General features: G+C 61.5%; 56 protein-coding genes, 3 tRNA genes, 1 other RNA gene and 1 pseudogene (1 of these 61 cut by a window edge). 41 read left to right on the top strand and 20 right to left on the bottom strand.

The window, feature by feature from the left end:
• The 10 genes from FHE74_RS03900 to FHE74_RS03855 all read left to right on the top strand — a co-directional run.
• A protein-coding gene (locus FHE74_RS03900; protein ID WP_139465199.1) for a phage tail protein crosses the window boundary here: on the top strand, window positions 1-1437 show its 3' portion. Its footprint begins 4185 nt before the window's first position; only the last 1437 of its 5622 coding nucleotides appear in the window; its start codon lies beyond the left edge, outside the window; the stop codon is at window positions 1435-1437.
• Between the two features lie 10 nt (window positions 1438-1447).
• On the top strand, window positions 1448-2191 hold the full coding sequence (locus FHE74_RS03895; RefSeq protein ID WP_139465198.1) for a hypothetical protein: 744 nt from the start codon (window positions 1448-1450) through the stop codon (window positions 2189-2191).
• Window positions 2192-2194: 3 nt separating this feature from the next.
• Entirely contained in the window at window positions 2195-3073 is an 879-nt protein-coding gene (locus FHE74_RS03890) for a hypothetical protein (protein ID WP_139465197.1), read from the top strand.
• A gap of 1 nt (window position 3074) precedes the next feature.
• Window positions 3075-4649: a hypothetical protein gene (locus FHE74_RS03885; protein WP_139465196.1), complete on the top strand. Its 1575-nt coding sequence runs from the start codon at window positions 3075-3077 to the stop codon at window positions 4647-4649.
• 117 nt (window positions 4650-4766) lie between these two features.
• The gene (locus FHE74_RS03880) at window positions 4767-6359 is read left to right on the top strand and encodes a hypothetical protein (RefSeq protein ID WP_139465195.1); all 1593 of its coding nucleotides are present in this window, start codon (window positions 4767-4769) and stop codon (window positions 6357-6359) included.
• A gap of 33 nt (window positions 6360-6392) precedes the next feature.
• A complete protein-coding gene (locus tag FHE74_RS03875; protein ID WP_139465194.1) occupies window positions 6393-6998 on the top strand; it encodes a carbohydrate-binding protein in 606 nt (201 codons plus the stop codon).
• Between the two features lie 43 nt (window positions 6999-7041).
• The gene (locus FHE74_RS03870; RefSeq protein ID WP_139465193.1) at window positions 7042-7848 is read left to right on the top strand and encodes a peptidoglycan recognition protein family protein; all 807 of its coding nucleotides are present in this window, start codon (window positions 7042-7044) and stop codon (window positions 7846-7848) included.
• Window positions 7841-8152, top strand: a complete 312-nt coding sequence (locus FHE74_RS03865) for a hypothetical protein (RefSeq protein ID WP_139465192.1) — start codon at window positions 7841-7843, stop codon at window positions 8150-8152. Before FHE74_RS03870 ends, FHE74_RS03865 begins: the two co-directional genes overlap by 8 nt.
• Window positions 8153-8169: 17 nt before the next feature.
• Entirely contained in the window at window positions 8170-8595 is a 426-nt protein-coding gene (locus FHE74_RS03860; RefSeq protein WP_139465191.1) for a hypothetical protein, read from the top strand.
• Window positions 8592-8906 (top strand): hypothetical protein, encoded by a 315-nt coding sequence (locus FHE74_RS03855; RefSeq protein ID WP_139465190.1) that lies wholly within the window; start codon window positions 8592-8594, stop codon window positions 8904-8906. Before FHE74_RS03860 ends, FHE74_RS03855 begins: the two co-directional genes overlap by 4 nt.
• Before the next feature lie 277 nt (window positions 8907-9183).
• Here FHE74_RS03855 and FHE74_RS03850 read toward each other — a convergent pair.
• Window positions 9184-9256, bottom strand: a tRNA-Asn gene (locus FHE74_RS03850).
• A gap of 198 nt (window positions 9257-9454) precedes the next feature.
• Here FHE74_RS03850 and FHE74_RS03845 point away from each other — a divergent pair.
• The 4 genes from FHE74_RS03845 to FHE74_RS03835 all read left to right on the top strand — a co-directional run bounded on the left by FHE74_RS03845 (window position 9455) and on the right by FHE74_RS03835 (window position 11646).
• Window positions 9455-10567 carry a sensor histidine kinase gene (locus tag FHE74_RS03845; protein WP_139465189.1) on the top strand — a complete coding sequence of 371 codons (1113 nt, stop codon included), beginning with the start codon at window positions 9455-9457 and terminating at the stop codon, window positions 10565-10567.
• Between the two features lie 106 nt (window positions 10568-10673).
• The gene (locus FHE74_RS10630) at window positions 10674-10844 is read left to right on the top strand and encodes a hypothetical protein (protein WP_180339671.1); all 171 of its coding nucleotides are present in this window, start codon (window positions 10674-10676) and stop codon (window positions 10842-10844) included.
• 35 nt (window positions 10845-10879) lie between these two features.
• Window positions 10880-11524, top strand: a complete 645-nt coding sequence (locus tag FHE74_RS03840) for a response regulator (protein ID WP_139465188.1) — start codon at window positions 10880-10882, stop codon at window positions 11522-11524.
• Window positions 11525-11572: 48 nt separating this feature from the next.
• Window positions 11573-11646, top strand: a tRNA-Ile gene (locus FHE74_RS03835).
• Window positions 11647-11687: 41 nt separating this feature from the next.
• Here FHE74_RS03835 and FHE74_RS03830 read toward each other — a convergent pair.
• Window positions 11688-12593 carry a CE1 family esterase gene (locus tag FHE74_RS03830; RefSeq protein WP_180339670.1) on the bottom strand — a complete coding sequence of 302 codons (906 nt, stop codon included), beginning with the start codon at window positions 12591-12593 and terminating at the stop codon, window positions 11688-11690.
• Between the two features lie 38 nt (window positions 12594-12631).
• Here FHE74_RS03830 and FHE74_RS03825 point away from each other — a divergent pair, with 38 nt between their 5' ends.
• The 4 genes from FHE74_RS03825 to FHE74_RS03810 all read left to right on the top strand — a co-directional run bounded on the left by FHE74_RS03825 (window position 12632) and on the right by FHE74_RS03810 (window position 16133).
• Window positions 12632-13480: a serine hydrolase domain-containing protein gene (locus FHE74_RS03825; protein ID WP_139465186.1), complete on the top strand. Its 849-nt coding sequence runs from the start codon at window positions 12632-12634 to the stop codon at window positions 13478-13480.
• A 62-nt stretch (window positions 13481-13542) separates the two neighbouring features.
• Window positions 13543-14640 carry a trimeric intracellular cation channel family protein gene (locus FHE74_RS03820; RefSeq protein ID WP_139465185.1) on the top strand — a complete coding sequence of 366 codons (1098 nt, stop codon included), beginning with the start codon at window positions 13543-13545 and terminating at the stop codon, window positions 14638-14640.
• A gap of 5 nt (window positions 14641-14645) precedes the next feature.
• Entirely contained in the window at window positions 14646-15566 is a 921-nt protein-coding gene (locus FHE74_RS03815) for a trimeric intracellular cation channel family protein (protein WP_139465214.1), read from the top strand.
• A gap of 195 nt (window positions 15567-15761) precedes the next feature.
• Window positions 15762-16133: a hypothetical protein gene (locus FHE74_RS03810; RefSeq protein ID WP_139465184.1), complete on the top strand. Its 372-nt coding sequence runs from the start codon at window positions 15762-15764 to the stop codon at window positions 16131-16133.
• A 9-nt stretch (window positions 16134-16142) separates the two neighbouring features.
• Here FHE74_RS03810 and FHE74_RS03805 read toward each other — a convergent pair whose 3' ends face one another.
• Together FHE74_RS03805 and FHE74_RS03800 are read right to left on the bottom strand one after the other, a co-directional pair.
• Entirely contained in the window at window positions 16143-16979 is an 837-nt protein-coding gene (locus tag FHE74_RS03805) for an HAD-IIA family hydrolase (RefSeq protein ID WP_139465183.1), read from the bottom strand.
• Window positions 16980-16984: 5 nt separating this feature from the next.
• On the bottom strand, window positions 16985-17305 hold the full coding sequence (locus FHE74_RS03800) for an acyl carrier protein (RefSeq protein ID WP_139465182.1): 321 nt from the start codon (window positions 17303-17305) through the stop codon (window positions 16985-16987).
• A gap of 42 nt (window positions 17306-17347) precedes the next feature.
• Here FHE74_RS03800 and FHE74_RS03795 point away from each other — a divergent pair, with 42 nt between their 5' ends.
• Window positions 17348-18367: an alpha/beta fold hydrolase gene (locus FHE74_RS03795; protein ID WP_139465181.1), complete on the top strand. Its 1020-nt coding sequence runs from the start codon at window positions 17348-17350 to the stop codon at window positions 18365-18367.
• Here the strand turns inward: FHE74_RS03795 and FHE74_RS03790 are convergent.
• Both FHE74_RS03790 and FHE74_RS03785 read right to left on the bottom strand, forming a co-directional pair.
• Window positions 18349-19851: a mannitol dehydrogenase family protein gene (locus tag FHE74_RS03790; protein WP_139465180.1), complete on the bottom strand. Its 1503-nt coding sequence runs from the start codon at window positions 19849-19851 to the stop codon at window positions 18349-18351. The genes FHE74_RS03795 and FHE74_RS03790 overlap by 19 nt on opposite strands.
• A gap of 27 nt (window positions 19852-19878) precedes the next feature.
• A complete protein-coding gene (locus FHE74_RS03785) occupies window positions 19879-21219 on the bottom strand; it encodes an RbtT/DalT/CsbX family MFS transporter (protein WP_139465179.1) in 1341 nt (446 codons plus the stop codon).
• Between the two features lie 113 nt (window positions 21220-21332).
• On the opposite strand from FHE74_RS03785, the gene FHE74_RS03780 reads away from it, so the two are divergent.
• Together FHE74_RS03780 and xylB are read left to right on the top strand one after the other, a co-directional pair.
• A complete protein-coding gene (locus FHE74_RS03780) occupies window positions 21333-22202 on the top strand; it encodes a DeoR/GlpR family DNA-binding transcription regulator (RefSeq protein ID WP_139465178.1) in 870 nt (289 codons plus the stop codon).
• A 22-nt stretch (window positions 22203-22224) separates the two neighbouring features.
• Entirely contained in the window at window positions 22225-23610 is a 1386-nt protein-coding gene (gene xylB, locus FHE74_RS03775) for a xylulokinase (protein WP_139465177.1), read from the top strand.
• On the opposite strand, the gene FHE74_RS03770 is transcribed toward xylB, so the two are convergent.
• Both FHE74_RS03770 and aceE read right to left on the bottom strand, forming a co-directional pair.
• A complete protein-coding gene (locus tag FHE74_RS03770) occupies window positions 23611-24228 on the bottom strand; it encodes a hypothetical protein (RefSeq protein WP_139465176.1) in 618 nt (205 codons plus the stop codon).
• Window positions 24229-24324: 96 nt separating this feature from the next.
• On the bottom strand, window positions 24325-27069 hold the full coding sequence (gene aceE / locus FHE74_RS03765) for a pyruvate dehydrogenase (acetyl-transferring), homodimeric type (RefSeq protein WP_139465175.1): 2745 nt from the start codon (window positions 27067-27069) through the stop codon (window positions 24325-24327).
• A 267-nt stretch (window positions 27070-27336) separates the two neighbouring features.
• Between aceE and FHE74_RS03760 the strand changes: the two genes are divergently transcribed.
• The 3 genes from FHE74_RS03760 to FHE74_RS03750 all read left to right on the top strand — a co-directional run bounded on the left by FHE74_RS03760 (window position 27337) and on the right by FHE74_RS03750 (window position 28369).
• Window positions 27337-27771: a DUF3052 domain-containing protein gene (locus FHE74_RS03760; protein ID WP_139465174.1), complete on the top strand. Its 435-nt coding sequence runs from the start codon at window positions 27337-27339 to the stop codon at window positions 27769-27771.
• A 71-nt stretch (window positions 27772-27842) separates the two neighbouring features.
• A tRNA-Val gene (locus tag FHE74_RS03755) sits at window positions 27843-27918 on the top strand.
• Between the two features lie 175 nt (window positions 27919-28093).
• Window positions 28094-28369: a hypothetical protein gene (locus tag FHE74_RS03750; RefSeq protein ID WP_139465173.1), complete on the top strand. Its 276-nt coding sequence runs from the start codon at window positions 28094-28096 to the stop codon at window positions 28367-28369.
• 3 nt (window positions 28370-28372) lie between these two features.
• On the opposite strand, the gene FHE74_RS03745 is transcribed toward FHE74_RS03750, so the two are convergent.
• A complete protein-coding gene (locus tag FHE74_RS03745) occupies window positions 28373-29011 on the bottom strand; it encodes a DedA family protein (protein ID WP_139465172.1) in 639 nt (212 codons plus the stop codon).
• Between the two features lie 149 nt (window positions 29012-29160).
• Between FHE74_RS03745 and FHE74_RS03740 the strand changes: the two genes are divergently transcribed.
• On the top strand, window positions 29161-29775 hold the full coding sequence (locus FHE74_RS03740) for a cation efflux transmembrane domain-containing protein (protein WP_139465171.1): 615 nt from the start codon (window positions 29161-29163) through the stop codon (window positions 29773-29775).
• A gap of 6 nt (window positions 29776-29781) precedes the next feature.
• Here the strand turns inward: FHE74_RS03740 and FHE74_RS03735 are convergent, their stop codons facing one another.
• From FHE74_RS03735 to FHE74_RS03720, 4 genes are read right to left on the bottom strand one after another with little or no spacing between them, the layout of a single operon-like run.
• Window positions 29782-30597 (bottom strand): hypothetical protein, encoded by an 816-nt coding sequence (locus FHE74_RS03735; RefSeq protein WP_139465170.1) that lies wholly within the window; start codon window positions 30595-30597, stop codon window positions 29782-29784.
• A 16-nt stretch (window positions 30598-30613) separates the two neighbouring features.
• Window positions 30614-31525: an SURF1 family cytochrome oxidase biogenesis protein gene (locus FHE74_RS03730; protein WP_342773731.1), complete on the bottom strand. Its 912-nt coding sequence runs from the start codon at window positions 31523-31525 to the stop codon at window positions 30614-30616.
• Between the two features lie 14 nt (window positions 31526-31539).
• A complete protein-coding gene (locus tag FHE74_RS03725; protein WP_139465169.1) occupies window positions 31540-32013 on the bottom strand; it encodes a low molecular weight protein-tyrosine-phosphatase in 474 nt (157 codons plus the stop codon).
• Entirely contained in the window at window positions 31997-32692 is a 696-nt protein-coding gene (locus tag FHE74_RS03720) for an HAD hydrolase-like protein (protein WP_139465168.1), read from the bottom strand. Before FHE74_RS03720 ends, FHE74_RS03725 begins: the two co-directional genes overlap by 17 nt.
• Window positions 32693-32755: 63 nt before the next feature.
• On the opposite strand from FHE74_RS03720, the gene FHE74_RS03715 reads away from it, so the two are divergent.
• The 3 genes from FHE74_RS03715 to FHE74_RS03705 are packed head-to-tail and all read left to right on the top strand — an operon-like array spanning window position 32756 to window position 35793.
• Window positions 32756-33901 carry a Nif3-like dinuclear metal center hexameric protein gene (locus FHE74_RS03715; RefSeq protein ID WP_180339669.1) on the top strand — a complete coding sequence of 382 codons (1146 nt, stop codon included), beginning with the start codon at window positions 32756-32758 and terminating at the stop codon, window positions 33899-33901.
• 2 nt (window positions 33902-33903) lie between these two features.
• Window positions 33904-34623: a zinc ribbon domain-containing protein gene (locus tag FHE74_RS03710; protein WP_139465166.1), complete on the top strand. Its 720-nt coding sequence runs from the start codon at window positions 33904-33906 to the stop codon at window positions 34621-34623.
• Window positions 34624-35793, top strand: a complete 1170-nt coding sequence (locus FHE74_RS03705) for a bifunctional RNase H/acid phosphatase (protein WP_139465165.1) — start codon at window positions 34624-34626, stop codon at window positions 35791-35793.
• Here FHE74_RS03705 and FHE74_RS03700 read toward each other — a convergent pair.
• Window positions 35788-36378 carry a mismatch-specific DNA-glycosylase gene (locus FHE74_RS03700; protein ID WP_139465212.1) on the bottom strand — a complete coding sequence of 197 codons (591 nt, stop codon included), beginning with the start codon at window positions 36376-36378 and terminating at the stop codon, window positions 35788-35790. The genes FHE74_RS03705 and FHE74_RS03700 overlap by 6 nt on opposite strands.
• 119 nt (window positions 36379-36497) lie before the next feature.
• Between FHE74_RS03700 and rnpB the strand changes: the two genes are divergently transcribed.
• Window positions 36498-36922: RNase P RNA component class A (rnpB, locus tag FHE74_RS03695), an RNA gene on the top strand.
• A 26-nt stretch (window positions 36923-36948) separates the two neighbouring features.
• On the top strand, window positions 36949-38346 hold the full coding sequence (locus FHE74_RS03690; RefSeq protein WP_139465164.1) for an RNB domain-containing ribonuclease: 1398 nt from the start codon (window positions 36949-36951) through the stop codon (window positions 38344-38346).
• 10 nt (window positions 38347-38356) lie between these two features.
• Here the strand turns inward: FHE74_RS03690 and FHE74_RS03685 are convergent, their stop codons facing one another.
• Entirely contained in the window at window positions 38357-39472 is a 1116-nt protein-coding gene (locus tag FHE74_RS03685) for a hypothetical protein (protein ID WP_139465163.1), read from the bottom strand.
• A gap of 169 nt (window positions 39473-39641) precedes the next feature.
• Here FHE74_RS03685 and FHE74_RS03680 point away from each other — a divergent pair, with 169 nt between their 5' ends.
• A complete protein-coding gene (locus tag FHE74_RS03680) occupies window positions 39642-39827 on the top strand; it encodes a hypothetical protein (RefSeq protein ID WP_139465162.1) in 186 nt (61 codons plus the stop codon).
• Window positions 39828-39845: 18 nt separating this feature from the next.
• Here the strand turns inward: FHE74_RS03680 and FHE74_RS03675 are convergent, their stop codons facing one another.
• Complete coding sequence (locus FHE74_RS03675) at window positions 39846-41438, bottom strand: CYTH and CHAD domain-containing protein (protein ID WP_139465161.1); 1593 nt, start codon at window positions 41436-41438, stop codon at window positions 39846-39848.
• A gap of 74 nt (window positions 41439-41512) precedes the next feature.
• On the opposite strand from FHE74_RS03675, the gene glnA reads away from it, so the two are divergent.
• The 4 genes from glnA to FHE74_RS03655 all read left to right on the top strand — a co-directional run bounded on the left by glnA (window position 41513) and on the right by FHE74_RS03655 (window position 47104).
• Window positions 41513-42859 (top strand): type I glutamate--ammonia ligase, encoded by a 1347-nt coding sequence (gene glnA, locus FHE74_RS03670; protein ID WP_139465160.1) that lies wholly within the window; start codon window positions 41513-41515, stop codon window positions 42857-42859.
• A 3-nt stretch (window positions 42860-42862) separates the two neighbouring features.
• A complete protein-coding gene (locus tag FHE74_RS03665) occupies window positions 42863-45913 on the top strand; it encodes a bifunctional [glutamine synthetase] adenylyltransferase/[glutamine synthetase]-adenylyl-L-tyrosine phosphorylase (protein WP_139465159.1) in 3051 nt (1016 codons plus the stop codon).
• 121 nt (window positions 45914-46034) lie between these two features.
• Entirely contained in the window at window positions 46035-46325 is a 291-nt protein-coding gene (locus FHE74_RS03660) for a hypothetical protein (RefSeq protein ID WP_139465158.1), read from the top strand.
• Window positions 46325-47104 (top strand): AAA family ATPase, encoded by a 780-nt coding sequence (locus FHE74_RS03655; RefSeq protein ID WP_139465157.1) that lies wholly within the window; start codon window positions 46325-46327, stop codon window positions 47102-47104. Before FHE74_RS03660 ends, FHE74_RS03655 begins: the two co-directional genes overlap by 1 nt.
• Here FHE74_RS03655 and FHE74_RS03650 read toward each other — a convergent pair.
• Window positions 47083-48390, bottom strand: coding sequence for an MFS transporter (locus FHE74_RS03650; protein ID WP_139465156.1), 1308 nt, complete (start codon window positions 48388-48390; stop codon window positions 47083-47085). The genes FHE74_RS03655 and FHE74_RS03650 overlap by 22 nt on opposite strands.
• Before the next feature lie 78 nt (window positions 48391-48468).
• Between FHE74_RS03650 and thrC the strand changes: the two genes are divergently transcribed.
• The 6 genes from thrC to FHE74_RS03625 all read left to right on the top strand — a co-directional run bounded on the left by thrC (window position 48469) and on the right by FHE74_RS03625 (window position 52756).
• Window positions 48469-49911 carry a threonine synthase gene (gene thrC / locus FHE74_RS03645; RefSeq protein ID WP_139465155.1) on the top strand — a complete coding sequence of 481 codons (1443 nt, stop codon included), beginning with the start codon at window positions 48469-48471 and terminating at the stop codon, window positions 49909-49911.
• Window positions 49912-50049, top strand: coding sequence for a hypothetical protein (locus tag FHE74_RS10625; RefSeq protein WP_180339668.1), 138 nt, complete (start codon window positions 49912-49914; stop codon window positions 50047-50049).
• Window positions 50046-50963: a trypsin-like serine protease gene (locus FHE74_RS03640; RefSeq protein WP_139465154.1), complete on the top strand. Its 918-nt coding sequence runs from the start codon at window positions 50046-50048 to the stop codon at window positions 50961-50963. Before FHE74_RS10625 ends, FHE74_RS03640 begins: the two co-directional genes overlap by 4 nt.
• Before the next feature lie 21 nt (window positions 50964-50984).
• Window positions 50985-51509: an NUDIX hydrolase gene (locus tag FHE74_RS03635; protein ID WP_139465153.1), complete on the top strand. Its 525-nt coding sequence runs from the start codon at window positions 50985-50987 to the stop codon at window positions 51507-51509.
• 72 nt (window positions 51510-51581) lie between these two features.
• The gene (locus tag FHE74_RS03630) at window positions 51582-52034 is read left to right on the top strand and encodes a DUF2231 domain-containing protein (protein ID WP_139465152.1); all 453 of its coding nucleotides are present in this window, start codon (window positions 51582-51584) and stop codon (window positions 52032-52034) included.
• An 11-nt stretch (window positions 52035-52045) separates the two neighbouring features.
• Entirely contained in the window at window positions 52046-52756 is a 711-nt protein-coding gene (locus FHE74_RS03625; protein ID WP_139465151.1) for a VIT1/CCC1 transporter family protein, read from the top strand.
• Here FHE74_RS03625 and FHE74_RS03620 read toward each other — a convergent pair.
• The 3 genes and pseudogenes from FHE74_RS03620 to FHE74_RS10715 form a co-directional block, all read right to left on the bottom strand.
• A complete protein-coding gene (locus FHE74_RS03620) occupies window positions 52747-53694 on the bottom strand; it encodes an Ldh family oxidoreductase (protein WP_139465150.1) in 948 nt (315 codons plus the stop codon). The genes FHE74_RS03625 and FHE74_RS03620 overlap by 10 nt on opposite strands.
• A gap of 36 nt (window positions 53695-53730) precedes the next feature.
• The gene (locus FHE74_RS03615) at window positions 53731-54732 is read right to left on the bottom strand and encodes a GNAT family N-acetyltransferase (RefSeq protein WP_139465149.1); all 1002 of its coding nucleotides are present in this window, start codon (window positions 54730-54732) and stop codon (window positions 53731-53733) included.
• Between the two features lie 42 nt (window positions 54733-54774).
• Window positions 54775-55519 (bottom strand): annotated as a pseudogene (locus FHE74_RS10715) (hypothetical protein); the annotation flags it as partial.

Genomic DNA, 55519 nt, shown 5'->3' with positions numbered 1-55519 from the left:
GAAAAGAAGTACGCCGCGGCGAAGGCGGTGGCGACGAAGGCGGCTGTGGCGGCAGGCCAGGCCGAGATCGCGCTGGCGATTGAAGTCGCAGACCTGGTTATGGGCCTGGTCGATCGTCTGATCGGTTCGATCATGACTGCACGTGTCGAGGCGTTCAAGGGCATGGCCAGCATGGCCGGGTCTGTGCGTGAGCTTGTTGGTATGGCCGAGAAGTTCCGCAACGAGATCACTGGCCTGGTTGTGTCGTTCGCCACCTCTGCGATTGACCTTGCTGCCGCGGAGCGCAACGTGCGTATCGTCCGCATGGACGGGGCCAAGGCTTCGCTTGAGGCGGCTAAGACAGTGGCGGAGGCGCAGGCCAAGTTTGATGCTCAGCGCAAGGCGGATATGCGCCGGGCGGCGTTGGACTACACGGACCTGTCTTTGGCGTATGACCGCTTCCGCTGGAACATGCGTCAGGCTGGGCATGATGCGATGAATGAGCTGGCCGCCTGGTCCGATGAGTCGCATGCCCTGTACTCGGAGTTGTTGGCAGCCCAGGTTGGGCAGCAGTTGGCGATTAAGAAAGCCCAGGAGTCCAATCTTGAGGCCACGCTGAAGGCCACCCTGGCGGCACTTGATTTGCGGGATGTGACGAGCAGTCTGGGTGTTGCTACCCAGAAGCTTGCGGTCATGTCTGGCAGCGCTTTTGGCTACGACAGCGTGCAGGCCACGGTAGGCCAGCGGTACGCGAACCTGGTGGCCGAAAAGGCTGGTTTGCAGGCTGATCAGGCCAATATCAAGACCTGGATCAACCCGGTGAATTGGTTCACGGCCATGCCTGCCGCGCAGCGCCGCATCAAGCAGATTGATGCGGAGCTTGCCAACCTTGCCAAGCGGGACGATTTCAAGGACTTCGACCGCAGCACCAAGGCCGCGATTGACAAGGCCGCGGTGAGCGCCGGGTTCATGGGATTCTTCGGTGCTGGCGACAAGGTTGCCGGCATGATCAAGAACAGTGCCCTGGGTGACCCCGCACGCGCGCTTGATCAGATCAAGTTCGAGCACTCTGTGATTGACCTCAAGGCGGAGCAGGACAAGCTGCGATCAAAGATTGACCGCGACCTGGCCGAGCTTGATAGTCGCGCTAAGACTGACCCGCTGAAGACCGAGATCATGGGCCTGGAGCGGGAAAAGGCCGCGAATGAAACGTGGGCCGAGTACTGGCGCGCAGACAACGCCGAAGTCAAAAAGGCCCTGGCCGACCTTGCCAAGGTGCAGGCGGACAACGCCACCACCCTCAAGGGGATGGCGGCAGAGTCCAAGACCATCAACCTCTACGGCAATACCGCGTCGATGGACGATGTGGAAAAGATGCTGGGTGACCTGGGATACCGGGTTAACCGGCTGGAGAACCCACGCCCGAGCGCGCTGGATGTTGTTGGGGCACGTCGATAGGAGGATGTGAATGTACACGCTGAAGTATGTGGCCCCGGATGGGGTGGTGTTTCCTCTGATCGGCGGGCCTTATGGGGCTGTTTTTGTGCGTGATGGTGGCCTGGAGTCGCTGGTGGCCTCGTTTGAGGACACTGGTGTGCAGGCTGCTGGTCATGCAGGTCGTCGTGTGGATTGGCGTGATCGTCTGGTTAAGGAATTGACTGGGGCGCTTACGGTGGTTGTGCGTGACCCTGCGTTGTGGCCGGGGTTTGCTCGTGCTTTTCATTCCCGCCGCCATGGCACGTTGGTGTTGGATGGTGGGGCATTGGGGCCGATGCGTTTGAGTGTTCGGTTGGCTGCTCCTATTGGGCCGCCGTCGATGCAACCGAAGCCTGGCACGGAGGTGCAGGTGAGTTTGGTTGCTGACGATGGTGTGTGGGTGCAGTCGCATACGGGCACGGGAAACGTCACTGTGACGAATTACGGTGATGTTCCTATATGGCCGAGCGTGGAGTGGGATGGGGCCGGTGGGCAAGTAAAACTACCGTCTGGCGCCACATTCACGCTTCCTGCGGTGACGGGCCGGCATTCTGTGTCGTTGTCTCGTCTTGATGGTGGGGAAGTGGTTGATGCTCGTGGTCGTGTTGATCAGGGGTTGACCGATAAAGCGGGGGCGTTGTCGGAGTCTGTTCCGGTTGACTTTTCTCGCACGTTTAGTGTTCCCACGGGCGCCAGGTTGTCCTGGTCTGTGGGTTATTTTTCGCCCTGGAGGTAGCCGGTGGATTTTGAGGCCTGGAGAAAGCACATTGATCAGGTGGTCGCGGACGATGGCCAGTGGTTGGGTGTGCTCGATGAGGACGGTTGGCCGCTTATGGACTTGCCGCTGGCTTCCTCTGTGAAAGCCAGTGAAGTGAAGCTGGGGCCAGGTTCACTTGAGGTCACGGTTCCGTTGCGTGGTGGGATTGGTGGGCGTGTTGCTCGTGATCTTGTCGCCGATGATGTGCTAGCGGAGGATGGTGCCGGCAGGTTGGTGCCGTCGAATGGGCCTACGCGGTTGGTGTGTGTGGCCCGGGGTGGTGAGCGCCGGGCGTACTTGATTAGCCACGTGCATGTGGAGGGCGGGGACCCTCCCAAGACAGTGACGATTTATGGCGCTGACTTTTTGGAGGGGCTGGCGTGGTGGCCGTGCCCCTCTATCCCGCTGGATTGGCAGCAGGCCAAGTTCGCAACCTGGGATACGGATGCCAGCGGTGAGAAGTACGCCAAGCCCCGGCAACTAGCCCAGCTGAAGTTCGCGGACCAGGCTGACGGGTACACGAAGAAAGGCCCGGCGCGCACTGTGATTCGTGATCTTATCCAGGATTCTTTCGACGCGGTGAACCCCATGAAAGGGTGGCAGGACGATGATCATGCCGTTGTGGACTATTCGGGCGGGGTGGACACCTCACGTCAAGTGCTTATCCGAACCGATGATTCCTATGTGTGGGACACGGTGAGTGCTCCGGCGAAAAACGCCGGCGTGGGTATCCAGGTTGATTTGTGGTGGCCCGGTGATGGTGAGGTGACCGTGCGCACCCAAGACCGCCAAAGCACGCAAAAAATGTCATGGTCTTACCCCATACAGATTGTGCGCGTAGAGACCACGAGGGAGGTTTAACGTGCGACCACTCATTGCCGAGAACAGTGAACTAACTGTGCTGCGGTCCCTGGCCGCTTATGCCTACGGTAATTGGCAGGTGGAATGGCCGGATACCGTTCCCGAAGATCAACGGCCTAGTGCCGGCGAGGGCCGCAAGTTCGGTTACGTCGCGGACCTTGGGCGTAACCCTGGCCGGATGGGGCGTCGTTTCGTGCGCGCTGACGTGTCGATTAAGGCGCGGGATGTGGACGAAAAAGGCCAGACTGTGCCGTTTTCTGGCAGCACGGACGTGGAGCACACGCTAGATATTGCAGCACGCAAGACTGACGGTGATGTGTTCCTGGAGCGCGACATTACCCGCGCTGGGCTGAACGGCAACGTCCCTTACGTTGATTTTGACGTGGACGATATTGTTCCCGTCCTGGTGTGGGGGCGCACCCTTAACCTGCCGGTGACCTCGATTGAGGCGGTGACGGAGGCCGGGGCGACGATTGACTGGCGTATCCACGTTGGTGGCCAGTTGTTGTTTGATGATGCCGCGCAAGACCACGCGAATCTGGAGATTGAGCGGGCTATCGCGCAGGAGCGTCGGGAGCGTCTCAAGGATGTGGGCAAGGCTCATGCGGCCGCGTCTCACGCGCAGTCTACGGCGGATAGGGCGCAGGTGTCTGCTGATGGTGCCCAGTCCACGGCGGATAGTGCTTTGTCTAAGGCGGAGCTTGTTCTGTCGCCTATGCAGACTCCGGTGGGTGATGATCCGCTTGCGTTGTATGCGGCGTTCACTAGGTGGGCGCAGGCGCGGGGTATCCCGGGTGACGCACCCGTTATGCAGCTGGCTCATGTGACGAAGTTGGTGGATGAGCAGCAGGAGGAGATTAGTCGTCAGCAGGGCGACCAGTTGGACAAGTTTGGTGAGGTCGCTACCCGTGTAGATGAGCTGACGGCTGACCTTAGCGAGGTGTCGAATTTTGGTCGTGCGCGGATTGTGTGGCCTGGTGATGACTGGTCTGGCTCGCAGGGCACGTGGACGGCTAAGGGCACCTGGGTTGGCAGGGTGATGGGCGTCTACATGGAGGAGACCAACAAATACGTTAAATCCGGTGATGGTTATGTGCCTGTCCAGGAGCCACGCTATGTACTGGAGTCCGTTCCTAAGCCTGATGGTTCCCGTACTTACCCGTTCATGGTCGGTGTGTATGAGGTGGAGCCTGGTAGGGCACTGTCACGCACCCTGAGGGGTGGGGGATTGACCCCGCCGCAAAACCAGTGGACGGCAACCGGGGTGGAGTTCACGCCGGAGAAGCGGATAAACAACATGAGCGCGCGTATCTCGGTGACCTGGGGTGCAGCTAATCGTGGTTCACCGTACCGGGTGCGTCTGGTGGCCGGGGGGCGTGTGTTGGAGCAGACGTATTCGTCCAGGTTGGGGCCTTTGTTTCCGTGGGGTAATGGTCGTGCTGAGCAGTCGTTTTCTACCGGCCCGTGGACTATCCAGCCCGGCGAGGTGTTGCGTGTTGAGGTGTTGGCGGACGCTGGGGGTTCCTCGCAGCGTGAGGTTGAGTCGAGTGAGTTGTTTGTGTCGTGGACAGAGTAGGAGCACATGATGACTAGGGTTAGTGGCCCGTTGAAGTTGGTAACTAATGACCCTTTGTTGGCGGCTGGCGTTTTTGTTGGTTCGAAGCGTGTCCGCCCTCATGGTGGGGGTGCTGTGGTGCCGACTCTCACGCCGGTGAGTGTGGATAACGGCACTGTTTCGTTTGAGGCTGTTCCTGGTCCGGCTGTACTCGTGGTGTCGGACAACGGGGGTGTGTCGGAGCAGATTGAGCTGCTTATCCCGGAGTCCGCTACGGCCTCGCTGGAGTTGTGTATCACGGGCGCGCGGGTCGCGGATGAGGGTACTCGTGCCGAGATTGAGCGCCTGGCGGCGGACGCGCTTAAGGCGGTGGAGGCCGCTAAGCAGGCTAAGGTGTCGCAGGACGCTGCTTCTCAGTCCGCGCAGGCTGCTGGGGCTTCCAAGGATGAGGCGCAACGGCAGGCGCAAACCGCTACGTCGCAGGCGCAGGCGGCTAAAGCGTCGCAGGACGCGGCCAAGGCTAGTGCGTCGCAGGCGGATCAGTCGAAGAGTGCGGCGGCACAGTCCGCGTCGCAGGCTAATGATTCCAAGGCGCAGGCGGCGCAGTCCGCACAGGCAGCGTCCACGTCGAAGAATGAGGCAGCAGCCAGCGCCGAAGAGGCAGGCACAGCACGCCAGGGCGCTGAAACAGCGCGTGACCTTGCCAAGCAGTACGCGGATAGTGCACAGACGGGGATTAAGCCGGATACGGTAACCCGGGCCATGCTGAAGCCGGAGCTGCGCGGGGAGATCGACGGGAAGGCCCCCGCCAGCCACACCCACAGTGACCTGCAGGCCGCCCTGGACGGCAAGGCAGACAAGACTGCGGTACAGCCCACCATTGATGATGTGACAGCCTCAACCTATAGCGCGACACCAGGCACGTTGATGAAACGCACATCTACGGGTGCTGTGTCAGTGGCTTCCCCAACCGCAAGTGTGCACGCGGCGAACAAATCCTACGTTGATGATGCGGTGTCCGGGAAGATTAACAGCGCTGAGGCGACTCAAACAGCTAATGGTGGAAAGATCGTTAAGCGGTGGGACACAGGCCAGATCAGTGTCCCATTGGTGCCCGATAGTTCAGGTGCAGCTACGTCGAAGCAGTACGTGGACGGTGAGCTGGCGAAGAAGGTGAACTCTTCCGACACGTCGACCGCTGCTACAGGCGGAACGGTTGTGCGTCGATGGAACAGTGGGCAAATTAGTGTTCCGCTAATCCCGGATAACGCGGATGTTGCTACCTCAAAGCAGTATGTTGACCAGGCAATCGCTGAGGGTGGCGGGGGTGCGTTTGCTTTCCTGAAGTACCCCTACACGACTACTTCCAGTACAACTTCGGAGACGGTTAAGTGGTCGATGGTACGTAAGCAGGGAGCTTTTTCTCTGTCGGGTGATACTCAGATCAGTATCCCTAAGACGGGTCTGTGGGAGATCAACTACTCGATCACTTTCGCGTCGTTCTTTGATTTTACATACGAAACTGCTCTGCAGGTAGGCGGAAAGACGATTCAGTTTGCCCAGTCTCATGGCTTCTCTAGCTGGCAGCTGTCGAACAATCATGTTTTTCACGCTCAGCTGAACTTTGGTGACTGGATCAGTATCCGGAACCTGTATGAGAAGGCTGCCTGGGTCGGGTTCAACTCCGAAAAGTCGGTCCCGTCTCAGCTTGTGCTGAAGTTTATCGGGTAGTCGAATTATTTCTAGATATTAAGGAGGTCCATTGTGGGTACAAACATTGATTACCAGTCGCTGACTGATATTGAACTCAGTGAGGTAGTCCAGAAGGCTTGGGCCGAGGTGAAGCGCCGGGAAGCAGCCCCGTTTATTGAGGAGGCTAGGGCCGAGGACGCGGTGAAACTGTGGGAGGCGCACCCGGAGTTGAAGCCCGCCGTGACAACGAAGCCGGCACCGGCGAAGCCCACCGACAGCACCCTGGAACAAGCAGCACAGGCCTTTTACATCCCCACGTGGACGCAGCCCACGGGCGCTCATGATGCGCACCCCAAGGGTTACCTGTGCGTGGAGGACGGCAAGATATGGCAAGCCCTCATCGAGGCCGTGGTGTGGTCGCCCACCAGCCCGGGGATGGATGAACGCTATTGGCAGGACGTGACCGCCAAATATGTGAACGCCGGAGAAAAGCCCGCCGAGGCACCTAGTTCGCCTGCACCTAGTGCGCCGAGTAATCCCGCGTGGAAGCCCGGGATCAGCGTCAAAGCGGGCGACAAATATACCTACGGCGGCGTTTTATACCAGGTTATACAGGCTCACACCACACAGGCAGGATGGGCACCACCAAACGTTCCCGCACTCTTCCAGAAAGCCTAGACCCCTTCTTACGGGGTCTTTTTTTAATCCATAGGAGGAACAAATGAAAAATTGGGAAACACTGGAGCCCGACAAGTACACCTTGGTGGGCAGTCATCGCTACACCAAGGGGCGTGCTCGTCCTATCGACCGCATCATCATCCACCACAATGCTGCGAACAACTGGAGCAGTGAGCAGGTGCGCGACCTGTGGAACAACAGCCGTGAGGCGTCTGCGCACTACCAAGTAGAAGCAGACGGCACCATCGGGCAGCTGGTCAATGACTATGACACCGCGTGGCATGCGGCGAATGCGGACATTAACGCACGCTCGATTGGTATTGAGCACGCCAACATCAGCGGGCCGCCGCGCTGGCAGATCAGCGACAAGACCATCGAAGAGGGTGCGCACCTGGTTGCAGCCCTGTGCCACGCGTACAACCTGGGCCGCCCACAGTGGGGCAAAAACGTGTTCCCCCATTCCCGATTTACGAGCACGTCATGTCCGCACCAGCTCGACGTGGGCGGCGAAGATCACGCCACCTACATGGCGCGCGCTCAGTGGTGGTACGACAACTTCCGATCTAAGCCCGCACCCGCACCGAAGAAAGAGGAGGGCCTGTTTATGGCACTAAGTGAGCAAGAGCAACGTGAAGCGCTGGATCTTCTCCGGCGCATTTATTTTGAGCTGACCGAGAATTACCAGTCCCGCTATGAGAAGGATGGCGTGCGCTCGGAGTTCCGCGACACCGCCATTGGCTACGCGCTGGAGGCTGACCGGAAGTTGGAGGACATGCACGCGAACATGCTGCCTGCCATCTATGCGGGCATCACTGATCTGATGAAGAAGGCAGGTAAGAAGAATGGCTAACCACTATAAGAACTCGCCCAAGCCGCGCGCTGTGATCGGCACCCCGTGGTTCGTACGCCTGGCGGTCTACGTTGTTGTGGCTGCCGTGGGCCTGGCTTTGACTGTGGCGGGCATCGTGCAGCCGGAACAGGTCGATTCCTGGCTGGGGCAGACCGGCTCGCTGGCAGCCCTAATCGGTGGTCTGCTGGCGGCGGTGAACACGGGTCGTGAGTCTGACGAGAAGCCCGTGGGTGTATCCCTCTCGGAGAGTTTGCCTGCGCAGGAGCCGGAGCCCGCTAAGCCCATGTTTAGCGCCTACATGTAGACAAGGAGGGGGTCACGATGACACAAACACCACCGCCCCCAAGTCTGCAGATCTCTCACAGCGCGGCCTACTCCGACTGGGTAGGCGTGATCATCCTCACGGTTGCCAGCCTCATGCGTGGTGTCTACTACCTGCCAGCTTTTGCGCCGCTGGAGGATTTGTCGCATCCGTGGTGGCTTAACGTCCGCTGGTGGGCCTACATCTGGCTGGTTACCGGCGGCATTGGGTTGGCCGCGTGTGTAGCACGCCTAGCGCGGGTGACCCACCAACTCACTGTGCCCATTGCCAGCGGGCTGCTAGTCGCAGTGCACTTTTTCTGGGCCATGGTACTCATGGTCGGTGTCATCTCCGGGTACAACCCGCGCGGGTACGTCAACGCCACCACATTCCTGCTGATATGCGCGCTGGCCACATGGGCATTCGGTAAGGGGCGATCACGATGACCGAGGACCTACTCGTGCCCATCATCACCGTTGCCGGAACGATCATCGTTGGTATCGGTGCGGCGATCATCAACGCCCGCTCAAGCCGCGAGGGCAACGAGATCAAGTGGGCCGAAGAAATGCGCGGCTGGGCATATGCCCAGATTGATCAGCAGCATAAAATCATCGTGCGGCTACAGGAGCGCCTGGATACTGTCGAGGAGGAGCTTATGAGCCTGCGCACCCGGTATCACGTGGCCGTCGGTTGGATCGCCCGAAACCATCACAAGGTCGAAGAACCCATACCGCCTCTGATCGAGAAAGACATGTAGCGTCTTACCCCCCACCTAACCGGTGGGGGTCTTTTTTCATGCCTGGGGTTGGTTAGGCGCATGCTTCACACTTACTTCACACAGTGTTAAGCGGGTGCGAAGCTATCTGTCCTGGTGCGGGTCGTGGGGCGGTTGCCGTAGGGGGAGGAAGATTTGACGATTTTTTGACGACTTTTGTGCCAGCTTCGGGCCGTTCCTGACCCGTTCCAACCGTTTGGCGAAAATACGAAAACCCCCGCTACCAGTAAAAATGCTGGTTAACGGGGGAATCTAAACGCTCCTCCAACTGGGCTCGAACCAGTGACCCTTCGATTAACAGTCGAATGCTCTGCCAACTGAGCTATGGAGGAATATCTGTGCTCGGACCAACTTGGTGGGTGGTCTGTGCGACGAGAACATACTGTAATGCGAGGATCTTCCCGCAAGCAAATCGCCACGTCAGAGGGTAAATGTACCGTAAGATCTTGGACTCGGGGAATCCTTGGGGGTTGTGATCCTCAGTCCCCGGGGCTCGTTAGTTCTCAGATGAGTGGCTACCATCGTCCGGCGTGAGTCAATTAGTTGAGCGATTGCCATCTCCAGAGCGACAACGGCGTCTGATTGTCGGTTATGCAATTCTCATGATCGTCGCGATTGCCGTGGCAGGAATTTCCGGGCACACCGTTATCGCGGGATATATCGTGACCGTCGGACTTGTGGGGACCTTGGCATCTGCACTGTTGATGCCGGTACTGGGTGTTGCAGCATTCGTAGCAGTCTTTGTGGCTGGCGCAATGGTTCCTTCGGCCCTAGGGGCGGTCGACACAATGATGGCCCCATTAGCGGTAGCTCCCCTGGCCTCTGCAAGGCGTGCGCGCTGGGCAATTCTGGCCTCCTTCTTGCTCATTACGGCGGGTCTGTGGGAACCATCAAACCTGGAGTTCAACCTAGATTTCGGGGTTATAGCTGTATGGTCATTCCAATTTCCTCTTGCTGTCCTGATGGGATGGGGTATCCGGCAGCGTCGTCGCATTCGGGATGAGATGACACAGCGATACCAAGAGCGGCGTCGCGAGCTGGCGCGGACACTTCATGATTCCGTGGCGTCTTCGTTGACGTCGGTGATCATTCGCTCCGAGGTCATGGCAATGGCGCATCAAGAAGGACAAGAAGGAGGAGATATCGCTGAGGAATGTGCGCAAATTGCCGAAGCAAGCAGAGTCTCTATGCGGCAGGTACGGCAGCTCATCAACCTCCTTGATGCAGGTGAAGATGAAGAACTTGTAATGCGCCTGGAATCGTTGAAGGAGACAGTGGATAAGACCCGGGAAACGCTCGAAGAGCACGGGTTTTCTGTTGACTGTCCGCGAACTACACCGTCGATCATCCTCGATTCGGGCAAGGAGATCCTCATCAATCGTTTCTTGAGGGAGACCACCACAAACATCTTGAAGTACGGGGAGCCTGGTAGCCGGGTCGAGGTTGTTCATGACTACTCAAGTGCTCAGCTCAACCTGATCGTTCTCAATGAGATTCGGCAGGGGGATTACCGCCAGCCAGAGTTGAGCTCCGGAATAGGAATCGGGGCTCTGAAGGAAACTGCCGCTGCCCTTGGGGCAGTGGTCTCTTCGCAAGCGATCGATGATGGACGTTGGGAAACCCAGTTACGCATCTCGGTGTAGCCCAAAAAGTGACCCACATCATTAGTCGCCACTTTAACTTCCACTCAGTTCCCGTTATGCTCTTGCCTATCAGCAGCCCGTCACCTTGAAAGAAGGTTAGAAAAATATGAAGAAGATCGCTCGTCTGGGTGTCATCGCTGCCGCAACCGCAGCTGCCGTAGTCAACCCGGTTGCTAACGCAACTGAGACCACTACTCAGGAGTCTGGCTTCGGGTTCTACCGTGCCGCAGCCGACATCTACGGTTGCGAGATTCAGAAGAACGTGTGGTGCCGCTAATTTCTCAGCCCACTAAGTCCGCAACCCCCCTCCGCGTGCTGATCGTCGACGACGATTCAGCAGTGCGGCAGGGGTTTTCGGCGTACTTCTCCTACGCGCCCGACATTGCTGTCGCAGGTGTGTGCTCCAACGGAGTGCAAGCGCTCGACTTTCTCAAGCGCGAAAAGGTTGACGTTGTGCTCTCGGACATCAACATGCCGGAGATGGGTGGCATCGAGCTGCTCGAGCACGTTAAGAAGATGGATGACGCACCGGCGTTCGTGGCCATCACGGCCTTGGATACCGACGATTCCATGCTGCGCATCATTAGCAATGGTGGGCAGGGATACGTCGTTAAGTCTTCGTCTCCGCAGCAGATCAACAGCGCGGTGCGTGACGCCACGAAGGGTGGCACCACCGTTTCTCCAGAATGCCTCTCGCGTTTGGTCGACTACGTTCCGGACGTAAAGCCGGAGGACCAGAAGATCCGCGATCGCATCGAGGAGCTCACGCCTGCTGAGCGCATGGTGCTGGATCTGCTTTGCCAGGGGCTGTCTAACGCGGAGATCGCTCGCCAGTCGTACTACGCCGAGTCGACGGTGAAGAAGCACGTCTCCAACCTGACCTCTCACTTTGGGGCAAGCAACCGCCTTGAGCTGGTGGTCAAGGTAATCAACGCTCGCACCTCCGGAAAGAAGTAGTCGCCCCCTGTGTAGGGGCGGCGCGGACCTACCGCTACACTTTCCGGCGGGGCTATAGCTCAGTCGGTTAGAGCCGCGGACTCATAATCCGCTGGTCGCGGGTTCGAGCCCCGCTGGCCCCACAGTATTGTCTCCCGAGTGCCCTAAGCATTCGGGAGACTTTTTAATGAGAATCCCGCCCGTTGAGAACATTCCAGGCCACATCGGGCACATTGGGTTCGTCGTACCAGGAATGGCCTTCCCCCTCGACCTTGGTCAGGCTGGTGAGGGCGTCACATCCGGTGGGGCGATAGCGGACGGCATTGGGGCCGATGTCGCGGGCTGCAATCACGTGGGTGTTGCACCCATTGCGTCGCGCTATCTCCTCAAAGGCTTCGCGCGCGGAACCCAGGGGCTCGCCCCATTTCACGCCACCCTCGTAGTTGATCACCGTGTCATCGGTGGAGTGCAGCATCGCAATCGGCACTGGGTGAGCAGTCGCGCAACCTGAAAAGGTGCCCTCGTAGAAGGCGCCGGCGACGGTCATGGCGGCGTCGATAAGCCCCGGATCCTGGCAGAGAATCGCTCCGACCATGCCGCCTCCGTTGGAGTGGCCCACGGCCATGATGCGGTTCTGATCGACGGGGTAGTCGGCGGAGAGTTCCTTAATAATCTCTCGAACAAAGCGCACGTCCTCACCCCTCGAGGAATGGGCATAAGGCGCGTTTTCCCACCTGTTCTTCAACCCCTGCGGGTAGACGACAATAGCGCGGCCATGGCTGGCCTGTTCCAGCCCGGAATCTTTGGCAAAACGGCGTGGGGTGACGTCCTTGCCACCAAAAGCCAGGATGAGGGGATAAGAGCCAGGGTTGTCTCCCTCGGCAGCGCGAGGAATGTCCAGCAGATAGGAGCGAGTTCTCGATCCCACCTCGATCGTGCGCGAAACCGATCGCACCTTATCTTCAGTGTGATCGGCTGCGGCCTGATAGGCGGGGACGGGGTGGGATACCGGGCGAACAGGCGCACCGGAGCTCACCAGGGCACAGCTCGTGGCGGTCACGAGGAGCGAGGCAAGCAATTTCCAGGACACGGCACGCCATCGTAGTCGAGCTATATATGCTCGGACACATGGATCTTGCGCGCGTACTCGAACCGATGTCCCACTGGCCGGTCAACACCGTCAGCGCAGGCGTTATCGCCGGAGAAGAGCAAGCGTCGATCGGGGATCCGGACACGCAGTTCGAGCTCGCCAGCGTGACCAAGCTGCTGTCGGCCTACGGGGTGCTCATGGCTATCGAGGAGGGGATCTTCGACCTCGAATCCCCGCTGGGCCCCGAAGGGTCCACCGTGCGCCACCTACTTTCTCACGCCTCGGGGGTGGGCTTTCACTCCCGGGAGCTGGAGAAACCGGTGGGGCAGCGACGCATCTATTCTTCAGCTGGCTTCGAAATTCTGGCCGAGGCGATCGAGCAAGAGGCCGAGATGTCCTTTGCGGAGTACCTGCGACTAGGCGTGTTTGAGCCGTTGCAGATGAACTCCACGCACCTGTGGGGATCAGCGGGCCACGAGGCCCGCTCCACGGTGCACGACCTACTTCGTTTTTCCCGTGAGGTGTTAAAGCCAACTTTGCTGGCTCAGGAAAGCGTCGATACGGCGCTGTCGATCCACTTCCCGGAGCTCAAAGGCATCGTTCCGGGCTACGGCATGCAGAACCCGTGTCCGTGGGGCCTGGGTTTTGAGATCAAGGGCGAGAAGAAGAAGCACTGGACGGCCCCGGGGATGCCTGCCGAGACTGTCGGGCACTTCGGAATGGCCGGAACCTTCCTGTGGCTGGTGCCCGCCAAGGGGTGGGCTGTCGTGGCCCTCACCGACCGCGACTTCGGTGATTGGGCCAAGCCACTGTGGGCGGAGACCAACACGGAGGTTTATCAAGCGTTAGGCGAGTACTCAGCGAGCACACAGACTAGGGCAGAATAGCGTTATGGCTCGAAAGTCCCTCGTTCTTCCCACCCTGTGGGCCTGAGGAGGCACAGAAAATTATGGCTCTCCACGAAGTCGACCCGCAGATCCTGCTGCTCTATCGTGTTTTCGATGTCACGGGCGTATTGCTCATGGGCATCATCGGTGGAACTATCGCCCGTCAGCGCGGTTTCGACATTGTGGGCTTCCTTTTTATCGCGCTGTTTTCTTCCCTGGGCGGAGGAATGATCCGTGACGTGCTGATCAACCGCGGCACAGTCGCAGCCATGTCTGAGTCCGAGTACCTGATGCTCGCATTTGCTGGTGCGCTCATTGCCCGGTTTGTCTACTTCAAGGGGTCGGCCTGGGAGCGGTTCCAGGTCCACGCGGATGCCACCGTCTCAGGTCTGTGGGCAGCGACCGGCTGCGTGAAAGCATTGTCCTTCGGCCTGCCGGTGCTGGCCTGCGTGATGATGGGCGTGTTCACCGCCGTTGGCGGCGGGATGATCCGCGACGTAGTCACCGGGCGCATCCCCAGCATCTTCGGCGACAACGTTCCGGCGGTCATCCCCGCTATTGCCTGTACGGCGATTGTCATCAGCGCAGATGTCGCTGGTTTTCTGGCCGTAGGGATGGTGATCGGCCCGATTGTCAGCGTGGTCATCACGGTGTGGGGCTACTGGACTGGCTGGCGCCCACGTGCCGATTCCGAGTGGGCACCGGTCAATGTCGCAGCAGCTGTGATGGAGCGCAAGGGCCGGCGAGTCGGTCGACGGTTGGAGCCCACCCGAATCCGGGCTTGGCGCCATCGGCAGATGGAGAAGGCCCTGCAGCGCCGCCTGGCCATGGCCCAACATGTAGACACCCCCACAGCCCAGGAGGCTCTCGAGGCGCTATCCCAGGAATTTGAGCTGCCGAGTGCGGAGGAAACTTCCGGGATCGGCATGGACTTCGGCGGGGATTCCTACGACAACTACGACGCCGACACCGGGCGCGAAAGCAATGAGTTTGTTCAGGCGGCCCAGCGCGCCGGTATCGAGGTGGAACACCAGGAAGGGGCATTGGATTCCAAGCGGATGACCCAAGAGCTGATGGATATGGTCCTGCAGGATGACAAGCTCATGGATGAGCTGCTCGAGCGCCTCGCGGAGAAGTACCAGAGAGGGCAGGAGACGTAGTGCCGATGCAGGGTGAGGTTCCGGTTCCCGTCGAGCAGCTGTATCGGCTTATCGACGTCTCGGGAGTATTCCTCATGGGTGTCGTCGGTGGTCGAATTGCTCGACAGAAGGATTACGACATCGTCGGGTTTTTCTTCCTGGCTCTGTTTTCCGCCCTGGGTGGAGGCATGATCCGCGACACCCTTATCCAGGCAGGCGCGCCTGCCGCCGTCGCAGAGCGCGAATACCTGATGCTGGCGTTTGCCGGGGCTATGATCGCTTGGCTCACGCGATTCCAAGGGCCGTTGTGGGACAAACTCGAAGCACACGCGGACGCCATCATCTCTGCATCCTGGGCGGTCACCGGCGCCACCAAAGCGTTGAACTTTGGCATGCCTTTGCTCTCTGCGCTGTTTATGGGTGTTCTCACTGCAACCGGTGGCGGAATGATCCGCGACGTGGTTACCGGGGAGCGCCCTCGAGTGTTCGGAGGTAACGGCCTGGCGGTGATCCCGGCGGTGCTTGCGGGTCTCATTTGTGCGGTTTTCCATCACGCTCATCTGCAATTTATCGGCATGATTCTGGGGTTGCTCGTTGGTGCCGGGTTGAGCATCGCCTCGTACTGGTTTGGCTGGCAGATGCACCGTGATCCGGACTTTGCCCCGGTGAACATGACCGCGCGGCAGGTGTATAGCCTGCTTTCCCGCGCAAAGAACCGCCTGGTAAGGCGCAATCAGCGCCCGGTCGACGAGATCATCGAGGATATGCGCAGCGGGGAAGACGTGAGCGAGGAACTACACGAGGTGCAGACTGCCCAGGACTATTCGTTCGAGGACGTTCTGCGCGCATTGCATTCCGATGACAGCGATGCCGGCCGGGAAAATGAGCGTGCCTTCATCGAGGCCTGGCTCTCATGGAAGAAGGAACAGGCCGAAAAGCAGGGGTAAAGGTCAACTTCAGGTTGATTAAACAGGGGGATCAAGCTGCGGTTGAGAGTTGCCCGTGGGGTTGGTGGGGCGCCAGAATCGCGGGTGTTCTTGTGGTGCGCCTGAGAAACAAGCAGCCGAGGTTCGTTGGGGAAGACGAAGATCTCGTCTTGTTTTACGTCACGCGACCCCCAAGATAAGGACTGTGATGCCACAATGCTGGCGCTTAAGGAACACACCAGCGTGATGGCTGGAGACATCACCTCACCGACAGCTTTGCCGTGCTGTGCCGCAGTGCTCATCGTCGAGCGTCTGCCGCGAACGCAGCGCGCGGAGATCGAGGCGCTCATGGTTGAGCACCTTGTGAGCGAGCCAGTGGGGTGCCTGCCGGGCACCGATGCGCTGAGCGCGGATTGGTTTACTCGGTGGGAGCACGATCCTAGTGCTCGCGAGTTCTACGCAGTGCGCTGCCGCCAGGTGGTCACCGGTACCAGGGAAGAACTCGAGCACCTCGAATGCGCGCTTCAAGCGTTGCAGGCCAGCAACAGCGAGCTAGGCACTCGGGCTGGCCTCAAGCGCGCGAGTTAGCCGTCTGCTTTAGCGCTCCTGGCCGTTGCGCTCGCCTTCGACCGGGTTGTCGTAATACCCATCCTCGAAAGGATCAAGGATGCGATCTGCGAGGTCTGCCACCGAGCCCACAATTCGGGTGGGGCGGTATGGGTAGCGCTCCACCTCGGCGTCATCCGAGATTCCTGAGCGCACCAGCACCGTGCGCATTCCAGCTTCGAGGCCGGAGCGGACGTCGGTATCCATGCGGTCACCGATCATGACAGCACGCTCAGAGTGCGCACCAATTGCATTGAGCGCCGTACGCATCATCACCGGGTTTGGCTTGCCCACGAAGTACGGCTTCATCCCGGTGGCCGCCGTAATCAGAGAGGCCACCGCGCCCGTGGCGGGCAGGACTCCCTGCGGGGCCGGGCCGGTTACATCCGGGTTGGTGCAGATGAAGCGCGCACCCTCGTTGATGAGGTTGATGGCCGTCGTAATCGCCTCGAAAGAGTACGTCCGAGTTTCACCCAGAACCACATACTCCGGGCTGGAGGAGGTAAGGATGAAGCCGGCCTCGTGAAGCGCTGTGGTCAGACCTGCCTCGCCGATGGCGTACACGCCGCCATCCGTTCCCTGGTTAGACAGGAACTTTGCAGTTGCCGTCGCCGACGTCCAAATGCGCTCGGGCTCGATGTCCAGACCCTGGCGCAGCAAGCGAGCGGCCAAATCGCGTGGGGTAGCCATCGAGTTGTTCGTCAGCACCATGAAACGGATGTCATTGGAGCGCAAGGCCTCCAAGAACTTGTCGGCGCCCTCGATCATGTCGCCCTCGCGAATCAGCACGCCGTCCATATCGGTGAGGTAAGAAATGTGGCTGGTCATAATGACTATTCTGCCTCAGAAGTGATGTGCTGATGAAGGTCTGCGACGGTAGTTTCCGGGTGGAGAAGGGACTCGTCGAAACGCGTAGAGAACTCCTGCTCCAGCCGAATCCCCAGCTCGATGCGATCCAGAGAACTTAGACCTAAAGAATCTGCAGTAGCGGAATCGCTGATCTCAGTGGGATCGGCCTGAATCAAACGGGCAATCAAGTGAGCGATTCGCGCGCGGACGTCGCCCCCACTCTCATCCTCTGAGGAGTCCTGGGAGGGTGCAGACGCGCCGAATTTGGCCGCGAGTTGCTGCTGCATGGCATCGGATAGCTCCATGAATGACACCCTAATACGTTGCCTGGGTAGGCTCTGAAGACTATGAAACCGCGTTCTCCACTTCTGCGCGCAATAGAGGTACCCCTACGCACCGTTCCGTTTGCCCGTCGACTCCTGGCGATCGGCCACGGCGACGAGTACCGCGAGCGTCGCGAAGACAAACTGGTACATGCGCGCCGGGGATTCGTGGACTCCCACGGGAGAAAGATTGCCTACTACGAATACGGCCCGGAAGACGCGGAGCTGACCGTAGTTTTTGTGCACGGATTCACGCTGGCGGCGGAAGCCTTTTACCTGCAGGTGGACTACCTGCTACGGCATTTCCCGCAGGTCAAACTAGTGCTGCTTGACTTGAGAGGGCATGGAGATAGTGAAAACGTTTCGATTTCCGAGTGCACGATCGACAAAGCAGCCGACGATGCCATCTGCGTGATCGAGGAGCGCGTACCCCGCGGCCGCTACATCATTCTTGGGCATTCACTGGGCGGGCCGGTGTCGCTGAACGTGGTGCGGCGCGCGCCTGAAGATGTGCGCGTGCGTCTGGCGGGTCTCGTTGAGGTGTCGACGTCCGTCGAAGAGCTGGCACAGGCAGGATTGACCAGGGTGCTCAACACCTGGCCGGTAAGGGCGACCGTGGAGCACCTGGCCACCAAGCCCGAATCTGTCCTGGCTTTGCGCGACCGCATCAGTGGGTATTTGCCGCACATCATCGGCGCATTCTTTTTCATGCGAGACACCCATGATGAGCTCATCGAGTTCCATGCCTCGCTCATCGCCCACGCCCCGCCAGAAACCCTGCTGGGCTTTGTCGACGACCTCCGCCTCCACCGGGAACTCGAAGCCGCCCAGTACCTGCAGGACGTCCCGGGCTACATCATCTCCGGTGAAAAGGACATGGTCACCCCGGTCTCCCAGGCACGTCGCCTGGCAGAAGTGTGGCCCAAGGGTTACCTGCAGATCGCGCAGGGAGCAGGGCACATGCTGCCACTGGAGGTACCGGAGATTGTCAACGTAGCCATGGAGCGCTTGCTCAACTCTTTGGGCTACGAGCGGGTGGCCTGAACCAGGTACTCGACGGTGCGCTGGGCACCGTCTCGGTGGAGCCGCTCAAGGGCGTCGAGGTACGGGGTGGTGAATGCCTCGACCTCGGCCAAGTCGCCGAACAGCGACTGGTCACGCAGGAACGAGACCGGGTCGCTATCCCGCCTGCGCGCTGCTTGGGTGAGCTCGTCTGCCAGTCGGTCTCGGATTGCGATGGCGTTACCCTGCTCATCCACGCCTTCCGCATAGCGCGCCCAGCTTGCGACGATGGCGGCAGAGAGCGTGACCTGAGTGCCAGTGGCGAGGTTCTCGCGCACTACGGGGACCAACCACTTGGGAATGCGGTCGGAAGACTCAGCCGCCAGGCGCGGGACAGTGTCGCGCACGGCTGCATTGCCAAAGCGTTCGATGAGACGAAGCTGGTAGGCCTCCACATCGACTCCCGGTAGCTCCTTGAGCGTGGGTGTGGCCTCTTGCTTCATGTACTGCAAGAGGAAATCTCGGAATGCTTCATCTGCCATGACGTCGTGAACCAGACGATGCCCGGCGAGGTAGCCGAAGTAAGCCAGACCCTGGTGGGAGGCATTCAGCAGACGCAGCTTCATGAGCTCGTAGGGCTCGACATCGGAAACTACCTGGACCCCAACGTGCTCGTAGGGTGGGCGGGCGTCGACAAATGCATCCTCGATGACCCACTGCGTGAAGTCCTCAGAAACCACGGGCCAGGCGTCTTCAATTCCGAACTTCTCGGCAACCTCAGACCGATCCTCGTCGGTTGTCTCCGGGGTAATGCGGTCGACCATGGAGTTGGGGAAGGTGACATTTTCCGCGATCCACGCCGCTAGATCCGGGTCCACTTCGTGTGCGAATGCCAGCAGCATGGCCTTGACCATGTCGCCGTTGCCCTGAATGTTGTCACAGCTCATCACTGTGAATGGGGTCTGTCCCTGCTCGCGCCGGATGGCCAACGCCGCCGTAATAAAGCCGAAGAAGGTACGAAGGCAGTCGTGGCGACCCTCACGAAGATCATCGATGTCAGCTGACACGGCTGGTGTGTCACGCTTGAACTCGCCCGTCACCTGGTCAAAGTTGTATCCGCCCTCGGTGACGGTGAGGGAGACGATGCGAATGTTCGAGCCGGCCAGAGTTTGGACCACATACGATGGGTCCTCAGGTGCGAAAAGGTAATCGACGATCGATCCGATGACGCGCGCGTGTGGCTCGCCGTGCGCGGGCTTTTCGACGAGCGTGTACAAGCAATCTTGGGAAACAAGCGCATCCCGCATTGCCACATCGCTTGGCATGACACCGATGCCCACGATGCCGAAGTCGAAGGCTTCGCCCCGACGCAGGAGTTCATCGAGGTAACGAGCCTGATGTGCGCGGTGGAATCCACCCACTCCAAAATGTGCGATGCCCGGCTTGAGGGCACTGCGGTCGTAGTCGAATACCTCGACTGCACCGGATTGGCGGATCTGTTCAAGATTGGCTGAGTTCAGCTTCATTGTCTTGGTTCTCTTTCTTGTTCGTAATTAGTGAGGGGACGGGGCGCTGGTGAGCGGCTCTTGTACGGGTACACCGTCGAAGCCAGGTTGCAGTCCCTTGAACGCCAGAGTCATCAACCCCGAGAGCAGGTACAGAATCACAAAGGTCACGACCAACCCAGTGGCGCCGACCAGCGGGTGCAGGAGTGCCACCAGGGCCGGGCCGGCTGCAACAGCTGCGCCAACGCCGAGGTTGTAGGTGCTCATGGCAGCTCCGGGACGATCGGGCAGCAGCGCTACTGCAATCGGGGATAGAGGGACGAAACCTGCCAGAGCAATGCCGAACAGAGCACCAGCAACCAGAGTGATGGCGAAGGCTATGCCGTCAGCTACGCCGGCTTTGGTCAGGATGAGCGGCAGGGCATAGACCAGGGCAACAGTGACGGCGCAGAACATGGAGCCCGCCCAGAACATGGATCGACGCCACCCAAAACGGTCGCCCAGCTGTCCGTTGAGGGGGTTGAAGGGAAGATTCACCGCGTAAATCACGGAGGTAAGGATCAAAAACCAGGCCAGCGGCCACCCCAGGTCGTCGGTGAAGTAACTCGGGAAGAAGATCGCCATAGCGTAGGTAGGGATCGAATTGATCGTGCGGATGTAGGTAACAAACCGAGCTCTACGATCAGTGAGAAACAGCCGTAAACCAGCGCCGAGGGTGGCGGTTACATCCGATGCGTCGCTGACCAGCGGAGCGCGACCGATGCGCTCGCGTACACCCACAAGCGCACACGCTGCGCCGATGATGACCAACGCGAGGGAAACCCACAGCGTCGAGTAGAAACCCAGTCCGATCAGGTTCATGGAAACGGTCGCGGTGAGGGCACCCAAGGTGGGCAGACCCGCGGAGAACGCCACATAGAACCATCCGACTGAGGTCGCTAGGCGGTCAGCAGGAGACACCGCCGTGATCCAGACCAGGAAGGCGTAGGCGAACAACGGGTAGCCGAATCCGCGGATGCCGTAACTAAGAAAGATGAGAGCACGGCTGTCAGAGGGGAGAGCGATAGCAAGCAAGACGATCTCAAAGATGATCCATATTGCTGCACCGAGCGCCATCACTTTGCGCGGGCCCCATAGGTCCGAGAGGGCAGCGGCGAAGAATGCTGCAATGGCAACGGCGACGCCATACACGGTGACTAGGGTCCCGGCCAGGCTGACGCTAAAGCCGTGGTCGGTGGAGAGGAAAGGCTCCAGGATGTTGGTTTCCACCCCGTCGCCGATCATAAAGATTGTTAGTCCGATGAATCCCCACGCCAGTGGGGTGGGGATGCCGAGACGGTGGGCCCAGGAAGAACCAGTCGGTTCTGCCGCAAGAGGTCTAGCGCTCATGAAAGGTGTCCTTTGTGCTGAGTCACATTGCTTTTAACACTATTTAACAAAAGTGTGGTCATAGTCAACATGTTTTAACATTTCGGTGTTAATGGGAGTGTTATGCTTCGAGCATGTTCACACCCGACAGCGAGGCCCACGCTCTTCACGGGCCGGACCAGCGCAGGCAATTCGTGGTGCAGTGGTTGCAAGCGCGTGGGGAAGGCCAAGTCTCCGAGATCGCCGAAATCTGTGGGGTATCCCATATGACAATGCACCGAGATCTAGACGCATTAGAGTCCGCCGGGGTGGTCGAGCGCTTCCGGGGTGGCGCCCGACTAGCTCCTGGTCAGACGTCCGGACTAGGCGGCTTTGGGCTGAGCGAAGATGCCGAGCGAGATGTAGAGATTCGGCGGCGGGCCAATGTAACCACCAAGAACCTCTTAGCGGTGCGCGCTGCGCAACTTATCGAGCCGGGTATGACGGTGGCGCTAGACGACTCCACCACCGTGTCTGCCATGGCTGCTCATCTCCCAGGACGTCACGCAGCCGGCATGATCACGCACTCTCTGGCGCTACTCGTGCAGGTCGGCCGCTCTCTCCCCGTAGGCGCAGTGGTCGGTGTCGGAGGGCGGTATGTGAGTGCGACCGACTCCTTCCTGGGAGCGGCGGCCATCGAGCATTTGGAAAAGCTCAGCTCAGACATCTCATTCGTGTCCACCACGAGTATCCGATCCGGCAAGCTGTATCACCCAGACGATTCGGCGGCGGCAACCAAACGGGCCTGTATTCGGGTGGGGGAGCGACGAGTGTTGGTAACCGATTCTTCAAAGTTTTCCGGGCCAGGAATGGAGATGGTGGCTGCGCTGTCGGACTTTGACGACATTGTGGTTGACGAGCACCTTTCTACGCGAGCACGTGAGATGGTTGAGGAGTCTGGAGCTCGGATTCATCTAGTCGAAGCTCCTGCGCCTATGGCCGTTCACGTTCCCGCCCACCTCTAACGCCACGTAAAGGGGAAGCACCATGACCACTGTTCTCGGCATTGACTCTTCCACTCAATCCTGCAAGGCCGTCTTGGTAGACGCTGAATCTGGGGAGGTTATTAAAGAGCAGCGAGCTCCCCATCCGCAGGGGACACAAGTCGATCCCCGGGCCTGGATCGAGGCTCTGCGAAGTGCCACCGACGGACTTCTGGAGCGCGCCGATGCGGTTTCGATTGCCGGCCAGCAACACGGGATGGTCACCTTGGACCACGAAAGTGAGCCAGTGCGGAATGCCATGCTGTGGAACGACACGTCGTCTGCACCCCAAGCATCGCAACTCATCGATGAACTCGGTGGGCCGCTGGACTGTGCGCGTCGCACAGGAAGCGTGTTCGTGGCCTCGATAACCGGGACAAAGCTGCGATGGTTAGCGGAGAATGAACCGGAAAACGCAGAGCGTGTCGCCCAGGTAGCTCTGCCTCACGACTTTCTTACATTCGAACTTGGCGGCAGAAAAGAACTCACCACCGACCACGGAGATGCTTCAGGTACTGGGTACTACAACCCAACGAGCCGCCGGTTCGAACCTGAACTCGCTGAACAGTTCCTCAAGCATGCAGTTCGCCTTCCTCGGATTGCTGAGCCCAATGAGTTGGTGGGAAGCATCGGCGAAACGCAGATTGCTGCCGGTACCGGGGACAACATGGCGGCAGCTCTTGGGCTGGACCTCAAACCTGGGGAGGTGTGCGTTTCGCTTGGGACATCCGGTGTGGCGAGCGCTGTCGTAGGCAACCCGGTTGCAGATGCGTCGGGATCAATCAATGGTTTCTGCGATGCTACCGGTCGTTACCTGCCACTTGCTTGCACTCTTAATGGGGCCCGAGTCCTAGAGCTCGGTGCCCGTCTATTGGGCGTCGACAATGACGAGTTCGCCCGTATGGCACTGAGCGCTGAAGGGCAGGCTCCGGTTTTGCTGCCGTACCTTGACGGGGAGCGAACTCCGAACAGGCCACATGCGACGGGTGTTCTCTCGGGCTTGACGTCGGCAACGAGCCGGGAACAATGTGCCCGGTCGTTCGTCGAGGGGATCTTGTTCTCGCTCAAAGATGCAGTGTCCAAGTTGGAGAGCACGACCGGCGTCCCTACCCGTCGAATTCTGCTCATCGGCGGCGGAGCACGATCCGCCGCGGTACGAGCACTCGCGCCGCATATCTTCTCGGGCGAGGTGGTCGTGCCCGAAGCTGGGGAATATGTAGCAATCGGCGCTGCGCGCCAGGCGGCCTGGGCCCTTAGCAGCAGGGATGAGCCTCCGCAGTGGCAGCGTTTCCAGGAAACGGTGCTGGAGGCGGAGCACAAGCACCGAGTAAGCGCGGAGGCTGTCGCACAATACGCCGAGCTGAGGGACCTTACCGAGCCGCTCGCCTAATCACACCCAATTGAAACCAAACGGGGGTTTCTGGCCCGGCGCTAGTGAAATAATCCGCAAGTCTCCGAGTGCCACCCACCCGGTCAGCTCGACAGTGGCAGCGCCGGACGTTGGCGGGGCGAGGTTGATCTTGGGTGTGCCGAGATTGACTGAGATTCGGTTCACCACGTTCACCCCCTCCGCCACGATGAGTCGAATGGAACCGCATACCGTTGTCAGTTGAAGCCGGACGTGCGGATGGGACGGTTGTGCCTGGCGAAGATCTAGGCGAATGTCATCGAAGTACGTGGAGAACGTAGAACCGTCCTGGACCACCCAATGGCCAGAACGCTTAATAGGGCTGAGGAAACCGGTTTGGCTGTCGGCCTGCGCAGGCAGCGGTGTAAGGGGTGCTGGTGTCCCGGGTGCCATAGACGACCCGGAAGGTGCGGGCGCCCGGAAACTGAGGAGCCTACGTTCGATGATCTCCAGCTCTCCTCGGCTGTCCGCAGCGTTGATCGCGGCGGTGAATTCTTCGAAATCATCGAGGTCGATGAGGGCGTCGTCAAGAGCCTCCTGAGCGCAGCGAAGCGCGCGCTTCCGATCAGCATTGAAGACCGTGTTCTCATCGATGCCCATGCACCTCAGGGTAGCGGCATTTTCAAGGGCTGCGCAGTGAAAACGGGCACCTGACCCCTCAGTGGAAGGATCAAGCGCCCGTTAGCGGCAGGCTACCTAGGCCTTTGTCGGGTCGTCGATGTGCAGCTCCTTGGCTGCCTCGGACGCCACCGACATGTCAATCTTGCCCTCGCGCGCCAGGCCGAGGAGGCTGGCGACAACGAGAGACTCGGCGTCGATGTTGAAGTAACGACGAGCAGCCGGACGCGTGTCTGCGAAGCCGAAGCCATCAGCACCCAGGGTGATGTACTCACCCGGAACGACCGGGCGGATCGACTCGTGCAGATCAGAGGCGAAGTCGCTCGTGGCCACGTAGGGGCCGGGCGTCTGCTTGAGCTGCTTGGTGGCAAACGGCTCTTCCACATCTGCGCCCGGGTTGCGCAGGGACTCGTCGGCGTAACGACGTCCATCGCGAGCCAGTTCGGTCCACGAAGTCACGGAGTAGACGTGCGCACGAACGTCGTACTGCTCCGCGAGCATCTCCTGGGCCTTCAGCGCCCACTGCATGCCTACGCCGGAAGCCAGCAGCGAGACCTGCTTGTCCTCCGAACCCTGCTCACCACGGGAGAACAGGTAGATGCCCTTGTGCAGGCCCTCGACGTCCAGGTCCTCAGGCTCGGCCGGCTGCGGGACGGGCTCGTTGTACACGGTTAGGTAGTAGATGACGTCCTCACCGCGACCCTCGCCGTACATGCGATCGATGCCCTCGCGGATGAGGTGGGCGACCTCGTAGGCGAATGCCGGGTCGTAGGAGATGACTGCCGGGTTGGTCGAAGCCAGGATCGGGGAGTGGCCGTCCATGTGCTGCAGACCCTCGCCGGTCAGGGTGGTGCGACCAGCGGTGGCGCCAATGAGGAAGCCACGGGAAAGCTGGTCGGCAGCAGCCCAGATCACGTCACCGGTGCGCTGGAAGCCGAACATCGAGTAGAAGATGTACAGCGGAACCATGGCCTCGCCGTGCGTGGCGTAGGAGGTAGCGGCCGCGATGAAGGAGGCCGTGGAGCCGTCCTCGTTGATGCCCTCGTGGAGGATCTGGCCGTCGGTGGCCTCGCGGTAAGACAGCATCAGATCGTGGTCCACCGGCTGGTAGTTCTGGCCGTGCGGGTTGTAGATCTTCAGCGTCGGGAACCAGGAGTCCATGCCGAAGGTGCGAGCCTCGTCCGGGATGATCGGGACGATGCGCTTGCCCAGCTCCTTGTCGCGCATGAGCTCCTTGAAGGTACGCACCAGGGCCATGGTCGTGGCCACCTGCTGCTTACCGGAACCCTTGCGCACGCTCTTGAGCTTGGCCAGCTCAGGAACCGACAACGGGGTGTACTGCTCACGACGCTCCGGCAGGAAGCCACCCAGCTCCTTGCGGCGCTCGAGGAGGTACTTGATCTCCTTGGCGTCCTTGCCGGGGTGGTAGTACGGCGGCAGGTAGGGATCCTTCTCCAGGTCCTCGTCGGTGAAGGGGATGTCCTGCTTGTTGCGGAACTGCTTGAGGTCCTCCAGCGTCAACTTCTTCATCTGGTGGGTCGCGTTGCGACCCTCGAAGTTGTGGCCCAGGCCGTAGCCCTTGATGGTGTGGGCGAGGATGACGGTGGGAGCGCCGTTCTTGGTCTCCATCGCGCGCTTGTAGGCGGCGTAGACCTTGCGGTAGTCGTGGCCACCGCGACGCAGAGCCCAGATCTCGTCGTCAGTCATGTCCTCGACGAGCTTCTTGGTGCGCTCGTCGCGGCCGAAGAAGTGCTCGCGCACGTAGGCACCGTCGTTGGCCTTGAAGGTCTGGTAGTCGCCGTCGGGCGTGTTGTTCATCAGCTCAACCAGGGCACCCTCGGTGTCCTTCTCCAGCAGAGCATCCCACTCGCGGCCCCACACAACCTTGATCACGTTCCAGCCCGCGCCGCGGAAGAACGACTCCAGCTCCTGGATGATCTGGGAGTTGCCGCGCACGGGGCCATCAAGGCGCTGCAGGTTGCAGTTGACCACAAAGGTGAGGTTGTCCAGGCCGTAGAGCGGGCCCATCTGGATCAGGCCGCGGGACTCGGCCTCGTCCATCTCGCCGTCGCCCAGGAATGCCCAGACGTGCTGCTCACTGGTGTCCTTGATGCCGCGATCTGCCAGGTACTTGTTAAAGCGAGCCTGGTAGATGGCGTTCATCGGGCCGATGCCCATGGACACGGTGGGGAACTCCCAGAAGTCGCGCATGCCACGCGGGTGCGGGTAAGAGGGCATGCCGTTGCCCTCGCCGCGGGAGACCTCCTGACGGAAGCCGTCCAGGTCGTCCTCGTCCAGGCGGCCCTCCAGGTACGCGCGGGCGTACATGCCCGGGGAGGCGTGGCCCTGGAAGAAGATCTGGTCACCGCCGCCAGGGTGGTCCTTGCCGCGGAAGAAGTGGTTCATGCCCACCTCGTACAGCGGGGCAGCGGAAGCATAGGTGGAGATGTGGCCGCCCACGCCGATCTCGGGGCGCTGTGCGCGGTGCACCATGACGGCGGCGTTCCAGCGCATCCAGCGACGGTAGCGCTTCTCGATCTCCTCATCACCCGGGAACTCTGGTTCCATGTCGGTGGGGATGGTGTTGACAAAGTCCGTCGAGGTCAACGGGGGAAGCGGCACGCGCTTGGCGGTGGCGCGCTCCAGCAAGTGCAGCATGAGGAAGCGTGCACGCTCCGGGCTGGTGGATTCCAGAAGGCCGTCGAGGGAGTCCATCCACTCGCGGGTCTCCTCCGGATCCGAGTCGTGCAGGTACGATGCCACGCCGTCGCGGATGAGCGGGAAATTCGAGTCGTCTCGCTGAGTTTCTAGGCCATCGGCCATGTGATTCCTCCTGTTGGTATCACGTTGCTGGAGCTTATGCGCGTGCTGCATCTAGCTGGTCAAAGCTCGAGAAGATCTGCGCGCATAACTGTTTGCCGATGATACTTTGTTTGGCCACTTTGGGTAGCCATCGCCTCGTCGAATGGGTGCATCCACCCCTATAAGGAAATCGCGATTGGCTGTGAACCGGTGGTTGACCAAGGAAAGCACGCACAATCCTTGTAAGCTGGGGGAGTCTATTGGAAGAACTTGAGGAGGAATAGCACTGTGGTGAACGCTCCGGTCGCCGGAAACGACGACTCGGTCAAGGAATGGGTCTCGCGCTTGGGGATCCAGCCTGACATGGTGGTTCAGGAACTTGGCTGGGACGACGATTGCGACGCAGCCCTTTCGGAGGCCGTCGAGGACGTCATCGGGGAAGAGCTGCTGGACGACGACACGGATGAACTGTGCGACGTAGTCCTGGTGTGGTGGCGCAGCTCCGACGGGGATCTCGTGGATGGGCTTGTCGACGCCGTCCGCAACCTCGACTCCAATGGACGCATCTGGTTGCTCACCCCAGCCACCGGCACCGAGGGCGGCATCGCCCCGGGCGAGATCAACGAATCTGCGCAGCTGGCAGGCCTGACCCAAACCAAGTCTGACCGCTTCGGTGACTTCCAGGGCGCTTGCCTGGTTCCCAGCGGATCCGCCAAAAAGTAAGGGGCAATGTGCGCCCTAGTTGTAGGGCGTGCTACGCTTTTGTCCTACACCGCAAGAACAATGCGGTGCCTGCGCTCCTAGCTCAGCTGGAAGAGCAACTGGTTTACACCCAGTAGGTCGGCGGTTCGATCCCGTCGGAGCGCACCACTCAAGCGGCACCTCCACTCAGTAGGGGGTGCCGCTTCGCGCGTTGTCTGCGGAGGGGTAAGCCCGGGTTCGACTGCCCATGGCAACTTGGCAGTGCACCCAAGGCCGAACTTGCGCTTGCCCGCACTGCATTGTTGCCCGCCGGCACCTGGTTGAAGTGGTTAAGGTGAGCGGCATGGGAAGTCTGTGGTTTCCGATCGCCTTGATGGTCTGCGCGACGATCCTGTGCGCCAGCGCAATTCCGTCTGCTGGTCGGGAGAAGACTAGCCACCCGCTGGTCAAGGAGAAATCTCCAGTCGCCGTGTGGTGGTTTCTTGCCGCAGCTCTGGCGTACGCAGCTAGTTGCGTGGCGTTGATGCTGTCGCTGTCGCGGGGCTGGGCAATCGGTTTAGCCTTCATTGGGCTGTTCACCGGCGCTGCGGGGTACGTCGCGGCCGGTGGGAAGCGCTAAAACCTAGGCCTGCTGCGCTGCACCGCGGCTCTTGAAGTACTTGTTCGCTGCAGAGATGATGATCGGAAGCACAGAGATACCGACCACAACCAGCATGATGGCATCGATCCGATGCGCGATGCCGGGGATGTGCCCGAGGAGCACGCCCACCATGGTCATGGAGACGACCCATCCGAGCGCGCCCAACACGTTCCACATCAAAAACGAGCGGTAGTTCATGGCCGCGGTGCCGGCAGCCAGGGGAACATAGGTGCGCACAATGGGGACAAAGCGCCCCAGAACGAGGGCCAGCGGACCCCATCGGTGGAAGAAGGTTTCGGCCTCCTCCAGGTGACGGGTCTTCAAGATCCGCGCGTTCGGCTTAAACAGCTTGCGGCCAAAGCGGCGGCCGAGCCAGAAGCCGACCTGGTCACCAGCGATCGCCGCGATTCCTGCAACGAGCAAGATCTGCCACACGGAGACCCCGAGCTCTCCGCGCAAGATAGCCGCGGTGACCAGGAGCGAGTCCCCAGGAAGGAAGGGGAAGAGCACTCCGGATTCGATGAAAATAACCAGGCCCAAGCCGGCAAGGATCCAGGATCCAAAACTTTGTAGGAGAGTTCCGGCGTCGAGAAGTCCGGATAGCCCTAGGGAAGATAGCATGCGTAAGAATATAGACCGCACCGTTGCCATGCGTGGAATGTGCGCACGAGTTCACCGGGATTTGCCAAGGCCTATTCACGAACGTGAATGACGAGATGCCCCACCCGCGAGAGCATTCCAATTTTGGCGGTCCGGTTTAGGCTGGGGTGGTGTTTAGCTCGACGACTTTGAACTCCCGCGCGCGCCGTATTGTCGCCGTGGTGGCCTGCCTGAACCTGCTGGGATTTGTCGTCGAGTTGGTGAGCGCAACCGTGATCGGCTCTGCGTCCTTATTCGCTGATGCCGCCGATTTTCTGGAAGATACCCTCATCAACCTTTTGGTGTTGACGGCATTGGGGTGGTCGGTCACGAGTCGTCGAAAAGCCAGCATCGGACTGGCCGGATTGATCTTGATCCCGGCTCTCGCCGCATTCGGCACCGTGGTCTGGAAGATCTTCTCGGGTCAGCCGCCGGAACCGTGGTCGCTTTCCGCAGTGGCGGTGTTTGCGATGGCGATCAACGTAGCTAGCGCGGCGCTTTTGATGCGTCTGCGCAGCGCAGAGGTAACTCTGGTGCGCGGTGCATGGCTAGCGGCGCGTAACGACGTCCTGGCCAACATCCTGATATTGGCCGCCGGAGTGGTGACCGTCTTCTGGTTCAGCGTGTGGCCTGACATCGTCGTGGGGCTCATCATCGCCGCGATCAATGTCACTGCCGCTAAGGAGGTTTACGAACAAGCTCGCGCAGACGACCCACAACTGGAGCTGGAAGAAACCGCCGATTAGGGGAGGTTAGCTTTCAGCGAGATTGCCTTCGAGCCCGCCGGTCCGCGCATCCTTCTTCACCCAGTAGATGGGGCTTTCACCACCCGAGCGCTCCAGCACCAAAACCCGGCGATCCCGTGGTGCGTAGACAGTGGCTATGCGTGTTTCTGCCTCTGGGTCCCCGATGTGCGGGTCGAGGGTGAAGCCTACGTCCGAGGCAGAGTAGCGGGACCGCAGCGAAATGGTTCCCGAGCGGTGGGAACCGGCATCAAGCATCGCGACAGCATGGGCATCCGGTACTCCTGCGGTTTCTCCAACTTCGCGCGCGAAGTCGACCAAGGACTCAACGGTCGTACGAGGCTGGGCGCCATTTCGGAAGTAACCTGGCCCGAAGAGCAACCGGGCGCCAGAGCGCTGCTGGAGTAGGTAATGCAGGGGCTGGCTGCGAAAAGCCGTGCGGTCAGCGATCGACGCGAGGGTGACCTCGTGAACTGGGGTGAGACCCATACCTGCCAGCCGTGCCAAGGCGTCGAAAAGCACACGGGCATCCTTGGCGTCCTCAGCACCTTCAGAGGTCGGTTCTGGGATGTCGGATCGATTAACGCGCGTGGACCCGGCAGAAGCTGCGGCTGCATGGCGGGGCCCCTGTGGCTTGGTGGGAGTCTTCGGCGGTTGAGAAAACCCAGGCATCTTCACTGCCGGCGTGGCGCGAATGACCTCCCCCAACGAGGACTCTGCCTCTTCACTGTGGTTCGTTTGCGCAGTGGTGGACTCGTCGGTGGAGCTAGGAGCGTGATGCGCTCCGGTCTTTTCGCTGCTGAACAGTCGTTGCCAAAGGCCCATGGTTCTCTAGGCTAATTCAGCGCTCGCGTTCGCGCTTGATCCGCTTGGCGTAGTAGTCGGGCTTCGCGTCCCCATAGCGGTCGCGCACGCTCCGGGAACGGTGGACCACGGGTTCCTGAGAGGGCTCTTCGACAGGCTCCACGCCTTGCGCATCGAGCTGTTCTTCTTCCTCGCGCACGCGACGACGCTCGCGGAACTCGTTGAAGACGAAGTAGAGCAAACCCGCCGGGGCCAGGAATCCAAAGGCTAGCCACTGCAAGCCGTAGCTGAGGTGATTACCGCGCTCGAGCTGGGGAATCGGAATGGGATTGAGCACCCCGGGCTGATCTGCGTTGAGCTGCACGTATCCGCCCTCAAGGTCGGTTGAAGTTAGCTGCCCGATCTGCTCGGAGTTGATGGCGTAGACCTGCGGGTTGCCCTGGCTAAGCAGTGGCTCGCGGTCACTCGGTCGCTCGTCGAGCTGGACCATGCCCACCGTGGTCACTTCGTTGGTAGGGGCAGGGGCAATGTCGGGAAGTTCGTCGCCCGGGGCCGCTGGCACGAATCCGCGATTGACTAGGACGAGCGGGCCGCCATTGACCTGGAACGGGGTGAGCGCCTGGAATGCCGGAGATCCCCCGACGGGGCGCAGACGCAGCACAACCTCGTCATCGGGGACGAAGTGGCCGGTAAGAGAAACGCGCGTCCACTGGTCAGATTCTTCAAAGGGGACAACCGAGGACACATCTACCGGGTCGGAGGAAAAAGCCTGCTCGATCTGGTGATTGCGCTCGATGATGCGCTCGTTCTTACCCAGCTGCCAGGGAGCAAAGAAGGTGAAGGAGAAGTAAGAAAACAGCACCACGAACAACAGGAGGAAAAACCACCCGGGCGTGAGAAACTTCCGCCACATCGGTGGGGTGCGTTGACCGGCTGCAGATTCACTCACAATAGGTATTAAGCCTAATCCTGCTGGCGGACCCAATCCACAATGCCCTGCGCAGCGGCCTCGATCTGTTCGCGGGTAAGGCTAAAGCCCTCCGGGCCTCCGTAGTACGGATCCTCCACGGAAGCATTCTCCCCGGCTTCCGGGTCGAAGTCGCGCAGCAGTCGCACCTTGGCGGGGTCTGCTCCCTGGGCGATGAGCTCCGAGCGATGGTTCGTGGCCAAAGCGACGATGAGATCGGCATCCAGCGTCTCGCCGTCTACCTGGCGGGCGCGGTGTGCGGAGCCATCGTATCCGTGGTCTATCAGCTCCTTAAGAGCACGTTCGTCGGCCCTGTTGCCCACGTGCCAACCACCCATTCCGCTGGAGGTCACCTTCGCGTCCACTCCAGCCTCGTCGAGGTAGTGCTGAACGATCACCGCGGCCATCGGGGACCGGCAGATATTTCCGGTGCAGACGAAGTCGATGTGCGGCTTAACTGGTGAATTCATGAACGATCCTCGCTAGTTCTTCAGGGGAGTGGGCAACAAAGTCCGCGTGCTCCCATTCTTCAGGGGCGCCGTATCCCCAGGTGACGATGCACGTCGATAAGCCATGGGCGCGGGCCCCCTCAACGTCGTGCAGTCGATCTCCCACCATGAGGATGTCACCGGTGCGATCTGTCAGGCCGAGACTGCTAAGCGCGTAGTCGATGACGGAGGCCTTATCGCGTCGGGGCCCATCTTCCGTGGCAGCGGCCAGGAAGTCCAGGTGCTGCAGCAACCCGAGCTCCTCCAACGTGAGACGGGCAAAGTGCTCACCTTTGCTCGTGGCGGTGGACAGGTACAACCCTTCGCGCTTCCACTGGGACAATAGCTTCTCGACGCCCGGGAACGCCGTAGCGCGCGGAGCTTGACCGGAGCGGGTGTAGTCCATGTAGGCGCCAAACGCCTCGGTTACCTGCTGCTCGTTCAGACCGCTATTGCGCAGGGTGACCTCCATGGGTGGCCCCGGGATACGGCGAATGAACTCCTCGTCGGGGTGTGCGACTCCGACGGAGTCCAGGGCTTGCAGGTAGCCCTCGCGGATCCCCGGAAATGAGTCGATGAGGGTGCCGTCGACGTCGAGAAACACGATGCGGCGACCCTCGGGCACTGGCTGGGTGCTTAAGCAATCCGGGTTGTGGTGCATGCCCTCCAGTTGTACCCAAGATGGCACCTCGCGTGCGCACTGCTGCTTCTACACTGAATGCCTATGACCACAGTCGAGGATGTCGTACAAACCCTAGAAGCCGCCTATCCACCGCACCTGGCCGAGAGTTGGGACGCGGTTGGCTTGGTGTGCGGAGACCCGAAGGCCGAGGTCACCAAGGTGGCGTTTGCCCTGGACTGCACCCAGGAGGTTGCAGAGGCAGCGGTGGCCGCAGGTGCCCAAATGCTGGTGGTCCACCACCCGCTGCTCATGCGGGGTGTCACCTCAGTGGCCGCGAATACTCCCAAGGGCAGGGTTGTGCACACCTTGATCACGGGCGGCTGCGCCCTGTTCGCTGCACACACCAACGCCGATTCCGCACGTCCGGGTGTCAACGACAAGCTGGCCGAGCTCGTAGGTATTACGGCCGGGCGGCCGATCAAACCCGTCGTCAAGCCCGACGCCGTCGACCTCTGGGGCGTACACGTCCCTCCGAGCGATGCGCAGGACCTCAAGAAGGCGCTGTTTGACGCGGGAGCTGGCACCATCGGAAACTACGAACAGTGCTCCTTTGACCTCACCGGGCAGGGCCAATTCATGCCGGTTGAGGGGGCAAACCCGACGGAGGGGAGCCTGGGCCAGGTGCACCGCGCTCAGGAGCTTCGAATCCAGTTTGTTGCCCCGCGTTCCAAGCGTGAGCAGATCACGGAGGCGCTGAAGGCCCAGCATCCGTATGAGGAACCCGCATTCGACGTGGTGGAACTGGCCCAGGCAGAGGATCTGGAGAATGCGCCTGGACTGGGCAGAATCGGCACGCTGCCTGAACCCATGAGCCTGCGAGAGTTCACCCAGCACGTGGCTAACGTCCTGCCCGAAACTGCCTGGGGTGTGCGCGCGGCCGGAGACCCGGACGCGGTGATTTCTAAGGTGGCGGTCTCCTCGGGCGCAGGAGATAGCTTCCTGGACGCGGTGCGTGGCCTCGGGGTGGACGCCTACGTGACCTCTGACCTTAGGCATCACCCGGTCGATGAGTACCTGCGTGCAGGGGGTCCAGCGGTGATCGATGCCGCTCACTGGGCCACCGAGTTCCCGTGGACGGAGCAGGCCAGTGAGATCGTTCACCGGGAGACCGGTCTGCCCACACACATCATCGACCTGCGAACTGACCCGTGGGTACTGTCCACCCATCCCGACAAGGTAGAAAAGTAACCATGATCCTGGAGAAGCACCTGCAATCGATCTTGCTGGAACTGGCACTCGCCGAGCGCGCCGTGGAGGCCGGGCAAACGGCCCCTAAGGCGACCGCGGAGCAGGAGGAGCTGGCGCGTCTGGAGCAGGAACTCAAGCGCATGCGCGAGGCCGCCGGCTCGGCGCAGCTGGCGGTCGATGACATGGAGGCCGAGATCCTGCGCATCCAGGAGGACGAGCGCAAGCTCAAGCGTCGCGAGCGCGATGATCGCGAGCAGCTGTCGGCAACCACCGATCCGGAGCTGCGCAAGGACCTGGAGCGCGATCGCTACAACACCAAGTCGCGTATCAATGACCTGCTCAACGAGCTGAAGGAAGCGCACAACGAGATCCACGCGCTGCGCAACAACCGCGACGTGCACGGTGCGCGTGTCGACGAGCTAACACGCCAGGTCGAGGTAGCGCGCCGGGCGGCCGAGGCAGCCAACGAGGCACAGCCCCCTGAGGATCCGCAGGAGAAAATTGACGCCCTGCGTGCGCAGCTGCCCGCCGACGTGCTCGCTGATTATGACGAGCGCAAGAAGGAGGCCGATACCGGCGCCGCCCTGTTCAACGGGCGCAGCTGCGTGGGATGCTTCATTGCTCTACCCAGCGCGGATCGCTCCGCCATCAACCGTGCCCCGGAGAATGAAGTGCCAGAGTGCCCCAACTGCGGCACCTACCTCGTGCGTAAGACCAGCTAAATGCGGGTATTTCTCTATGCCGACGGCGGTTCGCGCGGAAACCCGGGCGTTGCTGGATCGGGCGCGGTCGTTCTCGATGCGGTGAGCAAGCAGCGCCTGGCCAGCATCGTCTACGCCTTTAAGGAAAAGACCACCAACAACGTCGCCGAATACCGTGGTCTTATCGAGGGGCTCAAGGCCGCCCGCGATCTCGGGGCTAGCCAGGTGGACGTTTTCCTCGACTCCAAGCTCGTGGTGGAGCAGATGACCGGGCGTTGGAAGATTAAGCACCCGGACATGCAGAAGTTGGCCGTGGAGGCGCGCAAGCTCATGTCGCTTTTCGACGATGTCAGCTTCACCTGGGTGCCTCGCGCCAAGAACAAGGACGCCGACGCGCTCTCCAATGTGGCCATGGATGCATCGGCTGCAGGTGCTCCCACGGGGATCGTGAAGAGCAAGTCCACGCTTCCCTCAGCGCCCGCTGCCAAGACTGAGTCTGAAGATGAGGCGGAACCCCCGGCGGAGGAGAAGCCCTCGGCTACGTCGAGTGCCTGGTGGAGCGGATCCGATAGCCCGCCCACTCGGATCGTTCTGGTCCGCCACGGTCAGACTGATCTTTCTGCGCAGCGCCGCTACGCCGGGCATCGCGACGCTCAGCTGACGGAGCTGGGAACGACCCAGTCCGTTGCCACGGCCAAGGCAGTAGCAGGCATGGACAACATAGCCGCGGTGCTGACCTCCCCGTTGTCGCGCTGCCAGCACACTGCCGAAAAGTTGGCTGGACTCCTGGGCTTGCAGGCTCAGGTGAACAAGGCCTTCATCGAGTGTGACTTCGGGGACGCCGAGGGGCTGACCTTCGAGGAGGCCGAGGACAAACTGGGTGCCCAACACGGCACGTGGTTGCGTGATCCCAGTTCACCCGCACCAGGCGGGGAATCATTCGCCGAGGTGCACGCACGCGTTGGCCGAGCGCTAAACCGGATCGTGGAGGAATACCGCGGCAAGACCGTTGTGGTAGTCAGCCACGTCACCCCCATCAAGGCTGTCCTGGCGCACGCGCTCGGGGGCAACGAATCGGTGTATCCGCGGATTGTGCTGGACGTGGCGTCGATAAGCGTCGTCGATGTTCTGGGAACCGGAGCGATCGTGCCCGCGCAGGTGCGCGCGATCAACGACACGGCGCACCTATAGCGCGATCTCGGCGACTGTGCGCCACCATTCAGCAAGCACGGGGAGCGGGGCATGGGCGTTGAGCCCGCTGGGTTGGGGAAGGGCCCACACCTGCGCACCTTCGATGGTGATGTCCTGCTTGCCCAGCGCGGCCTTCTTATCGTCGAAGGCCGCGCGGTAGGCAGTGATTCCCAGGACCGCGATGACCTTGGGCTGCACAGCTCGCGCAACGTTTTCGAGATGACGGCGGCCTTTGACAAGCTCCGCCGTGGAGAGTTCGCTGGCGCGGGCGGTGGCACGATTGACCAGGTTGGTCAGGCCCAGGCCACGGCCCACGAACAGGCGCGCATCCTCCTCGCTCAGTCCCCGGGAGGCATCGACTCGGTGCGGCATGATTCCGGCGGCCTCTAAGGAGGGCCAGAAGCGGTTACCTGGGTGGGCAAAGGGTGCGTTGACCGCGGCCGTCCATAGCCCGGGATTGATTCCCACGATGAGCAGCCGAGCGCTATCTCCCAGGACGTCATCTATTCCTGCATTCTCAAACTGGCTCAGCTCCTCGCGGGTGGGGCGTCGCCCGCCCAGAGGGGACGGACGGCGAGGCGAGATGGCGGGAGTGGGGGAGGAGTCGCTCATGCATCCCACGCTGGCACGACGGGCTCGGTCAAGCAACTAAGTGTGTGACTACCTTTTTGCACCTAGCGAGCGCTAGGATATGCACTTGCGAACGAGCCGGCCGGGCGGCCGCGGCCTCCTTGAACTGCCTGCGCTATGTGGGTGGGCGAGGGTCGAGGAAAGTCCGGACTCCACAGAGCACGGTGGTTGCTAACGGCAACCCGGGGCAACCCGAGGGAAAGTGCAACAGAGAGTAGACCGCCGCGTGCCTTCGGGTGCGAGGTAAGGGTGAAAGGGTGCGGTAAGAGCGCACCGGCGAGGCAGGTGACTGCCTCGGCCAGGTAAACCCCACTGGGAGCAAGGCATCACGGCCCGCACACTGCGGGCCCGCTCAGACGCTTGAGGGCTGCTCGCCCGAGTCTGAAGGTAGCTGCTTGAGGCGCCCAGCAATGGTGCGTCCAGATGGATGGTCGCCGCCACCTGCCCCATTCGTCGAGGCAGGTGGAGACAGAATCCGGCTTACAGGCCGGCTCGTTCGCCCTTTCTCTGCAAAGATGGGCGCTTATGAAGCTCTACGCAGCCGACCTTGATTTCCGGGCCATTGCCGAGGAATTTTCCGTGCCCACGACCTTCCCCGAGCCCGTGCTCCAGGAGGCTGAAGCCAGCACCGACCGGTGTGCTGATCAGCGTCGCGACGCCCGGGAATTGGAGCTGGTCACCATTGATCCACCCGGGTCCAAGGACCTGGACCAGGCCGTGCTCATCGAGGCGCGCGGCGAGGGTTTTCGCGTGTACTACGCCATTGCGGACGTGGCCGCCTGGGTCGAACCTGGGGGACAGGTGGAGGCAGAATCGCTGCGGCGGGGCCAAACGATCTATCTTCCCGACGAGCCAGCGCGCCTGCACCCGCCAGTCATTTCCGAGGACCGGGCCTCCCTGCTTGAGGGCGTAGACCGACCAGCAGTGCTATGGACGATCGACCTGGATTCTGCCGGTGAGGTCACCGGGTTCCACGTCGAGCGAGCTCTCGTGCGCTCGCGAGCGCGCTTGGACTACGACGGCGTGCAGCGTGACCGTGAGCAGGGCACGGTGCATCCGTCGATTCAGCTGCTGGACAAGGTAGGTGCGGCCCGCGCGGCGACGGCTTTGCGACGCGAGGCAATCAACCTGCGCTTGCCCTCTCAGCGGGTCAGCCGCACCGACGATGGGCGCTTTGAGCTGGTCATCGAACCCCGCCACCAGGTGATGGACGATAACTCCGAGATCTCGCTGCTCACGGGCATGGTGGCAGGACAGATGATGACGGAGGCGGGCCACGGGCTGGTGCGCACCTTGAAACCTGCGACGCAGGACGCACTCGCCGATTTCCGACTCAAGGCGCAGGCACTGGGGTACGCCCTGCAGGAGGGTGAGAGCGTGCCCGCACTCCTGCAGCGAGTCGATGCCACGCAGCCTCGGGGAATGGCCGTGATGCGTGAAGCCCAGAGCTTGCTGCGAGGTTCAGGCTACGCGCGGGTGGGCACGGAGGAAGCTACCGTGCACGCCGGGGTCGGTGGCTACTACGCACACGTGACCGCCCCGTTGCGCCGCCTCATCGATCGCTTTGCCACGGAGCACTGCCTTTCCATCGCAGCCGGTACTGACGTTCCCGCCTGGGTCACCGACAAGGAGCAAGAAGTGCTGGAGGCCATGCAGTCCAGCGGTGGTCTGGCCTCCCAGGTCGACCGGGCGGTCCTGGACCTGACAGAAGCCACGGTGTTAGCACCCTGGGTAGGGCACAACTTCCCAGCAGTGGTGCTCTCGGCGAACCAGGAGCAAGCTACCAGCCGCATCTTTGTGGAGGAACCTCCGGTCATTTCCTCCTGCGTGGGGGCTCCACCGGTGGGCGCGGCCACCGTGGTCTCGCTCATTACCGCCGATCCGGGCAGCCGAAAGGTGGAATTCGCCTGGCCGGCGGATTAGCGGTGCGTGCCTAGTCTTCCGGAGAAACTCGTCGGGCAGGCTCTCCCGTACCCAGCCACACCACCGAGTACGAGGTGAGGTCGGCGAGCCACGACTGAGCCTGGGCAACCTCGACGTAAGCCAGCGCAACATCGGTACACAACCCGATGGCTGCGGTTGCTCCTGCGCGCACAGCGGCCTGTGCAACCTGGTTGTCCGGCGCGTCCTGCGCACCTTCCGTGAGAACCGGCCACAGCTGGGCTACACGGCGAGAACGCAGCGCTAGCGCTGCCGCCTGGGTGCGGTCGATCTCGCGCTCCAGGCGCGAGAGCCAACCATGTGCAGTCTCGACTGAGGGAAGATCGGTAGAGCTATCAAAGTCATGCACTGCAGCCAGGTGCTTGAGCACGCGATCGTGGGCATCGGGCAGAGTGCGCAAGGGGTCGGCGGCAAAGGCATGGCACGCGGCGTCGATGAACGCTCGACGCTGGAGCTCCTCCTGGTCACGCTCGCTAGTTGAGGGGTGCTCACCCGTGATGACGGCGGCCGAATATCCGGTTGGAGCCGAAACCTGGGTCACAGAACCGTCGCCATAATCAATCACGCTGAGGTTACCGGGGGTACCACGCAGGATCGCGGTGTAGCGCCCCCGCAGGTGAGGCCGGTGTGCGTGAGCTGCTGCGGATTGTGCACACAGCTCGGAAAGGCGTGCCCGGTGGGGGACGATGTCGGCTTCAGCGGGGTCGTCGACAAGCGCCACCACACACGCCGCATCGATGGCCTCGTCGCGTCCTAAGCCCGCACCAATTTCGGCAGGGCAGGAGATGGCAACATGTAGCCCACTCGTGGTCCGGGGGACCAGCTGACGCTGCACGAGCGATGCCACCAGGCCAGTTAGCCGCTCGGCGACCTCCGCCTGATCCTCAACGCCCACGACGTCGACCCGGTCGCCCTCGCCTGGGCCCACTGCGACGGCGACGTGGTGCTCACTCAAGCCCACCACGACGCAGCCACCGTAATGGTCCGTCTCCTCGCCCGAAACCACGTAAGTCAGCGGCGCCTGTGCCACCGACGATGCGGCGCTATCAAAGGAGCGAGCAAACAGGCTTCGCGCATTGTCGGCCGGGGAGGGGGAGTTCTGGCTCATCACTGCTTCCTGGTGTGGTTCGGGGGATGCTTGTCGACGCCTGCGGCAACCGCCCAAGTCTATCCCGACCGGGTAGTGGACCGGGCGAACAGGAACAAATCCGCTGCAATTGCGCGTAAACTAGACCGCACTGTGTAACGCGCCACCTGAGCGAAAGGCAACGATCAGCATGACTAACCAGTGGTTCTTCAACCCCAGCAACGGCGAAGTGTCCCAGGGCAAGGAAGACGGAATTACTGACCGCATGGGTCCCTACGGTTCCCGCGAAGAGGCCGAGAACGCCCTGAAGATCGCCGACGAGCGCACCAAGGCCGCCGACGCCTACGACGAGCAGGACGAGAACTGGGGAGCCTAAGGCCCCCGCTAGCTCTTACTACTTCTTGCGCCCGAGCTGCTTGTAGGCGGCAGCGATACGGGCGTAGTCCTCTTCATAGGACTTCAGGGCTTTCAGCCCGAGCTCGCGTTCGCGCTGGTAGAGCATGCCCAGCGCGAAGGTGTCGCGGCCATGGCGGCGGTGCTGCTGTGCCAGATGCGCGATCCGATCGCGGCTAGTCACAGCATCCTGGAAGTCGCCCAAGGTGGACTGCATCTGCTTGCAGGCCTTGAACACCTTGCGAGTCTTTAGACCAGTGGCCTCATGTACGGCCTCCGCGCTGTAGCGCAGCTTCTTGGCGGCCTTGCGCATGTCGTGGAAGTAGTCCTCGCGCTCGTGCAGGCTTAAGTCCTTGTTCTCCCAATTGCGCACGGCCTTCTTGTGCCGCTTGCGCAGGGAAGCGAAGGCTTTGTCCAAGGATGCTGCCATGACGTGCTCCATGTCGTCCGGCGATGTGGCTGTCGAGTGTGCGCTTTCTTCGCGGGTGATCACCGGCGGGTTGGCGAGCAAAGCGTCGATCTGTTCGAGCAGGTTGAGATACCGCGGAGAGTTCAGCGCAGCCACGACGTGGCGATGCGCACGCTGGTACTCGGTGTTCATGGCTCCCAGGATCTGAGCACGCTCGTCCTCGGAGATCAGGCCAGAATCATCAGAGTCGATCAGCCAGGCAAAGCGCTCCTCGACCACCTCGGCGTCGCGGGCCTTGCCCAGCAATCCTGCGAGCATCTTCAACTCATCCAGGATGATGCGGACGGGCTCGCCGGCCAGCACGCCATCAAAGGTCTGCAGGTGGCTGCGCAGCTCACGGGTGGCCACGCGCATCTGGTGGACGGAGTCCCACTCGTCGCGACGCACCTTGGGGTCGTACTCCACCATCTTGTCGCGGTTGGCCTTGAGCGCGCGCACCACCGCTCCGGCAGCGGAATCCGGGTCGACCTGCTGTGCCAGGTACGCCGGTACCGGGGCTGTATGCAGCGAAGCGCCGAGGGCTGCGACCAGTTTGGACGGGGAATCGGAGGTGCGAGCCCCGGCGGCTCGCAACAGCTCGCTGGCCTGCGCAATCAGTTCAGTGCCTTCTTCGGTACCGGGCAGATCACCGGCTAGCTCAATTTCCCATTCCCGCCACGAGCGACTGGAGCCACCCAGCAGCAGCGAGGAAGCGGTGACATGGTCGTCGCAGAATTCGGCAATGGGGGAGGAGTCTTCGTTCGCAATCGTGATCTCGGTGCGCTCGTTGTCCACCTGCGCGATGGGAATGAGTTCGTGCGAGCGGACAATGGAGCGAATCTGGGCGAGCAGTTCCTCGGGCACCTCGATCTGCCCGTCGCGGGGTTCCTCGCCCAACGGTGCACCGAGCTCAAGGCGGCCCTGCGCTGACGGCAGCTTGAGGTGCCAGCCTTCGTCGCCACCACCGGTTCGCCGGCGCAACGTCACCTTCGATCTGGTCAGGCGCAGGTCGCGAGTGTCGTAATAGATAGCGGACAAACTGTGGTGGTGTGTCGTCTCCACCGCGCCGAGCTCCTCGAACGAGGGCACGGCTGCATCCTGATCAACTGCGAACTTTGCTTCGACCTCGAGAAAAGTGCTCACCATAGTGCCCCACTCTACGTTTGAATTCGCCAGTTGGGCAGACTGCGCGGCCAGCCAATCTCCGTATGCTGGGGAGAATGAACAGTCAGCAGGAATACGTCCTCCACGCGGTTGAGGATCGCGACGTCAACTTCATCCGCCTGTGGTTCACCGACATCTTTGGTCAGCTCAAGAGCGTGATGATGTCCCCCAGTGAACTCGAGGGGGCCTTTGACGAGGGAGTGGGCTTCGACGGATCCTCCATCGAGGGTTTTTCGCGAGTATCGGAGTCAGACACCCTGCTGCTGCCTGATCCCTCCACGTTCCAGATCATGCCCTTCGACGAAGACGAGCCGGAGCTGCGAACCGCGCGCATGTTCTGCGACGTCATCATGCCGGATGGCAACCCCTCCATGGCAGACCCCCGGCAGATCCTGCGTCGCCAGGTCAACGTGGCAGCCCAGGAGGGCTTTACCTGCCAGGCAAGCCCGGAGATTGAGTTTTACGTGCTCAAGCAGGCCGGCGAGGGCGCGCCGGCGACGGATCTGGTGCCCACGGATAACGGAGGGTACTTCGACCAGGCATCGCATAACGACGTCCCGAAGTTTCGCCGACAGGCCATGCGGGCGTTGGAAAGCGTGGGCATTGCCACCGAGTTCTCCCACCACGAGACCGCCCCGGGGCAGCAGGAGATCGACCTGCGTAACGCGGATGTGCTGGCCATGGCAGACAACGTGATGAGCTTTAGGTACCTGATCAAGAACGTTGCCCAGCGTTCTGATGTGCGAGCTACCTTCATGCCCAAGCCCTTCCAGCAGTACGCGGGAAGCGCGATGCACACGCACTTTTCCCTCTTCGAGGGAGACTCCAACGCCTTCCACGACCCGGATGACGAGTTCTCGTTGTCCGACACCGCACGCCACTTCATTGCCGGCATCCTGGCCCATGCCCACGAGATCAGTGCGGTGACCAACCAGTGGGTCAACTCCTACAAGCGACTGCAGTTCGGCAACGAGGCCCCGACCGCAGTCACGTGGGGCGTGTCTAACCGGTCGGCACTGGTCCGCGTGCCCACCTACCGCCTGGACAAGGAGAATTCGCGCCGGGTCGAAGTCCGCTCATTGGACTCGGCTGCGAACCCGTATCTGGCGTACGCGGCAGTGTTGGCAGCCGGATTAAAGGGGATTCGCGAAGAATACGAGCTCGTCGAGCCAGCCGAGGACGATGTCACCTCCCTGACTCGCCGCGAGCGTCGCGCCATGGGATACCGGGACCTGCCGATGAGCCTGGACGATGCTCTCCACGAGTTTGAGCGCAGCGAATTCATGGCTGAAGTGCTGGGAGAGCACGTCTTCGAATTCTTCCTGCGATCGAAGTGGAACGAGTGGCGCGCCTACACCCAACAGATCACAGCGTGGGAGCTGCGATCCACCATGGAGCTGTAGCTGATGGCGCGCTCCGAACGCATCTCCCCGGCAACGCTGGGATTGAAAGGCCCGCACGCGGCAGAGGATTTGGACAAGCTTCACCTCGACAGCCCGGATGTGCTGTGGACGCTTGCCGGGGCAGGCAATCCAGACCTCCTGCTCAACACCCTGATGCGCCTGGTTGAGGCGGTCGAAGGCGAGCGAGACCAGCTGCTCGAGGCCATACAGACCGACTCCACATTCCGGGTGCGCTTATTCGCGCTGCTGGGAGGCTCCAGCGCCCTGGGTGACCACCTCGTCGCTCATCCCTCCACGTGGAAGGAACTGGCAGGTGACCTGCCCGGGCGTGGGGAGATGTTTGCCGCCATGCTCGAGTCGGTTAAGGCACGTCGCCTTGACGGCGAACCTCTCGGGGATGAGCCAGAAGCGGGAACCTACCGTGCCCAGCTCAAGGGCCCGGAGGCCAAGACTGCCCTCAAGTCCTGCTATCGCACCCTCTTGATGCGCATCGCGGCTCTCGACCTGGCTGGAACCTTCGCTGCCCGTAAGGGCTACGGGGCAGGCCAGCCGGTCATTAGCTTTCCGGAGGTCACTGGAGCCTTAAGCGATTTGGCCGATGCCGCGTTGACCGCAGCACTCGCGGTGGCGGTCTATACCGTGCGCGGTGACCAGGAGCTGGATGTGCGCCTCGGCGTCATGGCGATGGGCAAGTGCGGGGCGCGCGAGCTGAATTACATCTCCGACGTGGACGTCATCTTCGTTGCTGATGACGCTGGAGCCGTGGCCACAAAAATCGCCAGCGAGTTCATGCGTATCGGGTCTGCCTGCTTCTTTGAGGTCGACGCCAACCTGCGTCCAGAGGGTAAGTCGGGTGCGCTGGTGCGCACGCTGGATAGCCACGTGACCTATTACCGTCGCTGGGCAGAAACCTGGGAATTCCAGGCACAGCTGAAGTCGCGCCCCATGACAGGCGATGTGGAGCTCGCCCAGGACTATGTCGACGCCCTCGCTCCCATGGTGTGGGAGGCCTCCCGCCGCGACTCCTTTGTGGAGGACGTGCAGCGCATGCGCCGGCGGGTGGTGGACAACGTGCCCTCCGACCTCAAGGATCGTGAGCTCAAGCTGGGAAGTGGTGGCTTGCGTGATGTCGAGTTTGCCGTGCAGTTGCTGCAGCTTGTGCATGGACGCTCCGATGACTCGTTGCGCGTGTTGGCCACGACCCAGGCGCTGGAAGCACTGGTGGCAGGCGGTTACGTCGGCCGCGTGGACGGCACTCGACTGATCAAGGCCTACGAACATTTGCGCCTGATGGAGCACCGCCTGCAGTTGCACCGACTGCGGCGAACCCACGCCCTACCCGCCAAAGACGACCGGGATGACTGGGGCTGGTTGGCCACCACGGCAGGTTTTACCGCCCGGGACGGCAAGTCGCCGGTGGAGCGCCTGGAAGAGTCGTTGAAGAAAGTGCGTCGCGACGTCTCGGGCCTGCACGCCAAGCTTTTCTATCGCCCTCTGCTGAATTCTGTGGTGACCAAGAGCGTCGACGAGCTCCGATTGAGCCCGACCGCCGCTCGCGACCAACTGGCTGCGCTGGGTTACACCCACCCGGCCCGCGCCGTAGAGCACCTGACCAAGCTGGCCACGGGGTCCTCGCGCAAGGCCAAGCTGCAGGCGATCCTGTTGCCCAGCCTCCTGGAGTATTTGGGCACCACGCCCGACCCCGACGCGGGCTTGCTGAACTATCGCAAGCTATCCGAGGCCGCCGAGGATCGCACGTGGTTCTTAAGGATGCTGCGCGACGAGGGCATCGTGGCCGAGCGCCTGATGTTCATTCTGGGAACGAGCCCGTACACCTCCGAGCTCGTGATCAATGCACCTGATGTGGTCAAGCAGCTTTCCGACGGCGCGTCCGGCCCAAAGCTGCTGGAGGCAGAACCCGAGCGCGTTTACAGCGCGTTGTTGGCCTCGGCCAAGCGCCATCGGTCGGCAAGCAAGGCCGTTGCGCGAGCCCGCGGGCTGCGCCGGCTCGAACTAGCTCGCATCGCCTGCGCTGACCTGCTCGGATTCATGGATGTGCGCCAGGTATGCCTGGAGCTATCCACCGTGTGGCTGGCCGTGCTGGAAGCGGGCTTGCGGGCGGAAATCCGGGAGGGCCTCAACGCCAGCGGGGAGGAGTCGCCGAAGGCGCGCCTGGCGATCATCGGCATGGGACGCCTCGGAGGCCGCGAACTGGGCTACGGCTCGGACGCTGATGTCATGGTGGTCGCCGAACCAGCTGAGGGGGTTGAGGAAAGCGAGGCGATTGCGTGGGCTGGCAAGGTTGTTGACTCCATGCGGCGTCGATTAGCGACTCCCTCCGGAGACCCACCCCTGGACGTGGACCTGGGACTGCGACCCGAGGGACGCAGCGGGGCAGTGGTGCGCACCGTCGGCTCCTACGAGCGCTATTACCGCGAATGGGGCGAGACCTGGGAGATTCAGGCGTTGCAGCGCGCGGCTTTTGCCGCCGGTGACAAGGGACTGGCAGAGAAGTTCCTGCTCACCATCGATCAGTTCCGCTACCCCGAGAAGGGAGCTAGTGCCGCCCAGGTCCGCGAGGTACGCCGTATCAAGGCGCGCGTGGATGATGAGCGCCTGCCTCGTGGAGGCGATCGCACCACGCACACCAAGCTGGGACGCGGTGGCCTAAGCGACATCGAATGGACGGTGCAGTTGCTCACGATGGAGCACGCCCACACTCATCCGCAGCTGCACAACACCTCCACGCTGGCCACGCTCGACGCACTCGAGGAGGCCAACGATCCGGACATCATCACCGCGAGCGACGTGCGCGAGCTACGCGATGCCTGGATCATGGCCACCGATGCCCGCAACGCTCTCGTGCTGGCCAAAGGCAAGCGTAAGGACCAACTGCCCCAGCCCGGCCCCGAGCTTGCCCGCGTGGCAGCAGCGGCCGGCTACGGCTCGGAATACCAAAAGTTTCTGGAGGACTACCTGCGTGTTACTCGTCGCGCGCGTCGAATCGTGGACCGTGTGTTCTGGGGAGAGGAATCCACCCTGGAGTTCGGATAGTTGGCGTAGGGAGATGCCCTGATTTCTACCCGGAGATCCCGGTTTCAGGGTGTTGCACCCGCGCCGCAGCGCCTAGGTTGAGCAGTACAGGACAGAAACCAACCCCAAAAGGAGTGCCACCATGCCAGTGAAGTTTTCTATCGGACTCAATGACGCCACCTTCAGCGACTTGATCACGCTTGTCGACGCTGCCCGCAACGCCCAGGTAGACCCCGCCACCGAGGTTGTCATCGAGGGCGATGAGCTGGCCGTGGTCACCGAGGACACCACACAGACAGCCGATGTGCGCGAACCCCGCCATGCGTCCGCAGAGTCCCCGCTGCCTCCGCGTCCGGCCCCCGGGGCCGGGGCAGAGACCGCCCTGAAGTTCATCGCGGAGTTGCTCAACAGCGATCAGCGCCACTCTCGCTAATGTTTCAGCCGCCACTCAAGTCAGTCAGACTGCCTGACCTCAGCGTCTTGAGGTCCTTGGTAAACCAGCGAAGGTTAGATAGTTACGTCTTCGATTTGCCAGTGGTCCGGGCGCTCACCCGCGCTCCGCTGGAATTTCAGGCTCCCGTTACCGTGATCACCGGGGATAACGGCAGCGGCAAGTCGACGTTGATGGAGGCCATCGCTCTGGCCCTCGAGTTCGACGCGTGGGGCGGGCCACGTCATGGCTTTGACTTGGAAGGAAAGAGGCGCCGCACGGGGACGGAGTCCAGGCTTGATCGCGTGCTCCGGGTTGAGACTGAGGAACCGGCCATCTTCGGCGGTTTTTATCTCCGCAGCGAGACGCAACTGAGCCTGATGGAGGTTGCGGATAGCATGATCGGGCGAGCCGGGCGACTGCGGATGGAGCAGTCGGAGCGCCTGGCTGGGCGCTCACACGGGGAGGGCGTTTTCGACATCCTCGGGGAGTACATGCGCGGACGCGGGGTGTACCTCCTCGACGAGCCCGAGTCGGGCCTGTCCGTCGTGCGCCAGATGGCCCTACTCGCGGAGATCGCGTTGGCTGCCCAGCACGGTGGGCAGTTTATCGTCGCTACGCATTCCCCGGTACTGCCGGCCATCCCCGGCGCGGACATCGTGGAGATCGGCGATCATGGGATTGACCACGTGGACTTCGATAGCGTGGAATCGGTGCACGCCACCCGCGAGTTCCTCGCGGATCCTCACGGAGTAGCGCGTTACTTGGTCTCGGGAGACTGATCGACCACGCGCACGCGGGTGGTGTTGCCGGAGCGCTTCTCCCAGCGCTTCGTCCACACGCGGGTAAGCACAATTCCGGCCATGCCCACACCCCAGATGGCCAGGGGAGCAACCCAGGCAACGCGGAAGTCCTGCCATTGATACTGCGCCCCGTTGGAGGAGGCGTCGAGAAGCACACCCACCATCTGTGCCGCCACCATGGCAGAGATGAAGCCTCCCATGTTTCCCAGCCCGGTTCCGGTGGCGACGATCTCTCGGGGGACGCGCGAACGCACCGAATCGAACCCGAAATTCGAGGACAGGCACAGCGAGCCCATCAGGACGTTGAGGATGATGGCCGCGGCGAAACCGCGCGGCTGCTCAGGAGCCAAGAAGATCATCCACGATGCGCCGAGCGTGCCGGCGAGCACGAGAACCGCGATGTCGCGCGAGTACCCCATGCGTTGAGAGATGATGCCCATGAGCGGCACGGCCATGATGTTGGCTGCCGTATTGAGGGAGAGCGCGAGGCCAACCTGGCCGTTGGAAAGCCCCATACCCAGGCTCATCAACGGCACACCCCACAACAAGGTGAACACCACCTGGAGCATCATTCCGCTGTAGTGGATGAAGAAGGCTTGCCAACACACCGGGTGGCTCAAAACAGTGCGCAGCGTAGCGGAAAACGGAGGATGCGGAGCCGGCTTCTTGGGCTGTGCGCTCGCTGGGGCGTCGGCAACAGCAAGACCCGCCGCCAACGCCACCAACACTCCGACTGCGCCGAGGCCGACAAACGCCGGAGTCCAGCCCTGCGTGCTCAGCACGGCGAGGAACGGGACCGCGGAGAGAAACTGTCCCAGCTGGCCGAGTCCGGCGGTGAGCTGCGTAAATATCGGGGTCTTGCGGGGCGGAATCCAATTGGGAATCAACCGCATGACCGACAAGAAGGCAGACGCATCACCGGCGCCGATGAGGATGCGCGCTCCGATGGCCACACCGTAGGACGTGGTCAGGCCCAGAATAAGCTGGCCGATGGCCATGATGAACGCACCGGTGACCAAAACGCGCCGGGGCCCGAAGCGATCGATGAGCAAACCCACCGGCATCTGGGCCGTGGAGTAGACCGCCAACTGGACGGCAGTAAAGACTGCGATGCGCGCGGCATCTACCTCGAATCGATCGATGGCCGTAATACCGGCGACTCCGAAGGACGTTCGACCGGTGACTGCCACGATGTAGAAAAGCGCGGCACATGCCCACACAATGACCGCTCGACGGGAGAGGGGACTATGCGCGTCGCTATTCATGGGTGTAGACCTTATACCCGCCGGGTAACACACGCGCGTGCGGACTCTATGCGCAAAAACGCAGTACACTAGCGACGCATGGAATACATCTCTACCCGCGATACCAATGAGACCCCCGCCGCGTTCAGCGAGATCTTGCTGACCGGGCTGGCCCCGGATGGCGGTCTCTACATTCCGGCGCACTACCCAGAGGTGAGCCCGGAGACTCTCCAGAGCTGGCGCGAGCTGCTGGCCACAGAGGGGTACGCGGCGCTGGTTACCGAGGTGTTGGACCTATTTATTAGCGACATCCCGCGCGAGGACCTGGCCGCAATGGCGCGCCGGGCATACAACGCCGAGGCATTCGGCACCGACGAGATCGTGCGGGTTTCGCGTTTCGACGATCGGATGTTCCTCGGCCACATCTCCGAAGGCCCTACGGCTGCCTTCAAGGACATGGCGATGCAGCTTTTGGGAGAACTCTTTGAGTACGAGCTCACCCGCCGCGGCCAGAAGCTCAACATCCTGGGCGCTACCTCGGGGGATACCGGATCGAGCGCGGAATACGCCATGCGCGGGCGCGATAACATCAACGTGTTCATGCTGACCCCGGCAGGTCGCATGACCCCCTTCCAGCAGGCGCAAATGTTCTCGCTGGATGATGACAACATCTACAACATCGCGCTCGAGGGAACCTTCGACGACTGCCAGGACGTGGTCAAGGCGGTTGCCGGGGACGCGGACTTTAAGGCGCAGTACTCGATCGGTGCGGTTAATTCCATCAACTTCGCCCGCATCCTGGCGCAGGTGGCCTATTACTTTGCGCTGTACTTCAAGGTCACGGAGAGTAACGACCAGAAGATCTCGTTCTCCGTGCCAACCGGCAACTTTGGCAACGTGTACGCCGGCCACGTGGCCCGCATGATGGGTCTGCCCATCGACCAGCTCATCGTGGCCAACAACGAGAATGACAACCTGGACGTCTTCTTCAACACCGGCTACTACCACCGCAAGCAGGCGGGAGGTTCGATCAAGACCTCCTCGCCCTCGATGGACATCTCGCGCCCATCGAACTTTGAGCGCTTCATTTACGACCTCCTCGACGGTGAGGCCGGACGTATCAAGGACATGTTTGGGGTGCTGGTCCCGCAGGGCGGGTTCAACCTGTCCGAGGACACGAAGATGCTCGACATTGTGCCCGAATTCGGTTTCGCCTCGGGTTCTTCCACACACGCCGACCGCATCGCCGAGATTAAGGACGCGCACGAGCGCCTGGATACGCTGATCGACCCACACACGGCCGACGGCGTACATGTGGCGCGCGGGTGGCTGCCCGAGATCGATACCGACATCGTTGTGCTCGAAACCGCCCTACCTGTGAAGTTCTCCGAGACGATTACGGAGGCAATTGGCAGCTTCCCACCGGTGCCGGAACGCTTTGCGGAGGTTGAGGGCAAGGAGCACCACGTGGTAGACCTGCCCAACGACGCGCAGAAGGTCAAGGACTTTATTGCGCAGCATGCTGCTGAGAAGGAACAGTAAATGGGTCAGGAATATGTAGGCGGCCCGGAGGTCTACCAGGAATTCGATCCTGAGGCCTTTGTGCGTGAGTTGAAGAAAGAGGCGGCGCGCGCACAAGCGGACGACGCCCAGCAGGAAGGACAAGGCGAAAACTCGTGACCAGTACCTCACAACGCTCGACACTGGGGCCGTGGGCCTTCGCCGTGGCCGTGTGCGCCTCCGCGGTTGCTGTGACCGCTGGCGCGGGTGTTCTGCGCGAGCAGACCACTATGACTCAGGCTCAGTCCTCTGTGGCTACCCAGGCCACTCCCGTGGCCGAGACCGCGGGCTTTGGCCCGGCCGGAACTGTCGTGCCTACCCATTCGCCGTGGGCTCCGGGAACGCTGTTTCACCTGACCGGTGAGATTCCTACCCCAGGTGTCCCCTTCGAAGCGACCGAGTGCACCGTCGCATTCAGCTTCGATGGCCAGGACGGCCGTGCCTACGCGGTGACGGCCTCGCACTGCGGTCAGGAGGGCGACTTGGTGTTCCCGCGCGGCGGGAATACCGAGCAGAACTTCACCAAGGAAGTTGGCCGCGTGATCTACTCCGGGCTCAACGAATCAGACCCCGCCAAACGCTCCGATGTGGCCATCATCGAGATCACCGATCCGAATCACCCCATGATCCTGGGTGACAAGGCGCCGGTCGAGACTTTGCTGGGTAACACCCCTCCCACGGGTACTGCGTGCAAGGTCGGTGGCACCACCGGGCAGACCTGTGGAGAGATCGGGCCACAGGGTCAGCGCTACGCCATGGTCGACCCCGAGACCGAGCAGGAAGTAATCACCACTGGGGATACCGCCAAGATGTGCGCCCAGCGCGGCGATTCCGGCGGCCCGGTCACCATCGGCATCGACGGTCGTCCCGTGGTCATTGGTCTGGTGTCCGGTACCCGCGGTGCCACGGATGCAGCACCGGTATGCGACGACCCGGCTCAGGCTGCCGAGGCCTCGGTGGCGTTCGTGCCGATGGCCCGCATCCAGGAGGTTATTCGTGAGGTAGTCCCGGACGCCCGCCTGACGTGGTCCTAACCGGGCGGTACCCTTGTAGCTATGCCTATCCCACCCTTTATCACCGAGCTGCGCCAGAAGATTGGGCATGACCGTCTGTGGCTGCCCTCGGTGACAGCGGTGGTGTTGCGTGACGCCACCAACGACACGATCTTTGCGGCACCCGAGGTATTGCTGGTCAAGCGCTCCGACAACGGGAAGTGGACGCCCGTTACCGGGATCTGTGACCCGGGGGAGGACCCGGACACCACTGCGGTGCGTGAAGTCAAAGAGGAAACCGGCCTGGATGCGCGGGTTGAAGCCCTGCTTGGAGTGGGATCCACGCCCCCGCTTACGCACGTCAATGGCGATCAGTGCACATACATGGTCACTGCGCTGCGGATGAGCGTGGTAGGAGATGACACCCCGGTTGTGGGAGACGATGAGTCGACCGAAGTGGGTTGGTTTTCGGTGACCGACCTTCCGGTGAGCGATCCTCAGCAGCGGCTCATCATCGCCGATGCAGTGGCGCAGCGAAAGTATCCGGAGCGGTTTAGTCCCCGCCTGGGTTTCCGGAAACGCTCCTAAAAATGCCTCTGACCAGTTAGGTTAGGCTTCGATCGCTTGCGGGTGGTGTCGCATGCGACTTAAGTAGTGGACATGTTCACGAACATCGCGGGATTACCCGCGCATCCGCTGCTGGTCCATGCAGCCGTCACCTTGGTTCCCATCGCTGCGCTGCTGTGCATCGTGTGGGCGCTCATCCCCGCAACTCATCGGGCACTGCGCTACTTGGCGCCGGTAGTTTCCATCATTTCTGTGCCAGCGATCTTGTTGGCGCGATCTTCTGGCGAAGCCATGCTGGCTCTTAAGGGCTTGAGCGAAGCGAACATGGGCCCGGTTTCCACCCATGCCCTGTATGCCAACGGTGCAACTGCTTCCACCATCGCGCTTGCTGTTCTTGCAGCGGCCTTTTATTACGCCACCACCACCAACAAGGCACGCACCTTCGCCATGATCGTGCAGGTACTTACTGTCGTGGCTGCGTTGGCAACGCTCGTCTTTGTGGTTTTGACCGGCCACGAGGGCGCTCGACTCGTGTGGACTAGTTAGGACAGAACGCTATGACTTCTTCTCATTCCGGCATTGAGCCGCACTCTGGCAGCGTAACCTCAGCCACCAACACGCTGCGCGCTGGTGTCTTGGGCGCCAACGACGGCATCGTTTCCGTCGCCGCTCTGCTCATCGGTGTGCTGGGTGCTGGAGCTAGCGACTCGGCCTTGATGACGGCAGGCATTGCCGCCACCGTCGGTGGCGCGGTTTCCATGGCCCTGGGCGAGTACGTCTCAGTGTCCTCGCAGCGCGATACCGAGCGGGTACTCATTGACAAGGAGCGTCGCGAGCTCGTCGAAGACCCCGATGGTGAGCATGAGGAGCTGACCCAGATTCTGGCCGGCTATGGCATGAGCGAGCAGACCGCCCGCACGGCAGCCTCCGAGATCACCCAGGGTGATGCACTTGGTGCACACCTGCGCCTTGAGCTGGGAATCGACCAGGAGGAGCTGACCAGCCCGATTGCCGCGGCCGCCTCATCGGCGATTGCCTTCGTGCTGGGAGCGATCGTTCCACTGGCTGCAGCGCTTTTGGCACCGTCCGCAGTGGCAGCTGTAGTGGTTGCACTGGTCACCCTGCTCGCCCTGGGCTTGACCGGCTACATCTCTGCGCGCCTTTCCGATGCCCCACGGGGTCGCGCGATTGCCCGCCTGGTTATCGGCGGTGCACTGGGCCTGGCCGTGACCTACGGGATCGGCGCGCTGTTCGCCGTTCAGGCGTAAAGCTTCTCCCAGACGTCGTCATCGACGTCGACCTCTCGGGGTCGCGCAGCATTCATGCGCGAGCGCCCCGGGATATATACACCGTGGTCTGCTGAAAGCTGTGCCAGGTGGTCCTGCACGAGCTGCGCGCCACCGAAGCTTTCCGGATCAAGGCAGAGAATGAACATGCTGACTCGCGGCTGACCCCCGTCCGCCGAGTTCTCAGTGACCTCCAGCGAGGATGTTCCTCCGGCCATCAGCGCCAGAACCTCGCTCATCAGCGCGAGGTTCGCGCCCTTCTTCCCGCCAAAGGGCAGCATCGCGCCGTCGACGGCTGCTTGTGCATCGGTGGTGGGGTGCCCGTGCTTATCGACGGCCCATCCCTCCGGCAGTTCCTCATTCCGCGCCGCATGCTGGCGCACATTCAAGTACGCCGTCTCGCTCACGGCCTGATCCATCACCATGGCCCCAGGAACGCCGAATGCAGTGGGGTTTGTGCCTACTACTCGTTGTCCATCGGATCCGAGAGCGACTAAGGCGGGGGAGTTGGTGGTGGTCATGCTGACGAGCCCGTGGCGCGCGAAAGCTCGGGGATACCAACCCAGCTCGCCGGTGGTGTACGTATTCGAGATCGCGCACACCGCCACGCCTTGCTCGCGGGTGGTGGTGACGACCTGCTGCATCGCCTGATCGACGGCGAATTGGCTCAACCCACCATCGGCGTCCACGTGTACGACCGATCCCGCCAGGTGGACCTTGGGCTTGGCCTTGCCATTAATCGCTCCCTTGTCCAAGGCCGCGAGATAGTCGATCAGGTGAAAGGTCCCGTGGCTGGACTTTCCTTGCAGCTCAGCGTCGACAAACACAGCTGCACTCGAGCGCGCTTGGGCATCGCTCATGCCGTGGCGCGCCAGTGCGGCGTGGAACGTCTCGTACAGCGTCTGCGCGGTAACCTTCATGCTCTCCAACCTACGCGGTGGGTCCGTAAGGGTGCCCTAGGCTTTGCGCTCCCACGCGCCTAGCACGCTCGTCGGGTGAGAACCGAGCTGCTCGTTGATCCGCAACATCCACTCGTTTTCACTGGCGTTCCAGGTGTGAATCCTTTTTATGTGCGGAGCAACTTCGCGCAGTTGTGCCAGGTTGGCCAGCTTCATGGCTAGACCAAGTCCGTGGCCACGGTGTTCTGAAAGAACTAGCGTGCCGTGTTGAAAGGCGAAGTCTCCGCCATCCTCGGGGTAAACCAAGAAGGTATAGCCTGCGGGGGCTCCATCTTCAGTAAAAGCAACGGTCCACACGTGTTCTCGGCGCGCCTGGCGTAACGCCTCCTCTTTACTGCGCACACGCTCTGCATCCCAAGGATCGTGGGCGAATTCGACTCCACCGGTGGGAGCATCCGTCGCCAAGCGTGAACACAACAACGCCACGTCATCGACGTATTCCTCCGGGGCAGGTCCCACCCACCTCTTTAAGGCATATCCCGCCGCAACGGTGTATTCCGCGCGATGGTTGTCGACGTGAAGGGTTGACGCAGATTCGGTTTGAATGAGGGTGAATCCGTGATCGCTCAGCCATTGTGTGATTGCGGTCTTCTCGACGGGGAGATCGCCGCTTTGTGGCGCAAGGCCATCAGCGACAAGAGGCGAGTAAACCCACCAGGTCACAGACGTTCGTGATCCAGTGAGCTTCTCGACGCCCGGGCGCAGCGCCTCGAGCACAGCAATCGGGTCGCATTCCGGATCAGTTATGAAATCAACGTTGGCTATGTGGGCGTTCTTTCCGCCGTCGAGAGTGACTTGGGCGGCTCCACGAAGAACATCGTCCGCATCCCTATGGAGAACGAAGTAGTTTTGGGCGGTCGAGGTATCGTTCAGCAGCGCGATGATCTCGTGGGGAAAATGGCCAAAGTCAGCGTGACCGAGCACTGCCTGCAGAGAACGGGTTTGAAGCTCCGAGATCTCTGCAGCAAGCGCCCGGTCAGCATGGTCGATGATCTGCATACTCTTGGAGTGTATGGCACAGATCACGTCTAGGGAGTGGGTTTACTCCGATTCGTTTCTTACCCAGTCTCCAATCACTCCGGGAACGACTGCGCGGCGCTCGCCAAGAAGTTCCCGCATATTGCCCTCGCGCTCAACGGCAGAGACAACCGTGCGGATTTTGCCCTTCTTCCTTTCCGGTGAAGCATGTGCGCCTCGCATGGGAGCTCCGGTCATTCCCGTGCCGCGACCGCCAGATTGTGAAGCTCGCTTAGAGTCGCTTTCTTCCGCAACGTTGGCCTGCGTTGTCGGCGTGGCATGGAGGGACGAAGGAGCGCCCTGTGCGAATCCTCCTCCTGTGCCGAGGCCAGAACTGTGAGGTGCGTAGGGCAAACGCGGAGGAACTGCGTGTAACGAGGAACCAGACGATCCGGCAGAGCGCGGCAAAGACGAGGGAGAACTGGAGGAGTCCAAAGCCGATCCCGGAATCTGGGTTGAGCCACGAAGTGCGGACAGAGTGCTCCCATTGGGGCCAGCACCAAGCGGGCCGGAACGAACGGGGGTCAACCCCGAGGCCGAAATGGGAGAACGAGAGCCTGCAGCACTGAGTGGGTTGGAAGCGATCGCGCCCTGGGTGCTTGGATCCAGAGGCGAGTTCAGTCCAGGAGCGACATGTGCGGTCGATGGTGAGAGCGCAGGAGGCTGGAGCGTTCCAGTGGACATGGTTGGGTGGGGAAGCGCACCGGTCCCTGCCGTAGCAGGGGCAGTGTGGAGCGACTGCGGAGAGATGAGTCCCTCGCCGAGATCC

Source organism: Corynebacterium tapiri (genome assembly GCF_006334925.1).
Lineage (GTDB): Bacteria > Actinomycetota > Actinomycetes > Mycobacteriales > Mycobacteriaceae > Corynebacterium > Corynebacterium tapiri.
The sequence above is the reverse complement of the archived record's forward strand: the minus strand, read 5'-3'. Positions and strand labels throughout refer to the sequence as shown.

What these genes read in the sequence shown, in the direction of transcription:
- FHE74_RS03895 (WP_139465198.1), top strand. Translation starts at nt 1,448, where the DNA reads ATGTACACGCTGAAGTATGTGGCCCCGGATGGGGTGGTGTTTCCTCTG.
- FHE74_RS03870 (WP_139465193.1), top strand. Translation starts at nt 7,042, where the DNA reads ATGAAAAATTGGGAAACACTGGAGCCCGACAAGTACACCTTGGTGGGC.
- FHE74_RS03865 (WP_139465192.1), top strand. Translation starts at nt 7,841, where the DNA reads ATGGCTAACCACTATAAGAACTCGCCCAAGCCGCGCGCTGTGATCGGC.
- FHE74_RS03860 (WP_139465191.1), top strand. Translation starts at nt 8,170, where the DNA reads ATGACACAAACACCACCGCCCCCAAGTCTGCAGATCTCTCACAGCGCG.
- FHE74_RS03855 (WP_139465190.1), top strand. Translation starts at nt 8,592, where the DNA reads ATGACCGAGGACCTACTCGTGCCCATCATCACCGTTGCCGGAACGATC.
- FHE74_RS10630 (WP_180339671.1), top strand. Translation starts at nt 10,674, where the DNA reads ATGAAGAAGATCGCTCGTCTGGGTGTCATCGCTGCCGCAACCGCAGCT.
- FHE74_RS03825 (WP_139465186.1), top strand. Translation starts at nt 12,632, where the DNA reads ATGGATCTTGCGCGCGTACTCGAACCGATGTCCCACTGGCCGGTCAAC.
- FHE74_RS03820 (WP_139465185.1), top strand. Translation starts at nt 13,543, where the DNA reads ATGGCTCTCCACGAAGTCGACCCGCAGATCCTGCTGCTCTATCGTGTT.
- FHE74_RS03815 (WP_139465214.1), top strand. Translation starts at nt 14,646, where the DNA reads ATGCAGGGTGAGGTTCCGGTTCCCGTCGAGCAGCTGTATCGGCTTATC.
- FHE74_RS03810 (WP_139465184.1), top strand. Translation starts at nt 15,762, where the DNA reads ATGCTGGCGCTTAAGGAACACACCAGCGTGATGGCTGGAGACATCACC.
- FHE74_RS03805 (WP_139465183.1), bottom strand. Translation starts at nt 16,979, where the DNA reads ATGACCAGCCACATTTCTTACCTCACCGATATGGACGGCGTGCTGATT.
- FHE74_RS03800 (WP_139465182.1), bottom strand. Translation starts at nt 17,305, where the DNA reads ATGGAGCTATCCGATGCCATGCAGCAGCAACTCGCGGCCAAATTCGGC.
- FHE74_RS03795 (WP_139465181.1), top strand. Translation starts at nt 17,348, where the DNA reads ATGAAACCGCGTTCTCCACTTCTGCGCGCAATAGAGGTACCCCTACGC.
- FHE74_RS03790 (WP_139465180.1), bottom strand. Translation starts at nt 19,851, where the DNA reads ATGAAGCTGAACTCAGCCAATCTTGAACAGATCCGCCAATCCGGTGCA.
- FHE74_RS03785 (WP_139465179.1), bottom strand. Translation starts at nt 21,219, where the DNA reads ATGAGCGCTAGACCTCTTGCGGCAGAACCGACTGGTTCTTCCTGGGCC.
- FHE74_RS03780 (WP_139465178.1), top strand. Translation starts at nt 21,333, where the DNA reads ATGTTCACACCCGACAGCGAGGCCCACGCTCTTCACGGGCCGGACCAG.
- xylB (WP_139465177.1), top strand. Translation starts at nt 22,225, where the DNA reads ATGACCACTGTTCTCGGCATTGACTCTTCCACTCAATCCTGCAAGGCC.
- FHE74_RS03770 (WP_139465176.1), bottom strand. Translation starts at nt 24,228, where the DNA reads ATGGGCATCGATGAGAACACGGTCTTCAATGCTGATCGGAAGCGCGCG.
- aceE (WP_139465175.1), bottom strand. Translation starts at nt 27,069, where the DNA reads ATGGCCGATGGCCTAGAAACTCAGCGAGACGACTCGAATTTCCCGCTC.
- FHE74_RS03750 (WP_139465173.1), top strand. Translation starts at nt 28,094, where the DNA reads ATGGGAAGTCTGTGGTTTCCGATCGCCTTGATGGTCTGCGCGACGATC.
- FHE74_RS03745 (WP_139465172.1), bottom strand. Translation starts at nt 29,011, where the DNA reads ATGCTATCTTCCCTAGGGCTATCCGGACTTCTCGACGCCGGAACTCTC.
- FHE74_RS03735 (WP_139465170.1), bottom strand. Translation starts at nt 30,597, where the DNA reads ATGGGCCTTTGGCAACGACTGTTCAGCAGCGAAAAGACCGGAGCGCAT.
- FHE74_RS03725 (WP_139465169.1), bottom strand. Translation starts at nt 32,013, where the DNA reads ATGAATTCACCAGTTAAGCCGCACATCGACTTCGTCTGCACCGGAAAT.
- FHE74_RS03720 (WP_139465168.1), bottom strand. Translation starts at nt 32,692, where the DNA reads ATGCACCACAACCCGGATTGCTTAAGCACCCAGCCAGTGCCCGAGGGT.
- FHE74_RS03715 (WP_180339669.1), top strand. Translation starts at nt 32,756, where the DNA reads ATGACCACAGTCGAGGATGTCGTACAAACCCTAGAAGCCGCCTATCCA.
- FHE74_RS03710 (WP_139465166.1), top strand. Translation starts at nt 33,904, where the DNA reads ATGATCCTGGAGAAGCACCTGCAATCGATCTTGCTGGAACTGGCACTC.
- FHE74_RS03705 (WP_139465165.1), top strand. Translation starts at nt 34,624, where the DNA reads ATGCGGGTATTTCTCTATGCCGACGGCGGTTCGCGCGGAAACCCGGGC.
- FHE74_RS03690 (WP_139465164.1), top strand. Translation starts at nt 36,949, where the DNA reads ATGAAGCTCTACGCAGCCGACCTTGATTTCCGGGCCATTGCCGAGGAA.
- FHE74_RS03685 (WP_139465163.1), bottom strand. Translation starts at nt 39,472, where the DNA reads ATGAGCCAGAACTCCCCCTCCCCGGCCGACAATGCGCGAAGCCTGTTT.
- FHE74_RS03680 (WP_139465162.1), top strand. Translation starts at nt 39,642, where the DNA reads ATGACTAACCAGTGGTTCTTCAACCCCAGCAACGGCGAAGTGTCCCAG.
- FHE74_RS03675 (WP_139465161.1), bottom strand. Translation starts at nt 41,438, where the DNA reads ATGGTGAGCACTTTTCTCGAGGTCGAAGCAAAGTTCGCAGTTGATCAG.
- glnA (WP_139465160.1), top strand. Translation starts at nt 41,513, where the DNA reads ATGAACAGTCAGCAGGAATACGTCCTCCACGCGGTTGAGGATCGCGAC.
- FHE74_RS03665 (WP_139465159.1), top strand. Translation starts at nt 42,863, where the DNA reads ATGGCGCGCTCCGAACGCATCTCCCCGGCAACGCTGGGATTGAAAGGC.
- FHE74_RS03660 (WP_139465158.1), top strand. Translation starts at nt 46,035, where the DNA reads ATGCCAGTGAAGTTTTCTATCGGACTCAATGACGCCACCTTCAGCGAC.
- FHE74_RS03655 (WP_139465157.1), top strand. Translation starts at nt 46,325, where the DNA reads ATGTTTCAGCCGCCACTCAAGTCAGTCAGACTGCCTGACCTCAGCGTC.
- FHE74_RS03650 (WP_139465156.1), bottom strand. Translation starts at nt 48,390, where the DNA reads ATGAATAGCGACGCGCATAGTCCCCTCTCCCGTCGAGCGGTCATTGTG.
- thrC (WP_139465155.1), top strand. Translation starts at nt 48,469, where the DNA reads ATGGAATACATCTCTACCCGCGATACCAATGAGACCCCCGCCGCGTTC.
- FHE74_RS10625 (WP_180339668.1), top strand. Translation starts at nt 49,912, where the DNA reads ATGGGTCAGGAATATGTAGGCGGCCCGGAGGTCTACCAGGAATTCGAT.
- FHE74_RS03635 (WP_139465153.1), top strand. Translation starts at nt 50,985, where the DNA reads ATGCCTATCCCACCCTTTATCACCGAGCTGCGCCAGAAGATTGGGCAT.
- FHE74_RS03630 (WP_139465152.1), top strand. Translation starts at nt 51,582, where the DNA reads ATGTTCACGAACATCGCGGGATTACCCGCGCATCCGCTGCTGGTCCAT.
- FHE74_RS03625 (WP_139465151.1), top strand. Translation starts at nt 52,046, where the DNA reads ATGACTTCTTCTCATTCCGGCATTGAGCCGCACTCTGGCAGCGTAACC.
- FHE74_RS03620 (WP_139465150.1), bottom strand. Translation starts at nt 53,694, where the DNA reads ATGAAGGTTACCGCGCAGACGCTGTACGAGACGTTCCACGCCGCACTG.
- FHE74_RS03615 (WP_139465149.1), bottom strand. Translation starts at nt 54,732, where the DNA reads ATGCAGATCATCGACCATGCTGACCGGGCGCTTGCTGCAGAGATCTCG.